The organism is Acinetobacter sp. ABJ_C4_1 (assembly GCF_044538495.1).
GTDB classification, from domain to species: Bacteria; Pseudomonadota; Gammaproteobacteria; order Pseudomonadales; family Moraxellaceae; genus Acinetobacter; species Acinetobacter nosocomialis_A.
Window position 1 is genome coordinate 1 of the sequence record NZ_JBIUCQ010000010.1, and the last position, 57671, is coordinate 57671.

48 protein-coding genes and 3 pseudogenes (1 of these 51 running past the window's edge) are annotated in these 57671 nt (G+C 39.9%); 22 read left to right on the forward strand and 29 right to left on the reverse strand.

The window, feature by feature from the left end; translation table 11 throughout:
* The 4 genes from ACIF8R_RS12555 to ACIF8R_RS12570 form a co-directional block, all read right to left on the reverse strand.
* Positions 1 to 4190 (reverse strand): Ig-like domain-containing protein (locus ACIF8R_RS12555; protein WP_396481097.1); only part of this gene is annotated, 4190 nt, incomplete at its 3' end.
* 455 nt (positions 4191 to 4645) lie between these two features.
* Entirely contained in the window at positions 4646 to 6148 is a 1503-nt protein-coding gene (locus ACIF8R_RS12560) for a sodium:proton antiporter (RefSeq protein WP_002051161.1), read from the reverse strand.
* Between the two features lie 234 nt (positions 6149 to 6382).
* Positions 6383 to 7282 carry a neutral zinc metallopeptidase gene (locus tag ACIF8R_RS12565; protein ID WP_396481099.1) on the reverse strand — a complete coding sequence of 300 codons (900 nt, stop codon included), beginning with the start codon at positions 7280 to 7282 and terminating at the stop codon, positions 6383 to 6385.
* Between the two features lie 29 nt (positions 7283 to 7311).
* Positions 7312 to 8235 (reverse strand): DUF808 domain-containing protein, encoded by a 924-nt coding sequence (locus tag ACIF8R_RS12570; RefSeq protein ID WP_396481101.1) that lies wholly within the window; start codon positions 8233 to 8235, stop codon positions 7312 to 7314.
* A gap of 206 nt (positions 8236 to 8441) precedes the next feature.
* Between ACIF8R_RS12570 and trpS the strand changes: the two genes are divergently transcribed.
* A complete protein-coding gene (gene trpS, locus ACIF8R_RS12575) occupies positions 8442 to 9455 on the forward strand; it encodes a tryptophan--tRNA ligase (protein ID WP_348888307.1) in 1014 nt (337 codons plus the stop codon).
* Positions 9456 to 9866: 411 nt separating this feature from the next.
* On the opposite strand, the gene sucD is transcribed toward trpS, so the two are convergent.
* The 10 genes and pseudogenes from sucD to sdhC form a co-directional block, all read right to left on the reverse strand.
* Positions 9867 to 10757, reverse strand: a complete 891-nt coding sequence (gene sucD, locus ACIF8R_RS12580) for a succinate--CoA ligase subunit alpha (protein WP_002051332.1) — start codon at positions 10755 to 10757, stop codon at positions 9867 to 9869.
* A 14-nt stretch (positions 10758 to 10771) separates the two neighbouring features.
* Positions 10772 to 11938, reverse strand: a complete 1167-nt coding sequence (gene sucC / locus ACIF8R_RS12585; RefSeq protein WP_001048573.1) for an ADP-forming succinate--CoA ligase subunit beta — start codon at positions 11936 to 11938, stop codon at positions 10772 to 10774.
* A 148-nt stretch (positions 11939 to 12086) separates the two neighbouring features.
* The gene (gene lpdA, locus ACIF8R_RS12590) at positions 12087 to 13520 is read right to left on the reverse strand and encodes a dihydrolipoyl dehydrogenase (protein WP_002051272.1); all 1434 of its coding nucleotides are present in this window, start codon (positions 13518 to 13520) and stop codon (positions 12087 to 12089) included.
* Positions 13521 to 13582: 62 nt separating this feature from the next.
* On the reverse strand, positions 13583 to 14776 hold the full coding sequence (gene odhB / locus ACIF8R_RS12595; RefSeq protein ID WP_200027436.1) for a 2-oxoglutarate dehydrogenase complex dihydrolipoyllysine-residue succinyltransferase: 1194 nt from the start codon (positions 14774 to 14776) through the stop codon (positions 13583 to 13585).
* Positions 14776 to 17616 carry a 2-oxoglutarate dehydrogenase E1 component gene (locus tag ACIF8R_RS12600; protein ID WP_263614459.1) on the reverse strand — a complete coding sequence of 947 codons (2841 nt, stop codon included), beginning with the start codon at positions 17614 to 17616 and terminating at the stop codon, positions 14776 to 14778. The genes odhB and ACIF8R_RS12600 overlap by 1 nt, the downstream gene beginning before the upstream one ends.
* A 157-nt stretch (positions 17617 to 17773) precedes the next feature.
* Positions 17774 to 17902, reverse strand: a pseudogene (locus ACIF8R_RS12605) (hypothetical protein).
* Between the two features lie 283 nt (positions 17903 to 18185).
* Entirely contained in the window at positions 18186 to 18896 is a 711-nt protein-coding gene (locus ACIF8R_RS12610) for a succinate dehydrogenase iron-sulfur subunit (RefSeq protein WP_004705893.1), read from the reverse strand.
* 14 nt (positions 18897 to 18910) lie between these two features.
* Entirely contained in the window at positions 18911 to 20746 is a 1836-nt protein-coding gene (gene sdhA / locus ACIF8R_RS12615; protein WP_227062829.1) for a succinate dehydrogenase flavoprotein subunit, read from the reverse strand.
* Between the two features lie 12 nt (positions 20747 to 20758).
* Entirely contained in the window at positions 20759 to 21124 is a 366-nt protein-coding gene (gene sdhD, locus ACIF8R_RS12620) for a succinate dehydrogenase, hydrophobic membrane anchor protein (RefSeq protein ID WP_000833672.1), read from the reverse strand.
* Complete coding sequence (gene sdhC, locus ACIF8R_RS12625; RefSeq protein WP_001984863.1) at positions 21124 to 21525, reverse strand: succinate dehydrogenase, cytochrome b556 subunit; 402 nt, start codon at positions 21523 to 21525, stop codon at positions 21124 to 21126. The genes sdhD and sdhC overlap by 1 nt, the downstream gene beginning before the upstream one ends.
* Positions 21526 to 22478: 953 nt before the next feature.
* Here sdhC and gltA point away from each other — a divergent pair.
* Complete coding sequence (gltA, locus tag ACIF8R_RS12630; protein WP_001287579.1) at positions 22479 to 23753, forward strand: citrate synthase; 1275 nt, start codon at positions 22479 to 22481, stop codon at positions 23751 to 23753.
* A gap of 70 nt (positions 23754 to 23823) precedes the next feature.
* On the opposite strand, the gene ACIF8R_RS12635 is transcribed toward gltA, so the two are convergent.
* A complete protein-coding gene (locus ACIF8R_RS12635) occupies positions 23824 to 24309 on the reverse strand; it encodes a DUF1289 domain-containing protein (protein ID WP_396481104.1) in 486 nt (161 codons plus the stop codon).
* A 111-nt stretch (positions 24310 to 24420) separates the two neighbouring features.
* Between ACIF8R_RS12635 and ACIF8R_RS12640 the strand changes: the two genes are divergently transcribed.
* Positions 24421 to 25353 (forward strand): rhodanese-related sulfurtransferase, encoded by a 933-nt coding sequence (locus tag ACIF8R_RS12640; RefSeq protein ID WP_311070066.1) that lies wholly within the window; start codon positions 24421 to 24423, stop codon positions 25351 to 25353.
* A gap of 121 nt (positions 25354 to 25474) precedes the next feature.
* On the opposite strand, the gene ACIF8R_RS12645 is transcribed toward ACIF8R_RS12640, so the two are convergent.
* Both ACIF8R_RS12645 and ACIF8R_RS12650 read right to left on the reverse strand, forming a co-directional pair.
* On the reverse strand, positions 25475 to 25999 hold the full coding sequence (locus ACIF8R_RS12645) for a YecA family protein (protein WP_001274941.1): 525 nt from the start codon (positions 25997 to 25999) through the stop codon (positions 25475 to 25477).
* 73 nt (positions 26000 to 26072) lie between these two features.
* A complete protein-coding gene (locus tag ACIF8R_RS12650; RefSeq protein ID WP_000099358.1) occupies positions 26073 to 26279 on the reverse strand; it encodes a PA3496 family putative envelope integrity protein in 207 nt (68 codons plus the stop codon).
* 358 nt (positions 26280 to 26637) lie between these two features.
* On the opposite strand from ACIF8R_RS12650, the gene rpoD reads away from it, so the two are divergent.
* The 6 genes from rpoD (at position 26638) to ACIF8R_RS12680 (ending at position 33197) form a co-directional block, all read left to right on the forward strand.
* On the forward strand, positions 26638 to 28524 hold the full coding sequence (gene rpoD / locus ACIF8R_RS12655; protein WP_396463537.1) for an RNA polymerase sigma factor RpoD: 1887 nt from the start codon (positions 26638 to 26640) through the stop codon (positions 28522 to 28524).
* Positions 28525 to 28621: 97 nt separating this feature from the next.
* On the forward strand, positions 28622 to 28909 hold the full coding sequence (locus ACIF8R_RS12660) for a YbeD family protein (RefSeq protein WP_002051390.1): 288 nt from the start codon (positions 28622 to 28624) through the stop codon (positions 28907 to 28909).
* A gap of 184 nt (positions 28910 to 29093) precedes the next feature.
* Positions 29094 to 29747, forward strand: a complete 654-nt coding sequence (lipB, locus tag ACIF8R_RS12665; protein WP_107972837.1) for a lipoyl(octanoyl) transferase LipB — start codon at positions 29094 to 29096, stop codon at positions 29745 to 29747.
* Positions 29748 to 29827: 80 nt separating this feature from the next.
* Positions 29828 to 30361, forward strand: a complete 534-nt coding sequence (locus ACIF8R_RS12670; RefSeq protein WP_002051257.1) for a hypothetical protein — start codon at positions 29828 to 29830, stop codon at positions 30359 to 30361.
* Position 30362: 1 nt separating this feature from the next.
* Positions 30363 to 31547: an iron-containing alcohol dehydrogenase gene (locus tag ACIF8R_RS12675; protein ID WP_311070064.1), complete on the forward strand. Its 1185-nt coding sequence runs from the start codon at positions 30363 to 30365 to the stop codon at positions 31545 to 31547.
* Between the two features lie 264 nt (positions 31548 to 31811).
* The gene (locus ACIF8R_RS12680) at positions 31812 to 33197 is read left to right on the forward strand and encodes an APC family permease (RefSeq protein WP_080961315.1); all 1386 of its coding nucleotides are present in this window, start codon (positions 31812 to 31814) and stop codon (positions 33195 to 33197) included.
* A 37-nt stretch (positions 33198 to 33234) separates the two neighbouring features.
* Here ACIF8R_RS12680 and ACIF8R_RS12685 read toward each other — a convergent pair whose 3' ends face one another.
* Complete coding sequence (locus ACIF8R_RS12685; protein ID WP_002051305.1) at positions 33235 to 33795, reverse strand: flavodoxin family protein; 561 nt, start codon at positions 33793 to 33795, stop codon at positions 33235 to 33237.
* 114 nt (positions 33796 to 33909) lie between these two features.
* Between ACIF8R_RS12685 and ACIF8R_RS12690 the strand changes: the two genes are divergently transcribed.
* Positions 33910 to 34290, forward strand: coding sequence for a helix-turn-helix domain-containing protein (locus ACIF8R_RS12690; protein WP_032010152.1), 381 nt, complete (start codon positions 33910 to 33912; stop codon positions 34288 to 34290).
* A gap of 58 nt (positions 34291 to 34348) precedes the next feature.
* Here ACIF8R_RS12690 and ACIF8R_RS12695 read toward each other — a convergent pair whose 3' ends face one another.
* The 7 genes from ACIF8R_RS12695 to rplU form a co-directional block, all read right to left on the reverse strand.
* Positions 34349 to 34822 carry a tRNA (cytidine(34)-2'-O)-methyltransferase gene (locus tag ACIF8R_RS12695; protein WP_209045926.1) on the reverse strand — a complete coding sequence of 158 codons (474 nt, stop codon included), beginning with the start codon at positions 34820 to 34822 and terminating at the stop codon, positions 34349 to 34351.
* 73 nt (positions 34823 to 34895) lie between these two features.
* The gene (gene cysG / locus ACIF8R_RS12700; protein WP_263614463.1) at positions 34896 to 36269 is read right to left on the reverse strand and encodes a siroheme synthase CysG; all 1374 of its coding nucleotides are present in this window, start codon (positions 36267 to 36269) and stop codon (positions 34896 to 34898) included.
* Positions 36270 to 36336: 67 nt separating this feature from the next.
* Complete coding sequence (gene serS, locus ACIF8R_RS12705) at positions 36337 to 37608, reverse strand: serine--tRNA ligase (protein ID WP_396481108.1); 1272 nt, start codon at positions 37606 to 37608, stop codon at positions 36337 to 36339.
* Between the two features lie 118 nt (positions 37609 to 37726).
* Positions 37727 to 38515: an RsiV family protein gene (locus ACIF8R_RS12710; protein ID WP_263614464.1), complete on the reverse strand. Its 789-nt coding sequence runs from the start codon at positions 38513 to 38515 to the stop codon at positions 37727 to 37729.
* A 133-nt stretch (positions 38516 to 38648) separates the two neighbouring features.
* Complete coding sequence (gene lolA, locus ACIF8R_RS12715) at positions 38649 to 39344, reverse strand: outer membrane lipoprotein chaperone LolA (protein WP_002051355.1); 696 nt, start codon at positions 39342 to 39344, stop codon at positions 38649 to 38651.
* Positions 39345 to 39584: 240 nt separating this feature from the next.
* Positions 39585 to 39842, reverse strand: a complete 258-nt coding sequence (gene rpmA, locus ACIF8R_RS12720; RefSeq protein ID WP_000201632.1) for a 50S ribosomal protein L27 — start codon at positions 39840 to 39842, stop codon at positions 39585 to 39587.
* A gap of 18 nt (positions 39843 to 39860) precedes the next feature.
* Positions 39861 to 40172, reverse strand: coding sequence for a 50S ribosomal protein L21 (rplU, locus tag ACIF8R_RS12725; RefSeq protein ID WP_000271409.1), 312 nt, complete (start codon positions 40170 to 40172; stop codon positions 39861 to 39863).
* A 96-nt stretch (positions 40173 to 40268) separates the two neighbouring features.
* Here rplU and ACIF8R_RS12730 point away from each other — a divergent pair.
* From ACIF8R_RS12730 to ACIF8R_RS12770, 9 genes and pseudogenes are all read left to right on the forward strand, one after another.
* Positions 40269 to 40568, forward strand: a pseudogene (locus ACIF8R_RS12730) (hypothetical protein).
* Between the two features lie 46 nt (positions 40569 to 40614).
* A complete protein-coding gene (sdsA, locus tag ACIF8R_RS12735; RefSeq protein ID WP_396481111.1) occupies positions 40615 to 41592 on the forward strand; it encodes an All-trans-nonaprenyl-diphosphate synthase in 978 nt (325 codons plus the stop codon).
* A 14-nt stretch (positions 41593 to 41606) separates the two neighbouring features.
* Positions 41607 to 43667, forward strand: a complete 2061-nt coding sequence (locus ACIF8R_RS12740; RefSeq protein ID WP_396481113.1) for a site-specific recombinase — start codon at positions 41607 to 41609, stop codon at positions 43665 to 43667.
* Between the two features lie 183 nt (positions 43668 to 43850).
* Positions 43851 to 44477, forward strand: coding sequence for a phosphatase PAP2 family protein (locus ACIF8R_RS12745; protein ID WP_240287939.1), 627 nt, complete (start codon positions 43851 to 43853; stop codon positions 44475 to 44477).
* A gap of 24 nt (positions 44478 to 44501) precedes the next feature.
* Positions 44502 to 45752, forward strand: a complete 1251-nt coding sequence (adeI, locus tag ACIF8R_RS12750) for a multidrug efflux RND transporter periplasmic adaptor subunit AdeI (RefSeq protein WP_263614465.1) — start codon at positions 44502 to 44504, stop codon at positions 45750 to 45752.
* Positions 45753 to 45764: 12 nt separating this feature from the next.
* Positions 45765 to 48941, forward strand: a complete 3177-nt coding sequence (adeJ, locus tag ACIF8R_RS12755; RefSeq protein ID WP_263614466.1) for a multidrug efflux RND transporter permease subunit AdeJ — start codon at positions 45765 to 45767, stop codon at positions 48939 to 48941.
* Positions 48941 to 50395, forward strand: coding sequence for a multidrug efflux RND transporter outer membrane channel subunit AdeK (gene adeK, locus ACIF8R_RS12760; protein ID WP_263614919.1), 1455 nt, complete (start codon positions 48941 to 48943; stop codon positions 50393 to 50395). The genes adeJ and adeK overlap by 1 nt, the downstream gene beginning before the upstream one ends.
* 109 nt (positions 50396 to 50504) lie before the next feature.
* A complete protein-coding gene (locus tag ACIF8R_RS12765; protein ID WP_396481115.1) occupies positions 50505 to 50855 on the forward strand; it encodes a YbjQ family protein in 351 nt (116 codons plus the stop codon).
* Positions 50856 to 50862: 7 nt separating this feature from the next.
* Positions 50863 to 51297: a YbjQ family protein gene (locus ACIF8R_RS12770; RefSeq protein WP_068936337.1), complete on the forward strand. Its 435-nt coding sequence runs from the start codon at positions 50863 to 50865 to the stop codon at positions 51295 to 51297.
* Here ACIF8R_RS12770 and ACIF8R_RS12775 read toward each other — a convergent pair.
* The 3 genes from ACIF8R_RS12775 to ACIF8R_RS12785 are packed head-to-tail and all read right to left on the reverse strand — an operon-like array spanning position 51287 to position 53291.
* Entirely contained in the window at positions 51287 to 51727 is a 441-nt protein-coding gene (locus ACIF8R_RS12775) for a nuclear transport factor 2 family protein (RefSeq protein ID WP_396481118.1), read from the reverse strand. The two genes, ACIF8R_RS12770 and ACIF8R_RS12775, sit on opposite strands and share 11 nt — an antisense overlap.
* 54 nt (positions 51728 to 51781) lie before the next feature.
* Positions 51782 to 52588, reverse strand: coding sequence for an SDR family NAD(P)-dependent oxidoreductase (locus ACIF8R_RS12780; protein ID WP_016803828.1), 807 nt, complete (start codon positions 52586 to 52588; stop codon positions 51782 to 51784).
* Between the two features lie 25 nt (positions 52589 to 52613).
* Positions 52614 to 53291, reverse strand: a complete 678-nt coding sequence (locus tag ACIF8R_RS12785; RefSeq protein WP_396481120.1) for a hypothetical protein — start codon at positions 53289 to 53291, stop codon at positions 52614 to 52616.
* 196 nt (positions 53292 to 53487) lie between these two features.
* Here ACIF8R_RS12785 and ACIF8R_RS12790 point away from each other — a divergent pair, with 196 nt between their 5' ends.
* Positions 53488 to 56385: a valine--tRNA ligase gene (locus ACIF8R_RS12790; protein ID WP_284118929.1), complete on the forward strand. Its 2898-nt coding sequence runs from the start codon at positions 53488 to 53490 to the stop codon at positions 56383 to 56385.
* 64 nt (positions 56386 to 56449) lie between these two features.
* On the opposite strand, the gene ACIF8R_RS12795 is transcribed toward ACIF8R_RS12790, so the two are convergent.
* The gene (locus ACIF8R_RS12795; protein WP_396481123.1) at positions 56450 to 57028 is read right to left on the reverse strand and encodes a methyltransferase domain-containing protein; all 579 of its coding nucleotides are present in this window, start codon (positions 57026 to 57028) and stop codon (positions 56450 to 56452) included.
* A gap of 79 nt (positions 57029 to 57107) precedes the next feature.
* Between ACIF8R_RS12795 and ACIF8R_RS12800 the strand changes: the two are divergent.
* Positions 57108 to 57259 (forward strand): annotated as a pseudogene (locus ACIF8R_RS12800) (hypothetical protein); the annotation flags it as partial.
* 75 nt (positions 57260 to 57334) lie between these two features.
* Positions 57335 to 57671 carry the start of a hypothetical protein gene (locus ACIF8R_RS12805; RefSeq protein WP_396481125.1) on the forward strand. 776 nt of this gene lie beyond the right edge of the window, so 337 of the gene's 1113 nt are visible here — the first part of the coding sequence; the start codon lies at positions 57335 to 57337; its stop codon lies beyond the right edge, outside the window.

Below are 57671 nucleotides of genomic sequence, written 5' to 3' on the forward strand. Positions count from 1 at the left end.
ACATTACCTGCAGGGTCGGTTGCTGTCACAGTCACCGTATGTGGACCATCTGCCAACACTGGAAGTGTATTGTCTGCAAGTGTCCAGGTACCGTTGCCATTATTGACCGCTGGATAGTCCACACCATTTACACTCACCACCACAGTCGCTGTTGGATCGTTCACTGTACCGGTTAATGCAGGTGTACTGTCATTGGTGGTTACATCACTTAAAGTAACTGTCGGTGCTGTCGTATCGATAGTCACCACTGCACCTGTTGTACCCACATTACCTGCTGGGTCAGTTGCTGTCACAGTCACGGTGTGCGGTCCATCTGTCAACACTGGAAGCGTATTGTCTGCAAGTGTCCAGGTACCGTTGCCATTATTGACCGCTGGATAGTCCACACCATCTACAGTCACGACAACAGTTGCAGCTGGATCATTCACTGTACCAGTTAATGCAGGTGTACTGTCATTGGTTAACACGTCACTCAAGGCAACAGTCGGTGCCAATGCATCTACAATGCCTGTACCTGGTAATGATGGGTTACCTGCAGGGTCAGTTGCTGTCGCAGTCACTATTTGACCATCAAGCAAGTCACCTGGGTTTGGCGCTGTCCATTTACCATCTGGGCCTGCAACGACAGTTGCTGTTGTGCCATCAGGGAAGCTTACAGTGACTGTTGAACCTGGTTCTGCTGTACCTGTGACTGGATTAGTCGCATTGATCGGATCAAGTACCGGCGCACTTGGTGCTGTGGTATCGATAGTTACGACTGCACTGCCCGTACCCACATTACCTGCAGGATCAGTTGCTGTCACAGTTACCGTATGTGGTCCATCGGTCAACGCTGGAAGGGTATTGTCTGCAAGTGTCCATGTACCATCACCATTATTGGTTGCCGGATAGTTCACGCCATCTACAGTCACAACCACTTTCGCAGTTGGATCATTCACTGTACCGGTTAACGCAGGTGTACTGTCATTGGTTAATGTCGTGGTGACAGTCACAGATGGTGCAACTGCATCTACAATGCCTGTACCTGGCGCTGATGGGTTACCCGCTGGATCAGTCGCTGTCGCAGTTACTGTTTGTCTATCAGTCAAGTCACCTGGGTTTGGCACTGTCCACTTACCATCTGGGCCTGCAACGACAGTTGCTGTTGTGCCATCAGGGAAGCTCACAGTGACTGTTGAACCTGGTTCTGCTGTACCTGTGATTGGATTGGTTGCATTGATCGGATCAATTACCGGTGCACTTGGCGCTGTGGTATCGATAGTTACGACTGCACTGCCCGTACCCACATTACCTGCAGGATCAGTTGCTGTCACAGTTACCGTATGTGGTCCATCGGTCAACGCTGGAAGGGTATTGTCTGCAAGTGTCCATGTACCATCACCATTATTGCTTGCCGGATAGTTCACGCCATCTACAGTCACAACCACTTTCGCAGTTGGATCGTTCACTGTACCAGTTAACGCAGGTGTACTGTCGTTGGTTAATGTCGTCGTTACCGCAACTGTTGGTGCAACTGCATCTACAATGCCTGTACCTGGCGCTGATGGGTTACCTGCAGAGTCAGTTGCTGTCGCAGTTACTGTTTGACCATCAGTCAAGTCACCTGGGTTCGGCACAGTCCATTTACCATCAGGCCCTGCAACGACAGTTGCTGTTGTGCCATCAGGGAAGCTCACAGTGACTGTTGAACCTGGTTCTGCTGTACCTGTGACTGGATTGGTTGCATTGATCGGATCAATTACCGGTGCACTTGGTGCTGTGGTATCGATAGTTACGACTGCACTGCCCGTACCCACATTACCTGCAGGGTCGGTTGCTGTCACAGTTACTGTATGTGGACCATCAGTCAACACTGGAAGTGTGTTGTCTGCAAGTGTCCATGTACCATCACCATTATTGGTTGCCGGATAGTTCACGCCATCTACAGTCACAACTACTTTTGCAGTTGGATCATTCACTGTACCGGTTAACGCAGGTGTGCTGTCATTGGTTAATGCTGTCGTTACTGCAACTGTTGGTGCAACTGCATCTACAATGCCTGTACCTGGCGCTGATGGGTTACCTGCTGGATCAGTCGCTGTCGCAGTTACTGTTTGACCATCAGTCAAGTCACCTGGGTTTGGCACTGTCCATTTACCATCAGGGCCCGCAACTACAGTTGCTGTTGTGCCATCAGGGAAGCTCACAGTGACTGTTGAACCTGGTTCTGCTGTACCTGTTACTGGGTTAGTCGCATTGATCGGATCAATTACTGGTGCACTTGGCGCTGTGGTATCGATAGTTACGACTGCACTGCCCGTACCCACATTACCTGCAGGATCAGTTGCTGTCACAGTTACCGTATGTGGTCCATCGGTCAACGCTGGAAGGGTATTGTCTGCAAGTGTCCATGTACCATCACCATTATTGCTTGCCGGATAGTTCACACCATCTACAGTCACAACCACTTTCGCAGTTGGATCATTCACCGTACCAGTTAACGCAGGTGTACTGTCGTTGGTTAATGTCGTGGTGATAGCAACTGTTGGTGCAACTGCATCTACTGTACCAGTTGAAGGAGTTGATGGGTTACCTGCAGGGTCGGTTGCAACAGCTGTAACTTTATCACCATCTTTAAGATCACCTGGGTTCGGCACAGTCCATTTACCATCAGGGCCCGCAACTACAGTTGCTGTCGTACCATCCGGGAAAGTCACTTTAACAGTTGAACCTGGTTCTGCTGTACCTGTGACTGGATTGGTCGCATTGATCGGATCAATTACTGGTGCAGTTGGTGCTGTCGTATCTACAGTTACAACTGCATTTGTTGTACCTACATTACCTGCAGGATCAGTTGCAGTCACAGTGACCGTATGTGGCCCATCGGTCAATGCTGGAAGCGTATTGTCTGCAAGTGTCCAGGTACCATTGCCATTATTGGTTGCCGGATAGTTCACGCCATCTACAGTCACAACCACTTTCGCAGTTGGATCATTCACTGTACCGCTTAATGCAGGTGTACTGTCATTGGTTAATGTCGTGGTGACAGTCACAGATGGTGCAACTGTATCTACTGTACCAGTTGAAGGAGTTGATGGATTACCCGCAGGGTCGGTTGCAATAGCTGTAACTTTATCACCATCTTTAAGATCACCTGGGTTCGGCACAGTCCATTTACCATCAGGGCCCGCAACTACAGTTGCTGTCGTACCATCTGGGAAAGTCACTTTAACAGTTGAACCTGGTTCTGCTGTACCTGTGACTGGATTGGTCGCATTGATCGGATCAATTACTGGTGCAGTTGGTGCTGTCGTATCTACTGTATAAGATTTTGACTCATTAATATTGCTGCTGTTACCTGCTGCATCAGTAAAAGTAACTTTTGCATCAATGGTTTTATCGCTATCTGCAATTAATCCACTGCCTGGTACAACTACACTCCACGTACCTGCTGCTTTGTCTACATTTGCAGTGTAAGTTACACCATTAACAACCACTGTAACGACAGTATTTGCAGCATCTGTCGGAATATTTTTTAAACTACCCGTAACAGTAACATTACCCGCAGCTTCCGTTGAATTAATAACATTATCTGAAGTTATAGGATCAACAGAGAAAGTAACGCCATTTGTATTTGGCGGCGTGGTATCTGCAGGAGAAGAGTCATTACTGCTACCACTATTTGATGCAGCAGCAATGATACCACCTGCAACTAGAGGTACTGCTGCCCACAACCATGGGTTCACACCTGCATCGTGATAAAGTAATGGCTGAATTGAAGAAATAGGTTGATAAATAACATCAGACACTAATGCCTGTGGTGCTTCTGCTGGTAGAGCTGCTGGTAAGTCTTCACCCAAAAGTGCTTGTGGCTCTACATCACTGTCGGCATCCGCATCTGCATCGCTGTCGGCATCTGCATCATTTTCGGCATCCTTAAATTTTGCCCAAATGAGTTGACCATTTTGGTCTTGAAAAACAAGACTGTTGTCAGATGGCTCAGCAGTACCACTAAAGAAACCTTCAATAACAATAGTTTCACCATTTTTCAGGCGAATTACTGCATTGGTACCCTCCCTATTTACTACCAATACATCACTGGCAGCCACTTTTACCAACACAACTGATGCTTCTGAAAGTTTTGCAGAAGTTCCCTCTGTTGTTACCAAGGTTTTGTGACTTTCCTTGGCAATAATTTGTATTTCAGGCATATCTATATTCCTTTTATATTATTGATTTAAATGATTTTTTGTATAATTCTTTTTACTTAATGTTTTCGAGTTTTTGACCTACAACTTAAAAACATTAAGTAATGTGATCATTTTTACATTAACCACTTTAAAATAAAAAAAATAAATACTAAAGTCCTTATAGAAAAAAAATTAATTAATACAAATTTTATATAAATAAAATTTTCATTGTTATTCTTATAATTTAAGAAAAATAAGCAGTAACTGTTTTATATATAAAACAAATTTAATTTTTATTATTGGAAATTTATTGAAAACTATTTTAATTTAAAGTTTTATATAACAAGTTTTAATATCTCAATAAAATAAAATATATTATTAATGATATATATAGAAAAAAAATGGCTCTAGGTAATATTTTACTATTACACTAAAGCCTTATTTTTTAATTTAATTAAAAATACTTTTAAGTTTATTTAAAAATTATCTGGACTCTCAAAACGTTTTACTTCTTGTAACTTATTTGGATCATGCATAGTTGCAATACCATCTTCTGTTTTTTGGTCAACAATTACATCGGGATTAAAGATAGTAATTGTTTCTCTTCCTAATGCATCTTCCCCTACAATATATTGAAAGCCACGGCGATTCATTTTATGGCATAGCTTCTGGTAAAAACCTTTAAGGCCTTCCGTTTCTTCATTAGGGTTGTAATAAAATGCATTCATTACCGCTGGTAAGCCAAGACCACACACCACACCAGATAACAATACGCTAATAAAAGTATATCCAATCAGAATACTACTATAAGGGCTAAGTGCTGGAATATTGGCGACTGCCAAAATTAAAGCAAGTGAAATCCCTCCTCGTACCCCACCCCAAGACAAAATGGTTAAACTACCATTGTAGCTTTTGGTCTTACGCATTGTTGGGAAGAAAGCAAAAGACATAAAATTTGCTGCAAAACGAGAAATATGCAAAATAAAGAAAGCGACTATTCCACCTAAAATCAGGCTAAAATTTAAATCAAGAATAAATAACTCAAGACCAATTAAAGTAAATAAGAATGAATTAATAATTCCTTCTACAGTATGCCAAAAATGGTTAACTTCCCTAATTTCTCGCTCTTCACGGATTTCTTTCCACTTATTACCAACGATTAAACCGCCAATCACACAAGCAATCGGTGCAGATGCATGAGCAAATAAAGCAACCAAATATGCTCCGCTAGCAAGTAAGGCGGTTGTTAAGATCAGAGATTCCATTTCGTGTTTACCACGTAATAGGCGTAATGTTCCTATACCAAATGCCCATCCAATACCGACAGCAACCACAATTTCATAAAGCAAAGCTTCTAATGTCGCAACTAATGAAAAATGTTCACCTTGTAAAACATTCAACAACGTCATAAATAATGCAATACACATCGCGTCATTAAATAAAGACTCACCTTCTAATTTGACAATAAGATGATGGGGTGCACGAATTGAACTTAAAACACCTTTAATACCAATTGGATCTGTTGCACCCAATGCCGCGCCTAATAACAGAAGAACTAAAATTGGCACATGATGACCAACCAGCAATTGGAAACCGTAAAGTAAGCCACCAAACAATACCGCACAGATAACTAGCGCAATAGTCGCTAGAATACTAATTTGTCTCCAATAACTTCTTAAGTCTGAAATTTTAAATTTCAGTGCAGAAGATGTCAGAATAAAACAGATGACACCATTAATTAAAAAGTCATAAAAATCGATATGACGTACTGCTTCTTCAATATTATGAATATTAATAGTAATAAACTGATTACCATTTAAGAGACTGGCTCCCCATTGCAAAATGAAGACAAAAATTGCAGAAACAAGAGGCACGCCAATCGCTTGAGGGAAGCCTAAAATACGCTTATTGAATATAGTGGTTGCAATTGATAAGGCAAATACAACCGTAAGTGCTTGTAATAAGAAAAAATTACCCATGAACACCCTTCTTCTGGGTCAATGACCAAATAAGAAAACCTAGACAGCTGAACTGAACAGAATGACAAAATAGGCACTTATATGTGCCCAAACAGTTAAAAATTGAAATATAAGTTTAACGAATTACTTTAATCATTCTATCGATCAGTTAAATTTCTTAACATTAATTATGAATCAGAGGGGTATTAAAAAGATGAGTCTATTAAAAATGCTTTAATAAACTCATCTTTCGCATTAGATAGAATTATTAAAAGTATCACATTGATTGATATCACCAGACTTTAAGCCCACTTGAAACCAATGCATCCGCTGCTCACTCGTACCATGGGTAAAACTATCAGGAACAACTTGGCCAGTTGCACGTTTTTGCAAATAGTCATCACCAATTTTTTGAGCTGCATCCATTGCTTCTTCAACATCGCCAGACTCTAAAAACTGAGTACGCTGTTGATTATGATTTGCCCATATACCTGCTAAACAGTCAGCTTGTAACTCTTGACGAACAGATAGCTGGTTGCCCTCTCTTTGACTAACTTGCGAACGCGCTTGTTGCACTTGAGAAGAAATACCAAGCAAGGTTTGAACATGATGCCCCACTTCATGAGCAACAACATAGGCTTGGGCAAAATCCCCTGCCTCATCTTGGCGAGTAAGCTCTGATTTATTTTGTTCACCTGAGATACCCATTTGCTCACGCATATCTTTAAAGAATTCGGTATCAATATAAACTTTCTGGTCAGCTGGACAATAAAAAGGTCCCATAGCAGATTGAGCGGTACCACAACCTGAGCGAGTCACTCCACTAAATAAAACCAACGTTGGCGGTGTATAAGTTTTACCTAACTGCTTAAATATAGGTGTCCACGTATCTTCTGTATCAGCTAATACAGTTCCAACAAAATCTGACGCTTCTTTTTGCTCAGGTGTTAAACTTTCTGGTGAAGTTGCATTTGATTGTTGTGAAGCAGTAACCTGCTGCGTTGCCTGATAAGCCATTTGTGGATCAACGCCAAAAAATTTCCATGCGACAAATGCTACAACCAAACCAATAATACTAATACCACCTGCTTTAACGCCGCCCCCACCTCGACGGTCCTCAACATTGGTACTGACTCTACGATCTCTCCAACGCATAACTTCCCTCTTCTTTTTAAATGGCCTGATTAGTCAGAAGCTTTTGGCCACATTTTCTGTATTAAACTCACCACAAGCAACACAACTGCACCAGCAATCATACCAATCGCAAAGTTCATTAATGTCGGTGTTAAAGCACCAATAATATTTCCTACTGCCGGTATAGTTTCTACCTGATCAACCGTATCTTCAGTAACATGGTGAAGTAAAGGAATCGTATGGTTAATAATCCCTCCACCTACTAAAAACATTGCAATAGTTCCAACAATAGAAAGTAGCTTCATTAAAAGAGGAGCAAAAGCAAGTAAACCACGTCCTAGAGTTTGTTTGAAAGAAGCAGCTTGTTTTGTTAAATATAATCCTAAATCATCAATCTTAACAATCATGCCAACCAAGCCATAAACGCCAAGCGTCATCACAACTGCAATAATGCTAAGAACACTAACTTTAGTTAATAACGTAGCAGTCGCCACCGTACCTAACGAGATTACGACAATTTCAGCTGATAAAATAAAATCTGTACGAATAGCCCCTTTTACTTTCTCTTTCTCAAAAGTAGCCATATCTAGCTCTTCATTGTTGAATTCTTTTTCTGCTTCCTCAGAGGTCGAAGCTTTTTTATGCGTAATTGTATGAAGAACTTTTTCAACGCCTTCATAACATAAAAATAAGCCCCCTAGCATCAAGAGCGGATTAATTAGCCAAGGTGCAATAACACTAATTAATAACGCTAAAGGTACTAAAATAAGCTTATTAACTAAAGAACCTTTCGCAACCTTCCACACAATAGGCAATTCACGATCTGCTCGCACACCTGTTACCTGTTGTGCATTTAAAGCCAAATCGTCACCTAAAACACCAGCAGTTTTCTTTGCTGCCATTTTGCTCATTAAAGCGACATCATCTAAAATTGTTGCAATATCATCTAGTAATAAAAGTAAGCCACTTGCCATTTCTTATCCAGGTTTGTATTTATCTGACTATTGTAAGATGAAATATTCCAATTTCTGTAATTTTACTGAATAAATTCACAATATTATTTTAAGAAAGTTTAACCAATCGCTGACGAAAAAATTTTATTTCCCGTACAATAATGCCAATCTTTTATATTACAGGGCTTACTATCCCTGATTAAGCCAATACGATAGTGGAATAAATAATGAGTAATGTTGATCAGCGTCCAATTATTTTGACAGGCGACCGCCCTACCGGACAACTTCACCTTGGGCATTTTGTCGGTTCTTTGCGTTCACGTGTAGGTTTACAGGATAGCCATCATCAACATCTCTTATTAGCAGATGCTCAAGCATTAACAGACAATGCAGATAATCCAGATAAAGTACGCCGTAACATCTTAGAAGTTGCTCTAGATTATTTAGCAGTTGGTATTGACCCAGCTAAGACAACCATTTGCGTACAGTCATGTTTACCAGCACTGAATGAGCTTACAATGTTATATCTTAACTTTGTAACTGTGGCTCGTTTAGAACGTAATCCGACCATCAAATCTGAAATTCAAATGCGTGGTTTTGAACGTGACATTCCTGCTGGTTTCCTTTGCTACCCTGTTGCACAGGCAGCTGATATCACGGCTTTTAAAGCAACTGTAGTACCAGTGGGTGAAGATCAGATTCCAATGATTGAACAAACGAATGAAATTGTACGTCGTGTGAATCGCCAAATTGGTCAAGACCTTTTACCTGAATGCAAAGCATTGCTTTCTAATATGGCTCGTTTACCAGGTTTTGATGGTAAAGCAAAAATGTCTAAGTCATTAGGCAATACCATTGTTTTAAATGCTTCTGACAAAGACATTAAGAAAGCGGTAAATGCAATGTACACAGACCCAAATCATCTTCGTATCGAAGATCCAGGTCAGGTTGAAGGCAATATTGTATTTACTTATTTAGATGCATTTGATCCAAATAAAGAAGAAGTTGAAGAATTAAAAGCTCACTACCGCCGCGGTGGTCTTGGTGATGGTACTGTTAAAAAACGTCTCGAAGGTGTGTTAAAAGAATTGATTACACCTATTCGCGAACGTCGTGAAGAACTCGCTAAAGATCCTGATTACATTATGGATGTTTTACGTCAAGGCACTGATAAATGTCGAATCATTACTCAGCAAACTTTAGATGAAGTTAAAGATGGCTTAGGCTTATTTAAATTCTAATTTTTATACCAAGAATATAATTCAAAAAAGCCCTACGGGGCTTTTTTTATTATTACATTTAACTTCAATAATTTAATTTATTAGAATTTCTATATATTTATTATGATTCACACGCTCTTACCCTTTTAACGTGAAGTAACACTAATTAACGTGAACCTTAATGAACAACTATGAGCATATCACTAATATAGCTCAAGTAGGTTGATATGAACCTCACGACATTTCTCCTTAAGCCGAAACTGTTTTTAACAGATTCGTTGTTCTACGCAATGATCACCCCAATCATTGCGTATTTTTTTGTCTTTTTTTAGCCTTATTATTTCTGTTTTCATTTTATGCTACTTTTCAATAATGCAAAAAAATACCGCATCATTTTCAGATGCGGTATTTTTTAAAGATTTAAGGCAGCTATTAAACTAAACCTTTCTCTTTTAATACTTGCAACATAGTTGAACCAAGCTCAGCTGGGCTACGAGTGTAAGCCATGCCTGCTTTTTCAAATGCAGCAAATTTCTCTTCAGCAGTACCTTGACCACCAGAAATGATCGCACCAGCGTGACCCATACGCTTACCTTTAGGAGCAGTTACACCAGCAATGTAACCTACTACAGGCTTAGTCACGTTAGATTTGATGAATTCAGCAGCTTCTTCTTCCGCTGTACCACCGATCTCACCGATCATGATGATTGCATCAGTATCTGGATCGTCTTGGAACAATTGAAGAGCTTCAATTTGGTTCATACCTGGGATTGGGTCACCACCAATACCGATACAAGTAGACTGACCTAAACCAAGCTTAGTTGTTTGAGCAACAGCTTCATAAGTCAATGTACCTGAACGCGAGATGATACCAATACGACCTGGTTGGTGGATGTGACCAGGCATAATACCGATCTTACATTCACCCGGAGTGATCACGCCTGGGCAGTTAGGACCAACTAAACGAGTACCGTTACCGTTAGTTTCTAAATAACGTTTTGCTTTAAGCATGTCGATTGTTGGAACACCTTCAGTGATCACAACGATTAGACCAACACCTGAATCAACCGCTTCAACGATTGAGTCTAAAACGAATGGAGCTGGTACATAGATTACAGATGCATCTGCATTTGTTTCACGTACAGCTTCTTTCATTGTGTTGAATACTGGTAAGTCAAGGTGAGTTGTACCACCTTTACCTGGAGTAACACCACCAACAACTTTTGTACCGTAGTCTAAAGCTTGTGCAGAGTGGAAAGTACCGTTTTTACCAGTAAAACCTTGTACCAATACTTTAGTGTCTTTATTAATTAATACGCTCATGATTGATACTCCCCTTACGCTTTAACTGCAGCTACAACTTTTTCTGCGGCATCAGACAAACCGTTCGCAGAAATTAATTTCAAACCAGATTCATCAAGTAATTTAGCACCTAATTCAGCGTTGTTACCTTCTAAACGAACAACAACTGGAACAGTTACGTTTACTTCTTGAACCGCTGCAATAATTGCTTCAGCAATCATGTCACAACGTACGATACCACCGAAGATGTTAATTAAAACACCTTGTACAGAAGTATCAGCAAGGATGATTTTGAACGCTTCGATTACGCGCTCTTTAGTTGCACCGCCACCAACGTCAAGGAAGTTTGCAGGCTGACCACCATAAAGTTTAATGATGTCCATAGTTGCCATTGCTAGACCAGCACCGTTAACCATACAACCGATGTTACCTTCTAAAGCAACATAGTTAAGATCAAATTCAGATGCTTTTAATTCACGCTCATTCTCTTGAGATTTGTCACGTAAAGCAGCAACTTTAGGTAAACGGTAAAGCGCGTTAGAGTCGATACCTACTTTCGCGTCTACACATAAAATTTCGCCATTTTCACGAACTGAAAGTGGGTTAATTTCAAATAAAGCAAAATCGTTTTCAACAAATGCTTGGTAAGCAGCTGTCATGATTTTTACGAATTGACCGATTTGTTTGTCTTTCAAACCTAAAGCAAACGCAACTTCACGTGCTTGGAATGGTTGTAAGCCAACTAATGGATCAACTTCAACTTTGATAATTTTTTCTGGAGTTTCTTCAGCAACTTTCTCGATTTCTACACCACCTTCTGTAGAAGCCATGAAAGTAATACGACGGCTAGAACGGTCTACAACCGCACCCAAGTAAAGCTCACGCTCAACTGGATATACGTCTTCAGCAACAATGATGCTGTTTACTGGTTGACCATTTGCATCAGTTTGATATGTTACAAGACGAGTACCAATGATATTGTTTGCAAATTCGATAACATCTTCTTTAGATTTTGCAACTTTAACGCCACCAGCCTTACCACGACCACCAGCATGAACTTGCGCCTTCATTACAGCGAATTTACCACCAAGCTGTTCAAATGCAGCAACTGCTTCGTCTGCATTGGTTGCCAAGATACCTTCTTGTACCGGCATACCATATTCTTTCAATAACGCTTTAGCTTGATACTCATGTAAGTTCATTTAGTTACCTACTTAACTTTGTTTGTTGTCTTCAATTTGCGCAACATTCTCATGTTGTATATGCAAATTGCTGTCTACGTCTATCAACTTGATGATTTTTTAATCACACCATCGAATGTGAAAAAGAGCGGAGAACCGCTCTTTAATTTTATTTACGCTTACGTTGAATCGCGTGAATTGCACGACCATCTACAGCAAGTGCAGCTTCATGAACAACTTCAGAGAATGTTGGGTGACCAAAAGTCATCAACTGAAGATCTTCAACAGAAGATACAAATTCAAGAGCGATCATACCTTGGTGAACGATATCAGATGCAGCAGGTCCAATGACATGCATACCTAATAAACGGTCAGTTTTTGCATCAGCAACGAACTTAACAAAACCTGCGCCTTCACCAGCAGCTAAAGCACGACCATTTACAGCAAAACCGAATTGACCAGTTTTTACTTCATGACCTTTTTCTTTAGCTTGCTCTTCAGTTAAACCTACCCACGCCGCTTCAGGGTGTGTATAGATAACAGAAATGATTGTGTCATAGTTCACTTGAGCTGCGTGACCGTGAATACGCTCAACAGCCATTACACCTTCTTCCATTGCTTTATGAGCAAGCATTGGACCGCGAACCAAGTCACCAATCGCGTATACACCTTCTACAGAAGTTGCACAGTGATCATTTACTTCAACTAAACCACGTTCAGTTAATTTAATGCCTGAATCTTCAGCCAATAAACCTTCTGCATATGCTTTACGGCCAACACAAACGATTAATTTGTCAAAAGTTTGAGTTTTTTCTTCGCCACCTTGAGTGTATTTAACAGTCACTTCACGACCATTAACTTCAGTGCCAGAAACTTTAGCACCAACGCGAATATCAAGACCTTGCTTAGTTAAAAGCTTTTGGTATTCTTTTGCCAAAGCTTTATCAGCCATTGGCAAGAATGCATCCATTGCTTCAAATACAACAACTTCAGCACCAAGACGACGCCATACTGAACCAAGTTCTAAACCGATTACACCAGCACCAATCACGCCTAAACGCTTAGGTACTTCTGGGAAGTTTAATGCGCCAGTTGAATCAACAATAATATCTTGATCTACAGGAGCTACAGGAATATTTACAGGCACAGAACCAGACGCAAGAATCACGTATTTAGGTTCTAAAACTTGAGTTTCACCTTCATGAGAAACGAACTCAACTTTTTTACCAGCAAGTAATTTACCTGTACCTTTTAACCACTCAATACCGTTGCCTTTAAGCAATTGATCGATACCGCCAGTTAATTGGTCAACAATTTTGTCTTTACGAGCAAGAAGTTTTGCAAGATCGAAATTCACTTCACCAGTTGTAATACCGTGATCAGCTAAGTGATGCACTGTATCTTCATAACGATGAGAAGAATCAAGCAAAGCTTTAGAAGGGATACAACCTACGTTTAAGCAAGTACCACCTAAAGAAGGCTTACCATTGTGAATACGTTTTTCAATACAAGCGACTTTGAAGCCTAGTTGAGCAGCGCGAATCGCAGCTTCATAACCACCAGGACCACCGCCGATGACAACAAGATCAAATTGTTGAGACATTTTTATCTCCATAAACCAGGATAGAGGATCGCTCTACCCTGGTAGGTATTTATTCGAAGAAATTAAAGATCAAGGATGAGTTTAGCTGGCTCTTCTAACAATTCTTTGATTGCTACTAAGAAACCTACAGCTTCTTTACCATCGATCATACGGTGGTCATAAGAAAGCGCTAAGTACATCATCGGCAAGATTTCAACTTGACCATTTACCGCCATAGGGCGCTCTTGGATTTTGTGCATACCCAAGATACCAGTTTGCGGTTGGTTCAAAATAGGAGTTGAAAGCAATGAACCGAAAGTACCACCGTTAGTAATTGTGAAAGTACCACCAGTCATTTCTTCGATAGATAATTTACCGTCACGTGCTTTACCAGCATAAGCAGCAATACCTGCTTCAACTTCTGCATAGCTCATACGGTCAGTATCACGTAATACTGGTACAACAAGACCACGATCAGAAGATACTGCAACGCCGATGTCATAGTAACCGTGATAAACGATATCGTCGCCATCAATTGAAGCGTTTACAGCTGGGTAGCGTTTAAGCGCTTCAGTTGCTGCTTTAACGAAGAATGACATGAAGCCTAAACGAGCGCCATGACGTTTTTCGAAAGCATCTTTATATTGCTTACGCAATTCCATGATTGGCTTCATGTTAACTTCGTTAAATGTAGTTAACATTGCAGTTTCTTGAGTTGCAGCAAGAAGACGCTCAGCAACACGCTTACGTAAACGAGTCATTGGAACACGTTTTTCGATACGCTCGCCAACAGCAACACTTAACGGAGTAACGTTAGCAGCTGGTTTAGCTTGATGGTTTGCAACATCTTCTTTAGTGATACGACCACCACGGCCAGTACCTTGTACATCAGCAGCAGCAATACCAGATTCAGTTAACGCTTTACGAACCGCAGGAGCTTGATCAGATACAGTTTCTGTACGTTCAACAACAGGAGCTGCACCAGCTTGAGTTTGAGCAACTGCTTGTTCTACTGCTGCAGGAGCAGCAGCTGCGCCAGCACCAGCTTCGAATTGAGCAATAACTTCGTCAGAAAGAACTGTATCGCCTTCACCTTTAATGATTGCAACCAAGCTACCATCTGCAGGAGCAACAACTTCTAAAACAACTTTGTCGGTTTCAATATCACAGATTACTTCATCACGTGATACAGGTTCACCCACCTTTTTATGCCAAGTTGCGATGGTGCCATCTGCAACAGACTCTGGGAATACCGGTGCTTTAATTTCGGTTGCCATTATTGAGAATCTCCTGATTGTTCAGCTTCGATTGCCAATGCATCATTAATTAGCTGAGCTTGTTGTTTTGCATGCAAGTACGGTGAGCCACAAGCTGGTGCAGCAGAAGCTTCACGACCTGCAAAACTGATACGGATTTGTTTGCCAGATTTTAAGATATCGTCATATAAACGCGGTGCGATAAACAACCAAGCGCCTTGGTTCTTCGGCTCTTCTTGCGCCCAAACGAGTTCTTTCACATTTGGATAAGCAGCCAAGATTTCCGCAAGACGTTGCTCTGGGTATGGATACAACTGTTCAATACGTACGATTGCAACATTAGTTAAGTTTTGTTCACGACGTTTTTCGAGTAAGTCGTAATAAACTTTACCGCCACAAAGTACAAGACGAGTTACATCTGACTTGTTAATTTGATCGATTTCGTCAATTACAGTTTGGAATGAACCATGTGCTAGCTCTTCTAAAGTAGAAGTCGCAAGTTTATGACGAAGTAAAGATTTCGGTGACATTACGATTAATGGCTTACGAATTGGGCGTACAGCCTGACGACGTAATGCATGGAAAATCTGTGCAGGTGTCGTTGGAGTGATCACTTGCATGTTGTCTTCAGCACATAACTGTAAGAAACGTTCTAAACGAGCTGAAGAGTGCTCTGGACCTTGACCTTCGAAACCGTGTGGTAACAACATTGTTAAACCACAAACACGCTCCCACTTAGTCTCACCAGAAGCAATAAACTGGTCAATCACAACTTGAGCACAGTTTACGAAGTCACCAAATTGTGCTTCCCAAATAATCAAGCTCTTAGGAATTGTAGTTGCGTAACCATATTCGAACGCAAGAACTGCTTCTTCAGATAAAAGAGAGTCGTAAATCGCAAAACGTGGTTGGTTCTCTTTAACATGACAAAGAGGAATGTAAGTTGAACCATCAACTTGGTTATGCAATTTCGCATGACGGTGTGAGAAGGTACCACGACCTACGTCTTCACCAGTAATACGAACTAGATAGTCTTCATCTAATAAAGTTGCATAAGCTAAAGTTTCTGCTGCACCCCAGTTTAAAGGAGTTTCACCAGTTTGCATTTTTACGCGATCTTCAATTACTTTTTGAACCTGACGCTGCATTACAAACCCTTCAGGAAGTTTGCTCATGCCCTCGCCTAATTCTTTTAAGCGATTTAAGTCAAATGAAGTATCCCAATCGTCTGTGTAGTCGTGGCCCAAATATGGAGTCCAATCAACAAACATTTTGGTATTTGGTTCAAGAATCAATGCATTTGCTACATGATTACCCGCTTCTAAATCAGAACGGTAATCTTCAACCATTTGATCAGCTTCAGCACGATCAAGTACTTTCTCTTGTACAAGTTGATCAGCATAAAGTGTACGAGTAGTTGCTTTCTTCGCAATTACTTGATACATCAATGGTTGTGTACCAGATGGCTCATCTGCTTCGTTATGGCCGCGACGACGATAACAGAACAAATCGATAACCACATCTTTACGGAATTCGTGACGGAAATCATGTGCTAATTGAGTAGCAAAGATAACTGCTTCAGGATCATCACCATTTACATGGAAAATTGGCGCCTGAATCATTTTAGCAACGTCAGTACAGTACTCTGTAGAACGCGCATCACGTGGATCAGAAGTTGTGAAACCAACTTGGTTGTTCACAATAATATGAACTGTACCACCAACCGTATAGCCACGAGTTTGTGACATTTGGAAGGTTTCCATGTTCACGCCCTGACCTGCAAATGCAGCATCACCATGAACAATAACTGGCAATACGTCATCACCGCCGATGTCTCTACGACGTACTTGACGTGCGCGTACAGAACCTTCAACTACAGGACCAACAATTTCCAAGTGAGATGGGTTAAATGCCAATGCCAAGTGAACTTCGCCACCTGGAGTCATTACATTACTTGAGAAACCTTGGTGGTATTTAACGTCACCTGAACCTTTCTTATGAATTGATTTACCTTCGAACTCACCAAATAAGTCCGCAGGGTTTTTACCCATAATGTTAACAAGAAGGTTCAAACGGCCACGGTGTGGCATACCGATAACAACTTCTTTACAGCCTACAGCACCAGCACGCTGGATAATCTCGTTTACCATAGGAATAAAAGATTCGCCGCCTTCAACACCAAAGCGTTTAGCACCGACGTATTTATTACCAAGATATTTTTCTAGCCCCTCAGCAGCGGTTAAACGCTCTAAGAAGCCTTTCTTTTGATCATTTGAGTAATTGAATTTACCACGGGCACTTTCAAGACGTTGTTGAATCCAACGCTTTTCTTTTGTGTCCACGATATGCATGTATTCAACACCGATTGAACCACAATAGATTGCTTCCATTGCTTCAATCATTTCAGCAAGAGTTGCTTCACTCTTACCAATCTCAAGATTGCCTGTGTTGAATACTGTGTCTAAATCTGATTTGGTTAAACCGTGTGCTGAAAGATCTAAATCAGGAATATCTTCACGCTTAGCAAGACCTAATGGATCTAATTTAGCTTTTTGATGTCCGCGATTGCGATAAGCAGCAATAAGTTGTAAAACGCCAATTTGACGACGCTCATGCTCAGTACTTACAGTACTTTGTACAACAGGTTGAACACGATTAGCATTACGTCCTAGTAATAGGAATTGCTCACGCACAGCGCTGTGTGGTTGGTCACCCTTTGGATATTTATCGAAATATTGGCGCCAGTCCTCAGCGACGGAGGTTGGGGAAGTCAGGTACTGCTCGTAAAGTTCTTCAATATACGCTGCACTATCAGCGGAAAGTTCAGTGTCAAGACGCAATGCGTCAGCAACTTCTTGCATTTGTGGACCCATTTCCTATTGCAAAAAATATTACAGGCTGCCTTTTAAGCACACCCATGATGCATAATGTCAAATTGGTAAAAATGACACTACTTACCCAACAGGTCTTCAAGACCATGGGGCGTCATACTACCTAGAGAGAAAACTCCATAGGTAATTAATGAATCACAACGCCCTCAATGGCATCATCACTCACCTTATACTCGATTAAAACCGAGCAATTTTTTGCAAATCTTTTTAGAAAAATTAACTACACAATTAACTTTTCTAAAATGACTTTGACCATAAAAATTAAGCACTGATCTAAGATCGTGCCACTTAATTTAATTTCACTAGTATACGCTTTTTTCACCTACAACTTTGTGGCAAATCGTATCATGTTCTTAACGAACGATTGATTTTTTTGACACATACCATCTATAAATTGGCGAAATACATATCCAATTTTATCTATTAATATATGGTGCTTGATATAAAAACCCCTCTTTTAGCGACTAAAGTATAAGACGCCTATTATAAAGTTAAAAAAAAACGCACATCAAGGATGTGCGTTCTCTATTTGTGCAGAATTAACCCGCTTGATCTAACAACATGTTACGGATGTGACCGATAGCTTTTGTTGGATTCAAACCTTTAGGACATACTGACACACAGTTCATGATACCTTTACAACGGAACAAACTGAATGGATCGTCAAGACGAGCCAAACGATCTGCAGTCGCAGTATCACGAGAATCGATAATAAAACGGTATGCATTCAACAATGCTGAAGGACCCAAGAACTTATCAGGGTTCCACCAGAATGATGGGCATGAAGTTGAACAACATGCACAAAGAATACATTCATACAAACCATTCAAGTGTTCACGTTCTTCAGGAGACTGTAAACGCTCTTTAGGTGGAGCTGGTTGGTTATTGATCAAGAATGGCTGAATTTTGTCATATTGATCATAGAATTGGTTCATATCAACAACCAAATCTTTAATAACCGGCAAACCTGGCAATGGACGAATTACAATTTTCTCAGGTAGGTCGTTTAAATTCCATAAACAAGCCAAACCATTTTTACCATTGATGTTCACACCATCCGAACCACAAATACCTTCACGGCATGAACGGCGGAATGTTAACGTTTCATCTTGAACTTTCAAAGCAAGCAATGCATCAAGCAACATACGGTGCTTATCAGTCAATTCAAGTTTGAAAGTTTGCATGTACGGCGCTTTATCCTTATCAGGATCATAGCGGTAGATTTCGAATGTACGAGTACCTCTACTCATCTTTATACTCCCGATTAGAATGTACGTGGTGCTGGTGGAATTGGATCAACAGTTAACGGTTTGAAGCGCACTGGCTTATATTCCAAACGGTTATCCGATGAATACCATAAAGTATGTTTCATCCACTCATCATCACGACGACCGTATGAATAAGTTGGGTGATCAGCTGGTAATTCATAGTCAACTACCGTATGCGCACCACGACATTCTTTACGCGCAGCAGCTGAAATTAATGTAGCTTTTGCAACTTCATATAAGTTTTCAACTTCAAGCGCTTCAACACGTGCAGTGTTAAATACTTTAGATTTATCTTTCAAGTGAATGTTGCGCACACGTGGTTCAAGAGCAAGAATCTCTTTAACACCTTTATCAAGCAAAGCTTGAGTACGGAATACACCAGCGTGATCTTGAACGATATCACGAATTGCGTCAGCAACTTCTTGTGCATTTTCGCCAGAAGTTGATTCATCTAACTTACGTACGCGATCTAAAGTTTGCTCTAATACGTTTGTTGGAAGTGGCGCATACTCATCACCATGATGCTTAGTTACGTAGTCGATAATGTGCTCACCAGCAGCTTTACCAAACACAACCAAGTCAAGAAGTGAGTTAGTACCTAAACGGTTTGCACCATGTACTGATACGCAAGAACATTCACCAATTGCATAGAAACCTTTTACAGGTTTAGTGTAGTTGTCTGTACCAGGTTCTGGTAAGCACACTTGACCATGCATATTCGTAGGAATACCACCCATTTGATAATGGATTGTTGGTACTACTGGAATTGGTTCTTTAGTAATGTCTACGTTTGCGAATTTTTTACCGATCTCAAATACAGATGGTAAACGCTTCATGATTGTGTCAGCACCCAAGTGAGTCATATCAAGTAAGATATAATCACCTTTTGGACCACAACCACGACCTTCTTTAATTTCTTGGTCCATAGAACGTGATACGAAGTCACGTGGAGCCAAGTCTTTTAAAGTCGGTGCATAACGTTCCATGAAAGGTTCGCCGTCTTTGTTACGAAGGATCGCACCTTCACCACGACAACCTTCAGTTAACAATACGCCTGCGCCCGCAACACCCGTAGGGTGGAATTGCCAAAATTCCATATCTTGTAATGGAATACCAGCACGAGCAGCCATACCAAGACCGTCACCAGTGTTGATATAAGCATTTGTTGATGCACGGTAAACACGACCAGCACCACCGGTCGCAAACAATGTTGCTTTTGCTTGGAATACTGCGATGTTACCAGTTTCTTGGTCAATTGCAGTTACACCAAGTACATCACCTGCTTCGTTACGGATCAAATCAAGAGCGATCCATTCAACGAAGAATTGAGTACCCATTTTCACGTTGCTTTGATAAAGCGTGTGCAATAATGCGTGACCAGTACGGTCAGCAGCAGCACAAGCACGTGGAACTGGTTTATCACCATAGTTAGCAGAGTGACCACCGAACGGACGTTGGTAAATTGTACCATCAGCGTTACGGTCAAACGGCATACCCATGTGTTCAAGTTCATATACAACTTTTGGTGCTTCACGACACATAAATTCGATTGCGTCTTGGTCACCTAACCAGTCAGAACCTTTTACTGTATCGTAAAAGTGGAAATGCCAGTTATCTTCTTGCATGTTACCTAACGACGCACCGATACCACCTTGAGCAGCAACTGTATGTGAACGTGTTGGGAAAACTTTAGTAAGTACTGCAACTTTCAAACCTGCTTGAGCAAGTTGGTAAGATGCACGCATACCAGAACCACCACCACCAACGATAACTGCATCGAAAGTGAGGTTTTGAATATTTGAATAATCTTCTTTAGGGGTTATCGCGCCCATGATATCTTCCTATCAATTCGCCCAGAAAATCTGGATACCCCAGATTGCGTACACAAACACTGCAATAATGACAGCCGTCGTCAGTACAAGGCGTAAACCTTTCGCTGAAGGACCCATTTGACGAGTAGTGACATAGTCAGTGAAAACTTGCCACATACCAATCCATGCGTGTGCGATAAGCGATAAAATTGCCAATAAAGAAAAAATCTTCATTGGTAATGTCATCATGAAACCAGCCCATTGTTGATAGTCAAATCCGCCTTTGCAGAGAATCCAACCAAAAAGAACAACAGTATAAGCTGCCAATACCACAGCACTTACACGCTGGATAAACCAATCACGAGAACCTGAACCTGTTAAACCTGTAGCACTTTTCATTAGAACATAATCCATACAAAGGCTGCGATAATGGCTACCACAGATAAGATCAATGAAATTGTCGCTGCAATACGACCGCTTTGCAGTTCTTCGGCAAAACCTAGATCTGCAAGCAAATGCTTAACCCCAGCAATAAAGTGGAAAATTAAGCCGGCTACAAATACCCACACGACAAAACGTACAAGGATATTTCCAAAAACGACATTTTTAACGTAGTCAAATCCTTCTGGTGAAGATAATGATTTATCTAGAATCCATAAGAGAACTGGTACTAATAAGAAAACGATGACACCTGATAAACGGTGTAAAATTGATGCAATAGCCACGGGTGAGCGTAAATTTACCGCTAACACCTGACCCATGGACAAATTGACAGGTCTGTTGCTTTTCACAGCGGGCATCCTGTAGGTAGAAACTCCGACCGGAGTTTGTTGAATTAATTCCAAGGAAAGCTGGCATTGTTAGGCAAGCACAGCTCATGCCTAACCTATAAACGACACTGAATTATAAAACGCGAAATATCAAAATACAAACAATCCACTTTGCCTTTTCCGCAAAAACTCATCAAATAAGAATCATTCACATAGCCAAACAGCAGTCTTCCCTATCCAAAACTTAAGATAAAACAAAACATGTGCTTGTTTAACCTCATATTTTATAAAAAATATCTTTTCTACTGCTTTATTTAAAATAAGTGAGTTTTAGACTAAAGATAAAGTTAATAAATCATCAAGTCTAATCGAAAGCATAAACTAAAATTATTCTTACTTACTAATTTTGATCATTTTTATTTTTAAAATGGTAACTCTCTATACTTATCTTAAAAACAATAAAGAGCTACTTGACTCTTAACAGTGAGCAGTATTTTTACAAAAAATTCGTTTTAATTTTTCAAGCATGATCAACAAGCTATTTTTTAGACAATTAAACTCAAAAAAAGTACAACTTTTGGAATTATCAAATGGTGATAATGAAGCAATTTTTGAATCGCAATTTAAAATTACAGACTGAGTTTTATGATTTTTTTAAGCCGATTGGCATTTTATGACCACTACGAATTCTTAATTTTTATTTAAAAATTTGCTTACAATTGTACTCACGCTTCATTTTTTTTCTGCACGTTCTTCTTGAATTGACTTATGATACCATCCCGATGCAGTGATTTTACTGACTTTTTTGCTCGGGTCTTGATGACTAACTCTCTGTGGGAACGTCATTTTTTATCCATAAGTATAATTGACAAAATTTCAGTACTCACTAATCTTATAGCAAATTTTGACACCGTCTGATTCGCACATGAGAAAATTAGGATTTCGAGTCAGATAATCATTCACCAGGACAGGAGATCTATTGAATGTCTGAAGCAACTGGCAAAAAAGCCGTATTACATCTTGATGGCAAAGAAATTGAATTACCAATTTACAGTGGCACATTAGGTCCCGATGTAATCGACGTTAAAGATGTATTGGCCTCAGGTCACTTTACTTTTGATCCTGGTTTTATGGCGACAGCTTCATGCGAGTCTAAAATCACATTTATTGATGGTGACAAAGGTATTTTATTACACCGCGGTTACCCGATTGACCAGTTAGCGACTCAAGCAGACTACCTTGAAACTTGTTATTTATTATTAAATGGCGAGTTACCAACTGCTGAACAAAAAGTTGAGTTCGATGCGAAAGTTCGTGCTCACACTATGGTTCACGATCAAGTTAGCCGTTTCTTCAATGGTTTCCGTCGTGATGCTCACCCTATGGCAATCATGGTTGGTGTAGTTGGCGCATTATCTGCGTTCTATCACAACAACCTTGACATTGAAGACATCAACCATCGCGAAATTACTGCGATTCGTTTGATTGCTAAAATTCCAACGCTTGCTGCTTGGAGCTACAAATACACTGTAGGTCAGCCATTCATCTATCCACGTAATGACTTAAATTACGCGGAAAACTTCTTACACATGATGTTTGCGACTCCTGCAGATCGTGACTACAAAGTAAACCCTGTTCTTGCTCGTGCAATGGATCGTATCTTTACGCTTCACGCTGACCACGAACAAAACGCGTCTACTTCTACAGTTCGTCTTGCTGGTTCTACTGGTGCGAATCCATATGCATGTATCTCTGCTGGTATCTCTGCACTTTGGGGACCTGCACACGGCGGCGCGAATGAAGCAGTTCTTAAAATGCTTGATGAAATCGGTAGCGTTGAAAATGTTGCTGAGTTCATGGAAAAAGTTAAACGCAAAGAAGTTAAGCTTATGGGCTTCGGTCACCGCGTTTACAAAAACTTCGACCCACGCGCTAAAGTTATGAAACAAACTTGTGACGAAGTTCTTGAAGCTTTAGGTATCAATGATCCTCAATTAGCGCTTGCTATGGAACTTGAACGTATTGCGTTGAACGACCCGTACTTTGTTGAACGTAAACTTTACCCTAACGTAGACTTCTACTCTGGTATCATCCTTAAAGCGATTGGTATTCCAACAGAAATGTTTACTGTAATCTTCGCTCTTGCACGTACAGTTGGCTGGATCAGCCACTGGTTAGAAATGCACAGCGGTCCTTACAAAATTGGTCGTCCACGTCAACTTTACACTGGTGAAGTTCAACGTGACATCAAGCGTTAATATTCGAACGAACATTAATGTAAAAAAGCTGCCTTATGGCAGCTTTTTTTATAAATAAGTTTTTTAAAAGTTACTCTTCTTCAAACATATTTAACAAGTGATGACTAATACCATCCGCTCTTAACCAAGCCAACTCATAACTTGCTTTAGCTAGAGCCAAGACACGTCTTTCAAATTCAGTCCATATCTCTTTAACTTGTGCTTCTGAAATCCCTAAACCACTTTCAGATGCAAGATGTTTATTTTTTTCACATATTTTTAAGGCATGGTAAAGTTTACGGCCTTTACTCGCCCCTTCCATTAAACGAACACGCTTGCTTAATATAAATCCTTCCACATGCTGGACATTCGCCTGTGGCAACATAGGTACCAAAATCTGGTCTAATTGATCATCTAAGCGCTTCCAGACAGCTAAACGCTGCTCTACTGTATAAGTATTCCATTGAATCACTTCATGGTTAAAACGGCGACAACCACGACATACCTGATCACCAAAAACTGTTGAACAACGCCCTGCACATGGGGTGAGAGAGAGCGTTCGATGATCATTACTCAAAACAGACTCCTTAAATAAACCATATACTTTTTATGGTTTTCTCGCTTATTACAAATTTTCGCGCTAAAATACGCGCCTTAAATTTCTATCTTAATACATTTGGAGTTTTCCATGAACGCTACTGTAGAACAGCTTGCACCTGTAGAACAGCAAGCGACCGCGGGTTGGGTTGTTGCAGCACTATATCAATTTAAAGAAGTTCAAGATCCTGCTGATCTTCAACAACGTCTTTTAGACTTAGTGAAAACAATTAACCTTTGCGGAACTCTGATTGTAGCAGGTGAAGGAATTAATGGTACCGTTGCTGGCGACCGTGAGGCAATTGATAAAATTCATCAATTTTTGTTAAACGAAGGTTTTAACGCTATGGAATATAAAGAGTCCCATAGCTCTGACAAGCCTTTCCGTAAAATGAAAATTAAGCTTAAAAAAGAAATTGTAACTTTAGGCGTAGAAGTAAAACCTCGTGATTTAGTAGGCCACTATCTTGACCCTAAAGAATGGAATGAGCTTCTTGCACGTGATGATGTAATCCTAATCGACACGCGTAACGACTATGAATATAAAGCTGGTACTTTCAAAGGCGCGATCGACCCTAAAACAGAAACATTCCGCGAGTTTCCTGAGTACGTTAAAAAAGAGTTAGAACAGCATAAAGACAAGAAAATCGCGATGTTCTGTACAGGCGGTATTCGCTGTGAAAAATCGACTTCTTTACTTCTTCAGGAAGGCTTTCAAGAGGTTTACCATCTCAAAGGTGGTATTCTTAAATACTTAGAAGAAACTCCAGCAGATGAAAGTCTTTGGGAAGGCGAATGTTTCGTATTTGATGGACGTACTGCTGTAACTCATGGTGTCGAAGAAGGTGCAAACATTAAATGTCATGCTTGTGGCTGGCCTTTAACTCCAGAAGAGTCTGCTCTACCAAGCTATGAACATGGTGTTTCTTGTGTATATTGCATCGATAAAACGACTGAGAAACAAAAAGCTGGTTTCCGTATGCGCCAATCACAAATTGCTGCAGCTAAGCGTAAACGCCTATAAAACTGAAAAGTATTTTCAAAAGGCATTTAGTTTTCTAAATGCCTTTTTTATTTCTTCTAAATAAACACTGACAATAAAAAACGCCCTAGAAAGGACGTTATTTATTATTTCTTCTAATAAATTAATTTGGAGTATGGTACATCAAATATAATTCATTCAAATTATCTGGAATTTCTTCTGCCAGTTCATCCATTAACTGTCCATTGCGACGGAAAGATTCCATCTGTGGATCTTCTTCATCAATTCCGCTAAAAACCATGATCGGTAAAGTTAAATCAACCAATTGTTCTTCATACTCAGGAGCAAACCACGCCTCTTCGTTTAAGAACATTGCATCAACAAACCCTACACTCCAATCGCCTAGGCTTGATTCAACGTCAGCTTCTTCAACTTCAAATGGAAATTCAATCCCATTTTCATTTGCTAAATCTTGACGAATCGACTCTAGCCAAACCTTGATTTGCTGAATAATTTCTGCCGGAACCTTTTTCTGGTTACCTTCGAACAATTCATCTAACCAGCGGTCAAACTGAGGGCCTACTGCAATTGCACACAAAAAACCATGAGTTGCAGCAAAGTCTAGACCATACTCATTGTGGTCTCCATCTAGATATTCACTTAACTGGTCTAAATCTAATGCACTCATTGTGTTACCTGACTTTAAAAAGAAATTGACGATAGCATAGCACTTAAGCCGACGATGCCCTATTTAGTTTTGATCAGTCTTCATCATCAAGATCATCGTCGTCTAAATCATAATCGAAATCTTTCAACTCACGCTCTAAACGGCGCTGTGCCAATAGATCATCAATTAATCTACGTTTTTCCAACGATTCTTTTGCACTGATTTTGCCTGATGACTCATCAAAACCGACATCATCATCATCGCCGTAGTTATCATCTAGTTCAAAATCTGTAGAAGACACTAAAACTACCTCATAATGAAAAAATGTGAATGGGTCTAGCCGCTATTTATCTGTCTTACTTTTCCTTGTCAAGTTTTATTTATATTTTTTTCATTTAATTGCCTATTTGTACTTTTTTTCGCCCAAAAAATTGTGTATTTATAAAACAGCACAGTCTTTTGATAATCGAAGATTTCTACAAATTTTTCTATGATTTAAACTTGAAAAAAATGATTTTAGCCCAATATTCAAAAAATAGTCGTGAATTCAAAGATATTTTTTATTTAACGGTCACCGATCAAAGCCGAAACATTTCAAGCAAATTGTGCTATCATGCACGGTTTTTCACTGCCACAGATTCAACAAAGAGTAAGCAAAGATGAGCGATATGCATTCCCCTACTTCTCAAGTAGCGGCTCTGATTAGCCGAGGCAAAGAACAAGGTTACTTAACTTACGCTGAGGTTAACGATCATCTGCCGGACTCGATTACTGAAAGCGAACAGATTGAAGACATCATTCAGATGCTTCAAGACGTTGGTATTCCTGTACACGAGCGTGCACCTGAATCTGACGATACCATGTTCGGCGAATCAGCTGATGCAACTGACGAAGTTGCTGAAGAAGAAGCTGCTGCCGTACTTGCATCTGTTGAAAATGAGCCTGGACGTACGACAGACCCTGTACGTATGTACATGCGTGAAATGGGTACAGTAGAACTATTAACCCGTGAAGGTGAAATCAGCATTGCCAAACGTATTGAAGAAGGGATTCGTGATGTCCTGAACTCAATCGCTTACTGGCCAAATGCTGTTGAAGTTGTATTAAAAGAATATAATGATTTTTTAACTGGCGAACGCCGTCTTGCCGATATTTTATCTGGCTACCTCGACCCTGAAACGGATGAAGATATTCCTGAAGTTTTAGAAGAAGTTGAAGAGATTGAGGAAGAAGACGAATCATCTACAAAGTCAACGAAAGAAGTTAAGCTTGATGATGACGATGAAGAAGAAGAGTCTGAAGGTGATGATGACTCTGAAGGCGATTCAGGTCCAGACCCTGAAGTTGCAAAAGTTCGTTTTGCTGAATTAGAAGCTGCATGGGCTCAAACTAAGTCCGTGATTGAAAAACATGGTCGTAATAGCCGTGAAGCAAATGAAGCACTTGAGTCATTAGCAACTGTATTCATGATGTTTAAATTTACTCCACGTTTATTTGACATCATTTCAGAAATGATTCGCGGAACTCACGAGCAAATTCGTGCCAATGAACGTGAAATTATGCGTTATGCGGTACGTCGTGGCCGTATGGACCGTACTCAATTCCGTACATCTTTCCCTAAACAAGAATCTAATCCAGCTTGGTTAGATGAACAAATTGCTAAAGCTCCTGCAGAAATCAAAGGACATTTAGAGAAAGTTCGTCCAGATGTTTTAGCATTCCAGCAAAAGATTGCAGATATTGAGAAAGAACTTAATTTAAGCGTTGCTGAAATTAAAGATATTTCTAAACGTATGGCAATTGGTGAAGCCAAAGCTCGTCGTGCGAAAAAAGAAATGGTAGAAGCCAACCTTCGTTTGGTAATTTCTATTGCGAAGAAATACACCAACCGTGGTTTACAGTTCCTTGACTTGATTCAAGAAGGGAACATTGGTTTGATGAAAGCTGTAGACAAGTTTGAATACCGTCGTGGTTATAAATTCTCGACTTATGCAACTTGGTGGATTCGTCAGGCAATTACTCGTTCTATTGCGGACCAAGCACGTACAATTCGTATTCCTGTACATATGATTGAAACGATTAACAAGATTAACCGTGTCTCTCGTCAGTTATTACAGGAAATGGGCCGTGAACCTACTCCAGAAGAGTTGGGCGAACGTTTAGAAATGGACGAAGTCAAAGTTCGTAAGGTTCTTAAAATTGCTAAAGAACCAATTTCAATGGAAACTCCAATCGGTGATGATGAAGATTCGCATCTTGGGGACTTTATTGAAGACCAGAACATCACTTCTCCAATTGATGCTGCGACTTCAGAAGGCTTAAAAGAAGCAACTCGTGAAGTTCTAGAAAACTTAACTGAACGTGAAGCTAAAGTATTGAAAATGCGTTTTGGTATCGATATGCCAACAGATCATACTTTAGAAGAAGTTGGTAAACAGTTTGATGTAACACGTGAACGTATTCGTCAAATCGAGGCGAAAGCATTACGTAAATTACGTCACCCTTCTCGTTCTGAACACTTGCGTTCTTTCTTAGAGAATGACTAAGTTTTGAAATCTTGAAATTTCGACACTAGTCCCCATTTAATAGAAAGAGCTACAAACGCCTGCGATGATGCAGGCGTTTCACATGATGAGGTTACTTATGTTAGACCGCACTCCATCTCGCGAACTCCGTGAAGACCTTTGGGTATTTCCAATGGACTATCCAATTAAACTCATTGGCGATGCGGGTGAAGAATTACGTATAGCTGTAGTTGATATTCTAGTAAAACATTTTCCTGACTTTGACCAATCAACGTTAAAAGTACAAGAATCTCGTACAGGCAAATACCATTCATTAACCGCACAATTACGCTTTGATGAATTGGAACAAGTTCATGCTTTGTATGCAGACTTAGCTGCTTGTCCGCAAATAAGAACTGCTCTTTAATTTTAAGATGCCATGACAACTTTAATGTCATGGCATTTTTATTTATACCAATCTTTATCGAAATAATTACAAATATTTAGAACCGCTTAGGCAAAATACTTTAAACTCATCAAAAGCATACTCTCATAATTTAAAAGTTGAGAGACTTCCCTTCTGTTAAGTACCATACACAGGAAAATGTTTAATGAGCCTTGATAAACCCACTTTGATTATTCGTCAGTGGAACGATTTACAAGATTATCAAAGCAAATTCGAATTGATGAAGAACTTGACCAATCAACGTGATGAAAACACAGCAGATGAGCTGTGGTTACTCCAACATCACGAAGTATTAACTCAAGGTCAAGCTGGAAAACCAGAGCATATTCTAATTCCATCTAATATTCCTGTAGTTCAAACTGATCGTGGTGGGCAAGTGACATGGCATGGCCCTGGTCAATTGGTCGCGTACTTTATGTTTGATCTTAATCGGCTAAAGTGGAATGTGCGCACATTGGTTAGTTTTGCTGAACAATTTATGATTGATGTTTTAAAGAAATATAATATTGAAGCATATGCAAAACCTGATGCTCCAGGCGTATATGTAAATGATAGAAAGATTGGTTCCTTAGGTTTCAAAATTCGTCGTGGACGTAGTTATCACGGTTTAGCCCTAAACTTGGACTGTGCATTAACAGGTTTTCAAACCATTAATCCATGTGGATATGCAGGTTTAGAAATGGTTCGCATACAAGATTTGGTGACTCCATATCCATCATTTGAACAACTTTGTCAGGACTTTATTGAGTATATTAAGGCCTCGGGGTACTTTAATGACCCCGAAGTCAAAATTGAATAAATGATTTTGAGATGGAATAAAAATAGATTAGAGTAATTACTCTAAATTTGCTTTTGCATAATTTTAAGAAGGGATAGCAAGTGATTTCGACAAAAGCTGTAAAGCCCACTCTGCAACTTGCCTACGTTAAGCTCATGATGGATGTTGTTGGTCGTGGCTTAGTCATGGCGAGTCAGGTAGATAGTGAAATACAAGAGGAAGTATCCAAATTTCCTGTTCACTTTGTACTTTCAATGAATGTCTTCCCAAATGGACCAGCATTTTTTGCCCGAGTGACAGAGAACAAACAATTAGAACTGCTGAAAAGAGCGGAAAAAAAGCCTGATTTAACCATTACATTTAAGCATGTAACCCATGCATTTTTGGTTTTCTCATTTCAGGAAAGCACTGCTCAAGCATTTGCAAATGATCGAATGATTGCCGATGGTGATGTATCCGCAGCAATTCGTTTAGTACGCTGCCTAAACAAAATGGAATCTCTCATTTTACCGAAATTGGTAGCTTCACTCGCAGTTAAAGAATACCCAACCGAACTCACCCTAAAAGAAAAATTCAACGAAGCTGCAAATATTTATTTAAAAGTAGCTAAGTCTTACTTCAAGCGGAGCGCATAACATGGCTAAACCATATTACGAATTCTTTTGTCCTGTAAAAGTCATTGCCGGTAATGCTGCTTTAGAACATATTCCGTTTGAACTTGCGACTTTAGGTGCAAAGCGTCCGCTTATCATTACCGATAAAGGCGTTCGCGCAAATGGCTTACTCAACCCTATTGAAGCTGCATTTAGCACGACTGATGCTGTGATTGGTCATGTTTTTGATGATGTTCCACCAGACTCAAGTCTTGAAGTAGTTCGTCTTGCAGCAGAAGCTTATCGTACAAATAAGTGTGACGCGATTATTGCTGTTGGCGGTGGCTCTGTTATTGATACTTCTAAAGCAACCAATATTTTAGTCTCTGAAGGTGGAAATGATCTTCTTCAATATTCTGGTGCACATAACTTACCAAAACCATTAAAGCCATTTTTTGTGATTCCAACCACTTCAGGTACAGGTTCAGAAGTGACTATGGTTGCTGTGGTTTCTGACACACAAAAGAATGTGAAATTGGCATTTGCTTCATATTATTTAATGCCACATGCTGCAATCTTAGATCCACGCATGACATTGACTTTGCCACCTCACTTGACTGCAATGACTGGTATGGATGCGTTAACACACTGTGTGGAAGCATACACCTGCATGGCTGCTAATCCACTCAGCGACGCTTATGCAAGTGCTGGTATCAAAAAGATTAGTGAAAATTTATTTAATGTTTTAGAAAATCCAAATGACTCGCAAGGCCGTTTAGAACTCGCACAAGCTTCTACAATGGCAGGTATCGCATTTTCTAACTCGATGGTAGGCCTTGTACACTCATTAGGGCATGCATTAGGTGCAGTTGCCCACCTGCCCCACGGTTTATGTATGAACCTATTCTTACCCTATGTGCTTGAATACAACAAGCAAGTAAATGGTCAGAAAATTGGTGAGTTACTATTACCTCTAGCTGGTGCAGATATCTATGCGCAAACTCCAGCAACCCAACGTGCAGATAGAGCAATTACAACTATTTTAGCAATGCGTGATCGCTTATTTAGCTTAACCAAGTTACCACGTACCTTGCGCGAAACTGGTAAGGTTACTGAAGCACACCTTGATGAAGTTGCAGAAAAAGCACTAAATGATGGCTCTATTATTTACAACCCTAAAGAAGCAAGCTTAAAAGATATACGCGAGATCTTACAAAAAGCTTGGTAATTTAAGTTTTAACTACCTAAAGAAAAAACTAAAGGTCTGATTTTTATGACAAATCAGACCTTTTTTATATCTATGAATTTTTATTCATCATTTTCTTTGGAAATATGGCAAAAAATTTGCTAAAAAATCCACGAAAGTACTGACAATTTGCATCAATTTAGGATAGATTGGCGCACTTTATCTTTTATGTAGGGGGGATCGTTCGTCTCAAACGATCCTTAACACCAAGCTGATCCTTGATCAACGATTATGAGGATAACGCCGTTGACAAACTTATCTGGGACTAAACCAACAGCTAAACTTCAAAAGAATCTTGTGCTATGGCACATCATTATTATTGGTTTAGCTTATATTCAGCCATTAACTTTATTTGATACTTTTGGTTTAGTATCAGAACGAAGTGGTGGTCATGTACCTACTTCTTATATTTTTGCGTTAGTTGCAATTTTATTAACGTCGATCAGTTATGGACACATGATCAAACGCTATCCTTCTTCAGGGTCAGCATACACCTATGCCCAAAAGTCAATTCACCCTAATGTTGGTTTTATGGTGGGTTGGTCATCTTGGCTAGACTATTTACTTTCACCACTCGTCAATATCATTTTGGCCGATATTTATTTAAGAGCATTATTTCCAGAAGTAAATAATTGGTTATGGGTAATTGGCCTAACTGCATTAATGACTGTTATTAACTTATTCGGCGCACGTTTCGTTGCTCGTTTTAACAGTACAATTGTAGTTATTCAACTTGGTGTTATCTTTTACTTTGTTTATCAAGTGTATACCTTGCTTACCCAAGGTGTATATGCCGATGGTACGTTAAATCCGGATAAAGCTGAATTATGGTCACTCACTCCTTTTTGGAATGATATGACTTCTATTAGTGCTTTGATTGGTGGTGCAACGGTACTTTGTTTCTCTTTTACAGGTTTTGATGCTTTATCTTCACTTGCCGAAGAAACAAAAGATGCTGAAAGAACACTTCCAAAAGCGATTTTTTCAACAGCATTGCTTGCTGGTGTCATTTTCATCATAAGTACTTACTTTATCCAGTTGTATTTCCCAAGCAACCCAACGACTTACTTTAAACCGTTAGATGAATCACAACCTGTGATGGTTGCAGCAATTGGTAGCATTGCCTTTAAAACATTAGTTTTATACTTTGCTGTGGTTGCAGTAATGGCATCTGGTATTTCGGCACACGCTGGCGTATCTCGCTTAATGTATGTTATGGGACGTGATGGCGTTATCAATAAAAAGTTGTTTGGTCATATCAGTCCAAGACTACATACCCCAACTTACAACATTCTTATTGTTGGTGTAGTTGCGTTGTCTGCTGGCTTTTTAGATCTTGAACATATTGTTAACTTAATTAGTTTCGGGGCCTTAACTGCTTTTAGTTTTGTGAACTTCTCTGTAATTTCGCGTTATGCGCTTAGAGATGGTAAAAACAAATCTATTAAAGATATTATTAATTACATTATTGTACCGACGCTTGGCTTTGCCAGTGTGTTCCTAATGTGGTTGGAAATTGACAAGCTTGCTTTACAAATTGGCTTGGCTTGGGCAGTAGTTGGTGTAGGTTATCTTGCTTACAAGACCAAAGGCTTTAAATACAATGCTCCTCAACACAACGAGCATGAATAATAAAAAAGGCGCTTAAAGCGCCTTTTTTATGGAATTATTATCCAAATATTTTATTTACAATACCTTGTACGCGTTTAGCATAAAGTTTTGCTGTTTCCAAGTCCCCTGTTGGAATCTCATCTACACTTGCGTCTGATGGCGACTGAACAAGTAGACCTACTGAACCACCCAAGTTATTTACATCTTCACGTTTTGCATTTTTAGTATTTGCTGGTAATAGACCCAAGCTCACCCAAATACCGCCGTGTTGTGATGCTAAAGTTTGTAATTGAATAAGCGTAACTTGCTTATCGCCATTTAGACTTGCACTGTTGGTAAAGCCTGCAAATACTTTATCTTCCCAACCACGTGTAAACCAAACTTTTGAAGTTGCATCAGCAAATTTTTTAAACTGCCATGGTGCTGTACCCATATAAGTTGGAGCACCGAAAACAATACCTTTTGCATTGTTTAATGTTTCCCAATCTTGCTCAGTAATATTACCTTCCTGATCAATCTGGATAAGTTGAGCATTAATTTCATTAGCAAAAGTTTCAGCAACTACTTTCGTGTGGCCATAACCAGAGAAATATACAACCGCAATATTAGAATTAGACATGGAAGAACCTGTGTTTTATTAAATTCCATTTTATGATATATTTTAGAAACTAGGTGTCAATTAGTTACCATTTGGTAACTAGTATATTTTTTTTAAAATAAGTAGGTAAATGGTATGAATGAATGTCTAAAATATAATATTTTTCAACAACATTGCCCTGCTCGTTTATTTTTTGAAAAAATTGCAGATAAGTGGGTTTTACTCATCTTAAATATTCTTGAAGAAGAAACGCAGCACTTCAACTTGCTCAAAAAGAATATTCAAGGTATTTCCCCTAAGGTCTTGTCACAAAAGTTAAAAATGCTAGAAAGAGATGGCTTTATCGAACGCAAAATTCAAGACACTTCACCTATTCGTGTTGACTATTCACTTACACCATTAGGCCAAAATGTCGCTTCAATGGCCTTCCAATTAAAAGAATGGGCTGAAACAAACATTGAGCAGGTTTTAGCAGCACAAATCATCTATGATGAAAAAGTACTAGAACAAGCTTAAATTAAAATTAGATCAAAAAATAAGGCCACCAAGGGCCTTATTTTTTGTATTTATAAAACTAACCTAAATTTCTAAAGCCTTGCTGACGCCATGCTTCATAAACAATCACTGCAGTCGCATTAGATAAATTTAGACTTCTAGAGTTTTCAGCCATTGGTAAGCGGATCCACTGCTCTTGAGGGAACATCAAGCGAACATGCTCAGGCAAGCCACGTGTTTCTGGCCCCATCAGTAAAGCCACAGGTCGATTCAAATCAACTGTATGCGGAGTTGCAGAACCCTTCGTCGTTAGAGGAAAGACATGCTCAACACCTTTTGACTTTAAGTCTGCAAGGCATGCTTCAATATTGTCCCAAATCTGCATTCTTGCCCATTCATGATAATCAAGCCCTGCACGTTTAAGCTTTTTATCATCAAGCTCAAAACCTAAAGGCTTAACCAAATGCAATTGAGCCCCCGTATTCGCGCATAGTCGAATAATATTCCCTGTGTTTGCAGGGATTTCAGGCTCGTATAGAACAACATGAATCACTTAATTACTCACTTAAATTACTTGTTGGTTAACTCAGGCAATCATTAAATCTATCAAAGAAATTATTAGCCCATTAGTTCCACTGTAACTGTTCACGCAGACGTACGACCTCACCAATAATAGTAAGAGTCGGCGCATGAATTTGATGTTCTGTCACTTTAGATGCGATATCAGCAAGTGACCCCACCACAACCTTTTGTTCAGGGGTTGTACCCTTTGAAATTAATGCAACTGGCATATCTGGACGCTGTCCGTGAGCGATTAATTGCTCACAAATACGTTCCAAGCCGACTAAGCCCATATAAAGAACTAAAGTCTGGTTCTCATATACCAGCTCATTCCAAGGAAGCTCAGGAGAGCCTTCTTTTAAATGGCCAGTTAGAAAACGTACACTCTGAGCATAATCACGATGAGTGAGCGGAATACCCGCATAAGCTGAACAGCCTGACGCTGCCGTAATCCCCGGAACCACCTGAAATGGCACACCAGCTTGGAATAATTCTTGGATCTCTTCACCACCACGCCCGAAAATAAACGGATCACCACCTTTTAAACGACAAACACGCTTTCCTTGTTGAGCATATTCAACGAGTAAAGCATTGATCCCATCTTGGGGAACCGAGTGATTTGAGCGAGCTTTACCGACATATATTTTTGTAGCGTCTCGACGGCATAACTCTAAAATGGGTTGGGATACCAAACGATCATAAATGACCACATCAGCTTGCTGCATTAAACGTAAAGCTTTTAAGGTAAGCAGTTCAGGATCACCAGGACCTGCGCCCACTAAATAAACTTCACCTTTAGGTGCTTTCCATTCCTGCAATGCTTGTTCAAGCATGCTATCTGCAACATCTAGGTTGTCGTTAAAAACCTGCTCTTTTAAGGGACTTGCATACAAGTTTTCCCAAAAAATACGGCGTTCATCGGGATTAGAAATTTTTTCTTTAACCTGATTTCGCCATTTTCCTGAAAACTCAGCCAATTTCCCCATTCCATGTGGAATGGATGTCTCTAACTGTGTACGGATTTGTCGAGATAAAACAGGAGATGTCCCATTTGAAGCAACCGAAATCACTAAAGGTGAACGGTCAATAATCGCAGGAACCATAAAGCGGCAATGTGGAATATCATCAACACTATTTACAAGTAAATGACGTACTTCACATTGCTCGAAGACTGTTTTATTGACTTGCGGATCATTGGTCGCGGCAATGACGAGTCGATATGGTGTACTTAAAAACTTCTCAGAGAAAATTTCAACAAAATGCTGACCATTTGTTGTTGTAACTAATTGCAGAAGCTGTTCTTCAATTTCAGGAGCAACAATATCAATTATTGCCCCCGCCTTAGCTAATAAGGTTGCCTTGCGTAAAGCAATATGCCCTCCGCCCACAATCAGACAACGTTGCTGCTGCAACTTCAAAGAGATTGGAAAAATATCCACCTTAAACCTCTACATCAATCATCTGATTATGTTTAAGCAAAAAACGTGCACAATTTAGATGCAAAGCTTAGTCAATAAACGTTGCACCACCCATATATGGGCGTAATACTTCTGGAATCTCGATTGAGCCGTCTTCACGTTGGTAATTTTCCATTACTGCAAGCAAAGTACGTCCTACTGCAAGACCTGAACCATTTAGCGTATGCACTAATTCAGTCTTCTTCTGGTCCATACGGAAGCGTGCTTTCATACGACGCGCTTGGAAATCACCCATATTAGAGCAGCTTGAAATCTCACGATATGTATTTTGGCTTGGAACCCATACTTCTAGATCGTAAGTTTTCATCGCACCAAAGCCCATATCACCACCACAGAGCAAAATTTTGCGGTATGGCAAACCAAGTGCCTGCAAAATGCCCTCGGCATGTGCAGTGAGTTCTTCAAGTGCCTGCATAGATGTTTCAGGTTTAACGATTTGCACCATTTCAACTTTATCAAATTGGTGCTGACGGATTAAACCGCGCGTATCACGACCATAAGAACCAGCTTCACTACGGAAACATGGTGTATGCGCTGCATATTTTAGTGGTAAACGATCTGCGTCAATGATTTCATCACGAACAAAGTTAGTGACCGGAACTTCAGCTGTAGGAATAAGGTAGTATTCTTTTTCGCCTTGAAGTTTAAATAAATCTTCTTCAAATTTTGGTAATTGTCCTGTCCCACGAAGTGAGTCAGCATTAACCAAATAAGGCACGTAAGCTTCAGTATAGCCATTCTTTAAAGTATGGGTATCAAGCATGAACTGAGTTAAAGCACGTTGTAGACGCGCTAAAGGCCCCTTCAACACGCTGAAACGTGAACCGGTAAGTTTGGTCGCAGTTTCAAACTCTAAGCCGCCCATCCACTCGCCTAAATCAGTATGATCTTTGATTTCAAAATCGAACTGACGAGGTGTACCCCATTTTGAGATTTCAACGTTATCAGTTTCATCTTTACCAACTGGAACAGACTCATCTGGTAAGTTAGGGATGCTTAGTGCTTTTTGCTCAATCTCGTTTTGTAGTTCTGATAAAGCAACTTCAGCTGCTTTAATTTCATCACCAATCGCCTGCATGCGTGCCATGATTTCAGAAGCATCGCCACCGGATTTTTTAATCTGACCCACTTGTTTAGCACCGGCATTTCGCTCTGCCTGTAACTTTTCAGTTTTTGATTGCAAGTCTTTACGGCGAGTTTCTAAAGATGCCCATTCTTGGACATCTAGCTGAACACCACGTTTTGCCAAAGCTGCATTAACGACTTCAATATTATTTCTGAGTAACTTAGGGTCGATCATAATTAATCATAATATGGGTAAAAAACTGGCTATAGTGTAAGCCCTTAGCACTAAAAAATATAGTGATCATCTTCATATCGAATAGCTTTCACACAATTCTAAGAAGAGACCAGATATTTTACATGTTGTAGCTCGGCACACTTGGTAAGTACTCAGGTTTAATGAACTTAGCTGCCTCAAAATACGGCAGTGTTAATTCAGTCATCCCTTCTGCATAAGAAGCTAGCTCATAAACGGGATAAACAAAAACAATCCCATTGGCGCCGTAGTAGTAATTATCACTTAACTGCAGTTTTTCACGGCTAATATTGTGTTCTTGAAGCCAGTTGGTATTCGCATCAAAAAGTGCATCAACAAGTTGTTTTTCAACATCTGGCTTAATAAGTTCAGCAACAGTAATGTGCTTTTTATTTAATAAATCAAAATTTACGAATTCTTGATGTGACATGCCATGTGCTGCACCTGCAGAGTATGAGTATGTCTGTAAGGCAAAGGTTGCTAGATTATAATTTTGTCCCAAATAACGGACATAAATTGCACTTTGACTTGAACGAGGCTCTCCCTCTGGTACCTCGACAGGTTTATCAGCCAAGTTTGCAAAAGCATTCGGGTCTGCTTTTTTTATACGGTTCGTAAAATAATCATTAATCCATTTTTGATTAGTTTGTACTGTCTGAAAGTCATATTCAGTACAACCATCTTCAAGACAAACTTTAGACTTTGGTAATTTTACTGGAATCACTTTTGCCTGAATAACAGGAACTTCTGCTTGTTTTTGCTCTTTTACTGAAGCACTAGATGCGGGTTGCTCATCTTTAGCTGCAGATTTTGGCTGACAGCCACTTACTGCCACCATGGCAGCTACCATAGGAAGAATGAAAATAATTTTCTTATCGTAAAGTCGCATGTTAATCCCCGTGTATTCTCTTTTATCACTATACAAAGCGTAAGAATAAGACGGGGTTAAAAAATGTATCTGTGATTGATATATAAAAAGAAAGCCACGCTTTTCAGGTGGCTTTCTTAAAGAGGCTCAATAATTATTGGTCAATAATATCTGTGCCTTTAGGTGGCGTAAAATTAAAAGTTGAAGCTGGAATCGAAGCATTCACTTTTACATTATTAAATTTCACGTAAGTGGTTTGCCCTAAAGAATCTTGTAACACCATTAATGTCGGTGCTTTGTTAGCACCAAAACTAATCGTTAAGCTTTGGAAAGCGCCATCTTCTTTTTTCGGGAACAACGTGAAATATAATTTAGATTTATCTGGCTGGGTCACGCGGTAAGACTTCATGATTTGACTAGTATTACCAGAGAGCAATAAAGCAGGAGTATCTGCTACTTGCGAATCTAAGCTTTGACGGACAGCTTGTTGTAAATCAGGGTCATAAATCCAGACCGTTTTACCACTTGTCACAATAGTTTGTTTAGACGGGCTCACAGTTTCCCAATAAAATTTCCCCGGACGTTCAACTTTCATTGAACCTTTAAATGTCTGGTTCATATGCTGAGCGCCTAAGCCTTTTTTCTGTGCTACAGCTTTTGTATTTGCTTTCGTTGTTTGTTCAAAATCGGCAGTTAAACGCTGTAATCCTGATAACTGATTTACCAGGTTCCCAATCGCCTGTTGCTCCGGTGCTGCTACTGGTGCAGCAAACGCTGTAGTACTCATTACAGGAGCAAGCACTGACGCGCTGAGTGTAATAGCACACATGGTTTTACGAAGCATATTCATGTCATCACCTTTTTAGTTGCTGTAAGATAACTTGTTCACTTTTAATTTCACCAAGCCGAACAAGCTCTTCATTCAAGACTCATATTAACCGACAAACTCTGTGCTAATCATTGAGAAAATAAGATATTTTGTTATGTTATTCATATTGTTTGTAGAATTTCATTCATCATGATGAAGATGAAATTAATGAAATTCCATAAAAAAAGCCCACAAAATGTGGGCTTTTTCTTAAGCTAAAACTTAAACAGTTTCAACTTTTACGTAGCGACGGCCAAATTGACCTTTCACTTCGAATTTTACTACGCCGTCAGCAGTAGCAAATAAAGTATGGTCACGGCCCATACCAACATTTGCACCAGCGTGGAATTCAGTACCACGTTGACGAACGATGATGTTACCAGCAGTTACAGTTTGACCACCGTAAACTTTAACACCTAACATTTTTGGGTTTGAATCACGACCGTTCTTCGTCGATCCACCGGCTTTTTTAGTTGCCATGTCTCTTACTCCTCGTGATTAGCCTGAAATACCAGTAATTTTCAACTCAGTGAACCATTGACGGTGACCTTGTTGCTTACGGTAGTGTTTACGACGACGCATTTTGATAATGCGGATTTTGTCGTGACGACCATGACCAATCACTTCTGCAGTTACTTTAGCGCCAGCTACAACTGGAGCACCGATTTGAATGTTGTCACCGTTTACAACCATTAATACATCATCAAATGTAATAGTTGCGCCAGATTCAGCCTTCAATAATTCAACTTTAAGGGTTTCACCCTCAACTACACGGTGCTGTTTACCACCGCTTTGGATTACTGCGTACATAATGTACTCCAATCAGCCCGTGTCGTCGTGTCGATAAAGGGATATATCGATCTTAAAACGAACGCCACTGGGGTTATACAAGGCGACAGATTTTAAGTGAAATTTGATCAAACGACAAGTGCTTTATCTTTATCTAAGCAATAGAGACCGTTATTCTTACATAATAAAAACAGCTTCAATTCGAATTTAGTACTTTTCATTGATTCTGAATGGAATTTAAAATACAGTTCCAAACACAACTTGCAACAAGAACAAGCTGTATTCATGTTGACGTTATTAAAATTTATTGTTTTGTCGGAAACACATCGTTTTGCCGAAATAAAGAACAAAGAACTCTTCATGAACCTACAAATGATTAATATCAATTGCTTGTTTCCCTGTTTAATGCACTTTTAATTGATACACTAACGCCACTTATCACCAATACGGGGTTTTTCTTCATATGGTCATCGATTTTAAGCAAGACATTCTCGCTCCTGTTGCTACAGACTTTGCTGCGATGGATCACTTGATTAATGAAGGAATTAGCTCAAAAGTCGGCTTGGTCATGTCGGTCAGTAAACATGTTGTTGAAGCTGGCGGCAAACGTATGCGCCCGATCATGTGTTTACTTGCAGCACGAGCTTGTGGCCTAGACAACATGCAAAATGCACAGCGTCTGGCTGCCATTATTGAAATGCTTCATACCGCAACTTTAGTGCATGATGATGTGGTCGATGAATCTGGGCTTCGCCGTGGCCGCCCTACTGCCAACGCAACTTGGAACAACCAAACTGCTGTGTTAGTAGGTGACTTCCTTATTGCTCGCGCTTTTGATCTATTGGTTGATTTAAACAACATGACCTTATTAAAAGATTTCTCAACAGGTACATGTGAAATCGCTGAAGGTGAAGTACTACAACTTCAATCTCAGCATCAACCGGATACAACCGAAGAAACATATTTAAAAATTATTCACGGGAAAACTTCTCGTTTATTTGAACTTGCAACTGAAGGTGCTGCCATTTTGGCTGGGCAAGAAGCCTACCGTGAACCTTTAAGATTATTTGCAGGTCATTTTGGAAATGCATTCCAAATTATTGACGATATTTTAGACTACACTTCAGATGCTGAAACATTAGGTAAAAATATTGGTGATGATTTGATGGAAGGTAAACCGACTTTACCGTTAATTTCAGCATTAGCACATTCAACTGGTGAAGAGCACGCCATTATTCGTCGTAGTATTGCGACTGGTGGGGTTGACCAATTATCCAAAGTTATTGAAATTGTACAAAAGTCTGGTGCTTTAGATTATTGCCAGCGCCGTGCCCAAGAAGAAACAGAAGCAGCACTGCAAGCCTTAACAATCTTGCCTGATACACCTTATCGTCAGGCGTTGATTAACCTTACTCAGCTTGCATTACATCGAATACAGTAGATATTATTTTGCCTATGCATATAAATTTTTCAGATCATTTTTTAGAAATCCAGAAACAGCTTGAAAATCCTCAAGCTGTTATCGACGAAAATATTCTCATTGACCTAGTCAATGCTTTACGGCCATCCGATCCTCACGATACGGATGAAATAGAGCAAAAAATACAAGCATTTATTGATAGCTTATTACTTACTCCTACCGCTCCTGCCCTTTTACAAACCTTTTTATTAAGTTTAATTAATCAATATAAGCAAGTGAGCTTATATGCCGATAGCGGCATTTTGTCTTTAGATGGTTTCTGGAACCAACTTGGACAAAGACTCGGCGGCCATTTTCTGCCACTCATTGAAGATGCAAGCCAGCTCAAAATTTTGATTGGAAAAATTTTCTATTTAGAAAGTGATTCAGTCTGGTTAAACAATGTTGATGACAAAGATTGGGCAACCTTATTCGGGCTTATTGGGCAAAGTAACAGTAATGTCGATGAAAAACATGCCATTCAACGAGAAATGATTAAGGCGATTACTGTCTTATCTTATCGTATTAGTGGTATTGGGCTTTATCCTGAATTTATTAATGCTCAGCCTGAGTTAACTGAATATGAATCACCGTTTTTAGTACAAAACCGTGAAATTATTGAGTTTATTGAAAAGTATAAAAAACAAGATATTTCTAGCAATGACATTGCAGTTGTTCCCCCGCCAGATGCATCTCAAGCATTTGTAATGTTGGAACAATGCCGTGACGTCGTTTTAAAAATACGTCGTGCCACCAAAAGAATCGGTGTTAGTTTAAGTTTGACTTATTTACTGTCTTTGCTTGAGCAATGTTTAGATCGAATTGAATTATTACTCTACTTGGTCGTAGACGACAGTGAAGGCCGCTATATTTCTTTAGGGAATTTAATTTCGGACTTAACTAAAGCACATTACAGCGAAAAAAGTGTTCGCTCTTTACTAAGTACCACTAGTGAACTCATCGCCTTTCAAGTTACAGAAAATGCAAGCCGTACTGGTGAGCACTATGTGAGTACAGACACTAAAGGCTTTTGGGGTATGTATAAAGCCGCTGCTGGTGCAGGTGTGATTATTGCCTGTATGGCATCATTAAAAATTCTTGCTGCACGTATGACGATGGCCCCGCTTATGCAAGCCTTTACGTTCAGTATGAACTATTCACTCGGCTTTATTCTGATTCATGTATTGCACTTTACTGTTGCGACAAAACAGCCAGCAATGACAGCGGCTGCCCTCGCAGCCACTGTTCAGCAGCGTAAAGGCTCTAAAACTGCACAAATTGCAGAGTTAGCCGCACTTATTATCAATATTATTCGAACTCAGTTTATTGCTATTTTGGGTAATATCTCGATTGCAATCCCTACTGCCGCACTCATTACTTTTGCTTGGCAGTTTTATCTAGATGAACCTTTATTAACCCATACCAAAGCCACTTCTCTTTTACACAGTTTAAATCCATTTACGTCCTTAGCCGTTCCACATGCAGCAATCGCAGGCGTGTGTTTGTTCTTGTCGGGTCTTATTGCAGGCTACTTCGACAATATGGCTGTTTATAGAAAAGTAGGACCTCGTTTAAAAGCACACCGACGTTTAAGGAACTTATTTGGGCAAGATCGCCTAAACCGTTTTGCTGAATACATAGAACGTAACTTAGGTGCGCTTGCTGGTAACTTCCTTTTCGGTGTCATGCTAGGAAGTATGGGAACTATCGGCTTTATTCTAGGTTTACCTTTAGATATTCGTCATATTGCCTTTGCATCAGCGAACTTTATTCAAGGTTTAATGACTATTAATGGTAGCCCCGATATTGGCTTGATTATAGTTTCGTTTTTAGGTGTGCTTTGTATTGGTCTCACTAACTTATTTGTGAGTTTCACGCTCACTATTATTGTGGCATTACGTGCACGTCGAGTTCGCTTTGAACAATGGAAGCCATTAGCTAAACTGGTCATGACCCATTTTCTTACCCGACCAAGTGACTTCTTCTGGCCACCGAAACAGCCTTTAGAATTAGAAGAAAATACCCAAACAAGTGGCGGAAAAAAAGCAGAACACTAGCGTTTTGCTTTGTACACAAATTGTGAATTCCGTCAATTTTGTTGTGATTGTTTTTCCAAATGTTAAAAAAATTTCAAAATGAATTTACGATGATCTATCAGGCTTGAAAAAAAGTGTACTGGCAAGTACACTTTCAACGGCATTCAGTAGTAAAAAACTACATGAATAAGCAAAGGTGTGTATATGCCCTATCTATTGCTTTGTATTGGTTGCGTTTTTTTAGGATTAGGTGTTCTTGGTCTGGTTGTACCAAGTCTTCAATCTTTGGACTTGCTCACCGTTCAAACATTGAGTCACCATCGTTTAGATTATCTTAATACTATAACTGCCTTTCTTGCACGCGTAGGCGGCATGCCTTTTGTATGTTTTTTATCCTTTCTAGTATGTGTATATTTAGCATGGTATAAAAAATATATTACTGTTATTTTCATTAGCTTGGGAGTTATTGGCAGTATCACCATTGGTTGGCTGCTCAAGTGGTGTGTTAACCGGCCTAGACCTCCTGAGGCATATCATATCGTTGAAAGTTACGGTGCATCGTTCCCAAGTGCACATAGTGTTTATGCATCAACACTGGCTTGTCTGGCAATGATTATGTTATGCCGTAAGCACAACATTAACTCTCCTTATATTGTTTTGATCTCCTGTCTTTGGTTTGTGTGTATGGGGCTTTCAAGAATATATGCAGGAGTTCATTTCCCAACAGACGTACTCGCTGGTTGGGGTATTGGTTTTATTTGGATTGCACTGCTTTGGCTCTGGTTATTACAAACACAAAGTAGGTTAAGTAGAAAACAAATATATTTTTAGATTTTATCTAAACGAGGTGGAACAATGATGTCGGCTAAGCTTTGGGCACCAGCCCTTACTGCTTGCGCATTAGCAACAAGTATCGCGCTTGTTGGTTGTAGCAAAGGCTCCGATGAGAAACAGCAAGCTGCTGCTGCTCAGAAAATGCCGCCTGCAGAAGTAGGTGTTATTGTTGCTCAACCACAAAGTGTTGAACAAAGCGTTGAGCTTTCAGGCCGTACTTCAGCATATCAAATTTCTGAAGTTCGTCCTCAAACAAGTGGCGTGATTTTAAAACGTTTATTTGCTGAAGGAAGCTATGTTCGTGAAGGTCAAGCGCTCTATGAGCTCGACTCTAGAACGAACCGCGCAACGTTAGAAAATGCAAAAGCATCACTCCTACAACAACAGGCAAATCTAGCTTCACTACGTACCAAGTTAAATCGTTATAAACAACTTGTTTCTAGTAATGCTGTGTCTAAACAGGAATATGATGACTTACTTGGTCAAGTCAATGTCTCAGAAGCACAAGTTGCTGCAGCTAAGGCTCAAGTAACAAATGCGAATGTAGATCTTGGTTATTCTACAATTCGCTCTCCTATTTCTGGACAATCTGGGCGTTCTTCAGTAACGGCTGGTGCTTTAGTTACTGCAAACCAGACTGACCCGTTAGTAACGATTCAGCAGTTAGATCCAATCTATGTTGATATTAATCAGTCTAGCGCCGAGTTGTTACGTTTACGTCAGCAATTAAGTAAAGGCAGTTTAAACAACAGTAACAACACGAAAGTAAAATTAAAGCTTGAAGATGGTTCTACCTATCCAATCGAAGGGCAACTTGCTTTCTCTGACGCTTCTGTAAACCAAGATACAGGAACAATTACGTTACGTGCTGTATTCTCTAACCCGAATCATTTATTGCTTCCGGGTATGTATACCACTGCACAAATTGTTCAGGGTGTTGTTCCAAATGCTTATCTGATTCCACAAGCTGCCGTTACACGTTTACCTACAGGTCAAGCTGTAGCAATGCTTGTTAATGCCAAAGGGGCTGTTGAGAGTCGTCCAATTGAAACCTCAGGGGTTCAAGGACAAAACTGGATTGTGACTAACGGCTTAAAAGCTGGCGATAAAGTCATTGTTGATGGCGTTGCCAAAGTTAAAGAAGGGCAACAAGTAACAGCAAAACCTTATCAAGCTCAACCAGCAAATCCTCAAGGTGCAGCGCCAAATGCTGCGAAACCGGCTCAATCAGGTAAACCTCAAGCAGAACAGAAAGCAGCTTCAAATGCATAAGGGGTAGATTGAATGGCACAATTTTTTATTCATCGCCCCATATTTGCGTGGGTGATTGCATTAGTCATTATGTTGGCGGGTATTCTCACGCTAACAAAAATGCCTATTGCACAGTATCCAACGATTGCACCACCGACAGTCACAATTGCTGCGACTTATCCTGGTGCGTCGGCTGAAACAGTTGAAAACACCGTAACCCAGATCATTGAACAACAAATGAATGGTCTCGATGGTTTACGTTATATTTCTTCTAACAGTGCAGGTAACGGTCAAGCATCTATTCAATTAAACTTTGAACAAGGTGTTGACCCTGATATTGCACAGGTTCAAGTTCAAAACAAATTGCAATCTGCAACTGCACTTTTACCTGAAGATGTACAACGTCAAGGTGTGACAGTAACTAAATCTGGTGCGAGCTTCTTGCAAGTTATTGCATTCTATTCACCAGATAACAACCTTTCAGACTCAGACATTAAAGACTATGTAAACTCATCAATTAAAGAACCGCTTAGCCGTGTTGCTGGTGTTGGTGAAGTAACAGTCTTTGGTGGTTCATACGCGATGCGTATTTGGCTCGATCCAGCTAAATTAACAAGTTACCAACTCACTCCTAGTGATATTGCAACTGCTTTACAAGCGCAGAACTCGCAAGTTGCTGTAGGTCAGTTAGGTGGTGCACCTGCTGTACAAGGTCAAGTGCTTAACGCAACTGTAAATGCGCAAAGCTTATTACAGACACCTGAACAGTTTAAAAATATCTTCTTAAAGAACACAGCATCAGGTGCTGAGGTTCGTTTAAAAGATGTTGCTCGTGTAGAGTTAGGTTCTGATAACTATCAGTTCGATTCGAAGTTTAATGGCAAACCAGCGGCTGGTCTTGCAATTAAAATTGCAACTGGTGCGAACGCACTTGATACAGCAGCAGCTGTTGAACAACGTTTGTCTGAATTACGTAAGAACTATCCAGCAGGTTTACAAGATAAACTCGCTTATGACACGACTCCATTTATCCGTCTTTCAATTGAAAGTGTTGTACATACGCTAATTGAAGCCGTGATTTTGGTATTCATTGTTATGTTCCTATTTTTACAAAACTGGCGCGCAACGATTATTCCAACGCTTGCAGTTCCAGTAGTTGTATTAGGTACATTTGCAGTTATTAATATCTTTGGTTTCTCAATTAACACCTTAACCATGTTCGCTATGGTATTGGCAATCGGTCTTTTGGTCGATGACGCCATTGTTGTAGTCGAAAACGTTGAACGTGTAATGAGTGAAGACCATACCGATCCGGTTACAGCAACTTCTCGTTCAATGCAGCAGATTTCTGGTGCCTTAGTGGGTATTACCAGCGTATTGACTGCGGTATTCGTACCAATGGCATTCTTTGGTGGTACAACAGGTGTAATTTACCGTCAGTTCTCGATTACCCTTGTAACAGCAATGGTTCTGTCGTTAATTGTAGCGTTAACCTTCACCCCTGCTCTTTGTGCAACAATCTTAAAACAGCATGATCCAAATAAAGAACCTAGCAATAATATCTTTGCGCGTTTCTTTAGAAGCTTTAACAACGGTTTTGACCGCATGTCGCATAGCTACCAAAATGGTGTTAGCCGCATGCTTAAAGGCAAAATCTTCTCTGGCGTGCTTTATGCTGTAGTAGTTGCCCTTTTAGTATTCTTGTTCCAAAAACTCCCATCTTCATTCTTACCAGAAGAAGATCAGGGTGTGGTAATGACACTTGTTCAATTACCGCCAAATGCAACACTTGACCGTACAGGTAAAGTGATTGACACCATGACCAACTTCTTCATGAATGAAAAAGACACAGTGGAATCTATTTTCACCGTATCTGGCTTCTCATTCACGGGTGTGGGTCAAAATGCTGGTATTGGCTTCGTTAAGTTGAAAGACTGGAGTAAACGTACAACACCAGAAACTCAAATCGGCGCATTAATTAAGCGTGGTATGGCATTAAATATGATCATTAAAGATGCATCATACGTTATGCCATTACAGCTTCCTGCAATGCCTGAATTGGGTGTAACTGCCGGATTTAACTTGCAGCTTAAAGATTCAAGTGGTCAAGGCCATGAGAAACTGATTGCAGCTCGTAACACCATTCTAGGCTTAGCATCACAAGATAAACGCCTGATGGGTGTACGTCCAAATGGTCAGGAAGATACACCTCAGTATCAAATTAATGTAGATCAAGCCCAAGCTGGTGCGATGGGTGTGAGCATTGCTGACATCAACAATACAATGCGTATTGCATGGGGTGGTTCATACATTAACGATTTCGTTGACCGTGGTCGTGTGAAAAAAGTTTATGTTCAAGGTGATGCGGATACCCGTATGATGCCGGAAGACTTAAATAAGTGGTATGTACGTAATAACAAAGGTGTGATGGTTCCATTCTCTGCATTTGCTACAGGTAAATGGACTTATGGTTCTCCACGTCTTGAACGTTATAACGGCGTATCATCGGTTAACATTCAAGGTACTCCTGCACCTGGCGTGAGCTCTGGTGACTCGATGAAAGCAATGGAAGAAATTATCGGTAAGTTACCATCTATGGGCTTACAAGGTTTCGACTATGAATGGACAGGTTTATCACTTGAAGAACGTGAGTCTGGTGCTCAAGCTCCATTCTTATACGCACTTTCATTGTTAATCGTATTCCTTTGCTTAGCTGCATTATATGAAAGCTGGTCTATTCCGTTCTCGGTTTTACTTGTGGTACCACTTGGTGTCATTGGTGCGCTTGTATTGACCTACTTGGGTATGATTATTAAAGGAGATCCAAATCTCTCAAATAACATTTACTTCCAGGTGGCGATTATTGCGGTGATCGGTCTTTCTGCAAAAAATGCGATCTTGATTGTTGAGTTCGCAAAAGAATTGCAGGAAAAAGGTGAAGATCTACTGGATGCAACCTTACATGCTGCAAAAATGCGTTTACGTCCAATTATCATGACGACCCTTGCCTTCGGTTTTGGTGTACTTCCACTTGCTCTTTCAACAGGTGCTGGCGCAGGAAGTCAACACTCAGTAGGCTTCGGTGTACTTGGTGGCGTACTCAGCGCGACATTCTTAGGTATCTTCTTTATCCCTGTATTCTATGTGTGGATTCGTAGTATCTTTAAGTACAAACCAAAAACCATAAACACTCAGGAGCATAAATCGTGATGCAAAAAGTATGGTCTATTTCAGGTCGTAGCATTGCGGTATCTGCACTTGCGCTTGCTTTGGCAGCTTGTCAAAGCATGCGCGGCCCAGAACCAGTCGTGAAAACCGATATTCCACAGAGCTATGCATATAACAGCGCTTCTGGTACATCTATTGCTGAACAGGGCTACAAACAGTTCTTTGCTGACCCGCGTTTGCTGGAAGTAATCGACTTGGCTCTTGCGAATAACCGTGATTTACGTAAAGCAACGCTCAATATTGAACGTGCTCAAGAGCAATATCAGATTACAAAGAACAACCAGCTTCCAACAATTGGAGCAAGTGGTAGTGCAATTCGTCAAGTTACGCCAAGTCGTGACCCGAATAACCCCTACTCTACTTACCAAGTAGGTTTGGGTGTAACTGCTTATGAGCTTGATTTCTGGGGCCGTGTTCGTAGTCTAAAAGACGCTGCTTTAGATAATTACCTCTCAACACAAAGTGCGCGTGATTCGACTCAGATCAGCTTGATCAGCCAAGTTGCTCAGGCATGGTTGAATTATTCGTTTGCAACAGCAAATTTAAGACTTGCAGAGCAAACACTTAAAGCACAGCAAGATTCTTACAATCTCAACAAAAAACGTTTTGATGTAGGTATCGACAGTGAAGTTCCGTTGCGTCAGGCACAGATTTCTGTAGAAACTGCGCGTAATGATGTAGCGAACTACAAGACTCAAATTGCTCAAGCACAAAACTTGTTGAACTTACTTGTAGGTCAACCCGTTGCACAAAACTTATTGCCAACACAACCTGTGAAACGTATTGCTCAGCAAAATGTATTCACTGCTGGTTTACCAAGTGACTTGCTAAACAACCGTCCAGATGTAAAAGCGGCTGAATATAACTTAAGCGCTGCGGGGGCGAATATTGGTGCTGCAAAAGCACGTTTATTCCCAACTATTAGCTTAACGGGTTCAGCAGGTTATGCATCAACTGACTTAAGTGATCTATTTAAGTCTGGTGGTTTTGCATGGTCAATTGGTCCAAGCTTAGATTTACCAATCTTTGACTGGGGTACTCGTCGTGCCAATGTGAAAATTTCTGAAACTGATCAGAAAATTGCATTGTCTGACTATGAAAAATCAGTTCAGTCTGCGTTCCGTGAAGTGAATGATGCACTTGCAACTCGTGCCAACATTGGTGACCGTTTAACAGCGCAACAACGTCTGGTAGAAGCAACTAACCGCAACTACACACTTTCAAATGCTCGCTTCCGTGCTGGTATTGATAGTTACTTGACGGTTCTTGATGCACAGCGTTCATCTTATTCAGCTGAACAAGGTTTGTTATTGCTTCAACAAGCAAACTTAAACAACCAAATCGAGTTATATAAAACTCTAGGTGGTGGTTTAAAAGCAAATACTTCAGATACAGTGGCACACCAACCATCAAGTGCTGAACTTAAAAAGCAATAAGCTTTAAATCATGTTCTTATAAAAGCTCACTTCGGTGGGCTTTTTTATTGCAACTGATGTGAATATTTTTTATCTTGAAACCTTAAGAAATTTAGATTGATAAAAAACAATGTTATTAAGTAATTTAGAAAGCGTTCCGGGCCATCAAATTTTAAAGCAACTCGATGTTGTTTATGGAAGCACTGTTCGTAGCAAACATGTGGGCCGTGACCTCATGGCAAGTTTAAAAAATATTGTGGGTGGTGAACTGACGGGTTATACCGAATTATTAGAAGAATCCCGTCAAGAAGCCATGGATCGTATGATTGCCAAAGCCCAACAGCTTGGTGCAAATGCAATTGTCAGTATTCGTTTCTCAACTTCAAATATTGCCCAAGGTGCTTCAGAGCTATTTGTATATGGCACGGCAGTCGTGGTACAACCGCAAGCTCCACATCTACCAGACCCATTTAATGCATAGGTAGAAAATGGACAATCTTATTTTTCAGCTTGTTGTTTTTCTCATTCTTTTCAGTATCGGTTGGGCTTTTGGTCGCCATATTGAGCGAAAGCATTTGAATGAACTTCTAGAAAAAGAGCAACAATTTGCACATATCAGAATTGATACCAATCGTTTTGCAACAAGTGATCAGTTGGGCCACTTTATTAGCAGTAATGTGGTCATTTCACATGACTATTTTAAATATGTACTGGCTTCTATAAAAAATGTTTTAGGTGGTCGTCTTAGCAGTTATGAAAGTATTGTTGAACGTGCTCGCCGTGAAGCGATTATTCGTTTAAAACAACAAGCACATAGTGTGGGTGCTAACCATATTATGGGAGTTCGGCTGAGTACAACCGAACTCGGTATGCAAGGCGGAATGGTTGAGGTTTTTGCTTATGGTACAGCAGTCAAAGACTAGCACTCCCCATAGCAGAAAAATGTATACGCGGATTGCCAATATTTTTAGTTAAGTGTTGGCAAATTCCGGTAATTTTCCATATGCCCTGTTGTTTTGCCAAAGTAAAATAATAGCGACCAAAAGAATGAAAATAATCATTTTCCGAAAAACGATAAATTTGATAATTACATTCTAACCATGCTTGATCTTGTTCAATCCGAATAAGAGGATTGCTTAAATTGTGCTGTAGCCGCAAATGTGACAAAGCTTGTTGCCGTGAACCTTTATATTCATGACAAGACACCACACATAAAGGCTCCCCTCTAAACTGCAAATAGTCCACCTCAAGTTGATCGGCCAACAACTCATCAAACGCATCCCAATTTTTCTGGTCAAAAACCAATTGAAAACGCGTAATGACCTCTAAAATACGATGGTAGTCTTGATCCATGGTGAACCTTCTATGCGGGTTTTTCCATCAATTTAGCACGGCGAAATCTTTTTTTTATTTCACTTTTGTTTTTCGTATCATTTTATAGAGTAATTTCGGGGACATACGGGAAACCATTACACCTAATTTTTCTTTCGTTCCGCCCACTACTATATACTCTTGCCCTTGCATTAATGCCTTAACTGACTGTTCTGCAAAAACATCTGCTTCTAATCCATTTTCAATTGCTTCGTCTTGATGGCCTTGAGGCTGCCCTGCACCATTTAACGCATTAAATGAAACATTAGTTTTTACAAAGCCCGGGAAAATCACAGAAACTTCAACGCCCTGATCTGAAACTTCAGCACGTAAACTGTTGGCCCACATGTGAATTGCAGCTTTAGCAGCCGAATAACTTGCACGATACTGCGTACCTAATAGCCCTGCTACACTAGAGACAAATACAACTCGGCCAGACTTTTGTTTGAGCATCGTCGGCAGCACAGTTTTGGTTAATGCCACTTGCGAGAAATAATCGACTTCCATAATGGCTCTTTCAGTCTCCATCGTGGTGTCCTGAATCAAAGCACGTTGACTTAAACCCGCATTATTAATAAGCCAGTCGATTCGACCTTTGGCTTTTAAAATCTGCTCATACGCTTCTTGAACTTGCTGTTGGTTGGTAATGTCTGCAACTACCGACAAATGCTGGTCTGGATGGAGTAAACCAACGCGAACTTCTTCTAACTCTTCAAAGCGACGCGAAGTTAAAATCACTTGAGCACCTTGCAAAGCAAACTCACCAGCTAAAGCTTTACCTAAACCGGAAGAGGCTCCCGTAATCCACACCACTTTATTTTGCAAAGTATCAAGTTTGGCCATTTTAACTTCCTATTATCTTTTTAAATTATGCTGCTTGATGCATGAAGGCCAAAAAGTGGTTGATATAGTGAGTTGCTGTGGTCTGATCAACCTGCGTCCCCAATTTTTCCAAACGTTTATAGCCCAAATGCGTTGTCATATTAATGACCCCATTTAGGGTTTTATCGACAACTAAATTAAATTTTAAACGTTTTTTAGGTTCACGTACTAGGCTTGTTACGCCTAAATCCACAATTTGAATCAAGGTTTGAAAAGCTTCTTCTACGCTTTGCATATTGCCCGCGCGTATTTGCTCGGTCAGTGTTTGGGCTTGTTGCACAAGCTGAGGTGTGATCGGGTACGTAATATAAACATCTTGCTCACGTTCTTTCATGAGTGACGTCATATAATCAACCAAAGGTAAAAGTCGTTCATTACCAAAAAAAGAAACTGACCAAGGCATATACTTTCGGAAAGTATCTAAAATTTGTTGAAGAACTTTCTCAGACTCTTGGCGCTGCTTTTCAGTCATAGTCGAGTTGCCTTGCTCTCCTTGTAACAATACGGAGAACACTTGCTCAATAATTTCACAAGATAAATCGGAAAGAACATTACCCAATACTTTGGATTGGCTTTCTTTTACCCCTGCATGCAATTTCTCTCGAATCGCAGCAAATTGCGTATAGGTCGAGTCGGAAATTTTTAAAAAAACTTTGTAGCTCATGAGTCTCATCCCTTATCAATTCTTTTGTAATTTTTGTGCCGTGCCGCTACACGATTAAATTGTGATCCATGCTTCATAAATCTACCGTTTTTTGAAAAAAATACAAAACCGTTTATCTGTTTTCAGCACATTAATTTCGAGGCATTTTTTTGCTACAATAGATGCAATTTTTTATGCATATTCGATCTAAGCTACTATGACTGACGCTCAAACCGCTCAAAATATTGCAACCACATACGATCCAACCGAGATCGAAAAGAAGTGGTACAAAACGTGGGAAGAACAAGGTTACTTCAAACCTTCTGGTCACGGTGAATCATTCTGTATCATGATTCCACCACCAAACGTCACTGGTAGTTTGCACATGGGCCATGGTTTTAACAATGCCATTATGGATGCCCTCACCCGTTATAACCGCATGATGGGTAAAAACACGTTGTGGCAACCGGGTACTGACCATGCTGGTATTGCAACTCAAATGGTTGTTGAGCGTCAACTTGGCTTACAAGGTGTAACTCGTCACGACTTAGGCCGTGAAAAGTTCATCGAAAAAGTTTGGGAATGGAAAGAACAATCTGGCGGCACAATTACCAAACAAATTCGTCGCTTAGGTTCGTCGGTAGACTGGTCACGTGAACGTTTCACAATGGACGAAGGTTTATCAAACGCAGTTAAAGAAGTGTTCGTTCGTTTGCACGAAGATGGTTTAATTTACCGCGGTAAGCGCCTTGTAAACTGGGACCCTAAACTTCAAACTGCTCTTTCTGACCTTGAAGTAGAAAGCAAAGAAGAAAAAGGCTCGCTTTGGCACTTTAAATATTTCTTTGAAGACAAATCAGTTAAAACTCAAGATGGCAAAGACTATTTAGTCGTTGCAACAACTCGTCCTGAAACTTTACTTGGTGATACTGCGGTTGCCGTTCATCCTGAAGATGAGCGTTATGCACATCTTGTTGGTAAAAATATTGTATTGCCAATTACTGGTCGTTTAATTCCGATTGTTGCCGACGACTACGTTGAAAAAGACTTCGGTACTGGCTGTGTAAAAATTACCCCTGCTCATGACTTCAATGACTATGACCTAGGTAAACGCAATAGCTTACCAATCATTAATATCTTCAACAAAAACGCCGAAGTTTTAGGTGAGTTTGAATATATTGCAAAAGCTGGCGAACAAATTTCTAAAACCATTACTGCACCTGCGGAATATGCTGGTTTAGAGCGTTTTGAAGCACGTAAAAAATTAGTTGCTCAAGCTGAAGCTGAAGGCTGGTTAGATCAAATCCAACCGTATGACTTAAAAGCGCCACGCGGTGACCGTTCAGGCGTGATCATTGAGCCATTATTGACTGACCAATGGTACGTAAAAATTGCTCCGCTTGCTGAACCTGCAATTGAAGCAGTTCAAGATGGCCGTATTAAGTTTGTTCCAGAGCAGTACAGCAACATGTACATGGCGTGGATGCGTGACATTCAAGACTGGTGTATTTCACGTCAGCTTTGGTGGGGTCACCGTATTCCAGCTTGGTACGATGCGAATGGCAACATCTATGTAGGTCGTAATGAAGAAGAAGTGCGCGCGAAAAACAACATCGCGGCTGACGTTGAACTTAAACAAGACGAAGACGTTCTTGATACATGGTTCTCATCTGCACTTTGGACATTCTCAACTTTAGGTTGGACTGGCGACGCACAAAAAGATGCAGCAAATGATTTCTTAAAAACCTTCCACCCAACAGATGTGTTGGTCACTGGTTTTGACATCATTTTCTTCTGGGTTGCCCGCATGATCATGATGACCTTGCACTTCATGAAAAATGAAGATGGTTCATCTCAAGTTCCATTTAAGACTGTTTACGTTCACGGCTTGGTACGTGATGGTGAAGGTCAAAAAATGTCGAAGTCTAAAGGTAACGTACTTGACCCATTAGACTTGATTGACGGTATTGATTTAGAAAGCTTAGTTGCGAAACGTACAACTGGCCTAATGAACCCGAAAGATGCTGCGAAGATTGAAAAATCAACACGCAAAGAGTTCCCAGAAGGCATCAATGCTTATGGTACTGACGCAGTTCGCTTTACGTTCTGTGCGCTTGCAAACACTGGTCGTGACATTAAGTTCGACTTAAAGCGTGTTGAAGGCTACCGTAACTTCTGTAACAAAATCTGGAACGCAACTCGTTTCGTTCTCATGAATGTTGAAGGTCAAACTGTTGGTCAAGAAGCGCGTCCTGATCTATGGGAACTTCCAGAACAATGGATTATGAGCCGTCTGCAAAAAGCTGAAGCTGCTGTACATCAAGCGTTTGCAACGTATCGTTTAGACCTTGCTGCTCAAGCGATTTATGACTTTATCTGGAATGAATACTGTGACTGGTACGTTGAGTTAACTAAACCAGTTCTGAACGATGCAGAAGTTTCAGAAGAGCGTAAAGCTGAAGTACGCCGTGTATTGCTTGCAGTGATGGAAGCTTCTTTACGTTTGGCTCATCCGTTAATGCCATATTTGACAGAAGAAATCTGGCAGACTCTTGCACCAATGCTTGGTCAAGGCGGCCCAACGATTATGACTGCTCAATACCCTATTCCTGAGCAAGCAAAAATCAACGAACAAGCAGAAGCAGACATGCAATGGCTTCAAGGTTTGATTGGTGCAGTACGTAACATTCGCGGTGAGTTGGGCTTAGGTAATGCGCGCTTATTGCCTGTATTACTTCAAAATACGTCTGACGCTGAACGCGAACAAATCATTCGTATTGAAGCATTGTTCAAAGCATTGGCTAAAGTTGAAAGCATTGAGTTCTTGAATAAAGACCAAGAACCGCCTCTGTCTTGCTCTAGCGTTGTTAGCCATGCATCGGTATTTGTACCAATGAAAGGTTTAATTGACCCTAAAGCTGAGCTTGCTCGTTTGCAAAAAGACTTGGATAAAATCCAAAAGCAACACGACCAAATCGCGGGCAAACTTGCAAATGAAGGCTTTGTTTCTAAAGCACCAGCAGCGGTTGTTGAAGGTGAAAAAGCGAAGCTTGCTGAGTTTGCTGCTCAGTTAGAGAAAGTTAAAGCGAATATGGAGCAAATTGCTGCGCTTTAAGCTTTTTAGTTAAATGAACCCAGAATCTGTGCAAGCAGGTTCTGGGTTTTTCTATATTTAGAAATTACTTTTTCTGTAGAATCACCATATGAAGATGCCATGATTTTATAAAACCATTCAACAAAGGTAGATTTTCATTCATTTCTTTATGAAACAATAAATTAAAATCATATAAGAATAGATCAACTATATCTTGATAAGTAAATCCTATAAATTTTGCAGGTTCTCTAGCAACCCATTCATCTTGAGTCCCCAATAAATCAGCTACCAGAATTCCGCCTTCAGGAAGCGCATTTATAATTCGTTTAATTACACTATAAAAATAGCTTGGATCGCAAAAGAATAGACTTGATGAAGCAATAATTAAGCTTGCAGACGGGAAATTAAAGTCTTCAAAAGATTCATGATAGAAAATAAATTTAGAGTCATCTTTGAATCGCTCAGTACAGACTTTTTGTGCATCAATTGAAATATCAAAAGCGTGAACATTAAATCCCTTTGAGAGTAGATAAGCAGATTCATTGCCAGCGCCACAACCGCAATCGATAGCAACTAAAGGTAAATTAGGAAAATGTCCTAAAGCCTTTTCTAAAATAGGTCTATGTTTAAGTTCTCTTGATAATTGAATAAATTTTTCATTCATAAAACCGATCTTTTAATTTTTATAATTTTCACACTATATTTTATAAAAACTCCAATCTCAACGATTTCTTATTTCAGAAGCTACCGACCAAATCGCGGGCAAACTTGTAAACGAAGGCTTTGTGTCTAAAGCCCTATCAGGAGTTATTAAGGATGAAAAAGCAAAGCTTGCTGAGCTTATTGCTCAGTTAAGAAAGATAAAGCAAATACAGAACAGATTGTTGCACTTTAATCTTTATAGCATCCAATTTAATCTGTAATATAAAAGGCTGATTTATCAAAACTTTATATTCATAGATAAAAAATAATGAATACAACCAATCATCAACCCCAGCTCAAAATAGTCAATTCTGAAAAACAATTGACGAAATATTTACCTCTAAGCCTGTCACCACAATGGCTACAAAACTTGCTTAAAGCTATTCTTATTCTTTTTTTAGTTTTAGCAGTCTGGAAAAAAATTGATAATCAAATATTTATTATTATTCTTTATACTTTGTGTGCTATTGGGCTATTATCTTCTACTCTATTTCTTTATTTTGATTATCAAAAACAAAAAAAGTTACGCCAAGAAGCCCAAATTAAAAAATATCTTTTAACATATGGTGTTATCAAAAAAATCCAACATTGGAATAAGAAAAAGT

Bases quoted from the DNA above. Each gene is read 5' to 3' on its own strand.
- ACIF8R_RS12560 (WP_002051161.1), bottom strand. From the start codon at position 6,148: ATGGGTAATTTTTTCTTATTACAAGCACTTACGGTTGTATTTGCCTTA.
- ACIF8R_RS12565 (WP_396481099.1), bottom strand. From the start codon at position 7,282: ATGCGTTGGAGAGATCGTAGAGTCAGTACCAATGTTGAGGACCGTCGA.
- ACIF8R_RS12570 (WP_396481101.1), bottom strand. From the start codon at position 8,235: ATGGCAAGTGGCTTACTTTTATTACTAGATGATATTGCAACAATTTTA.
- trpS (WP_348888307.1), top strand. From the start codon at position 8,442: ATGAGTAATGTTGATCAGCGTCCAATTATTTTGACAGGCGACCGCCCT.
- sucD (WP_002051332.1), bottom strand. From the start codon at position 10,757: ATGAGCGTATTAATTAATAAAGACACTAAAGTATTGGTACAAGGTTTT.
- sucC (WP_001048573.1), bottom strand. From the start codon at position 11,938: ATGAACTTACATGAGTATCAAGCTAAAGCGTTATTGAAAGAATATGGT.
- lpdA (WP_002051272.1), bottom strand. From the start codon at position 13,520: ATGTCTCAACAATTTGATCTTGTTGTCATCGGCGGTGGTCCTGGTGGT.
- odhB (WP_200027436.1), bottom strand. From the start codon at position 14,776: ATGGCAACCGAAATTAAAGCACCGGTATTCCCAGAGTCTGTTGCAGAT.
- ACIF8R_RS12600 (WP_263614459.1), bottom strand. From the start codon at position 17,616: ATGCAAGAAGTTGCTGACGCATTGCGTCTTGACACTGAACTTTCCGCT.
- ACIF8R_RS12610 (WP_004705893.1), bottom strand. From the start codon at position 18,896: ATGAGTAGAGGTACTCGTACATTCGAAATCTACCGCTATGATCCTGAT.
- sdhA (WP_227062829.1), bottom strand. From the start codon at position 20,746: ATGGGCGCGATAACCCCTAAAGAAGATTATTCAAATATTCAAAACCTC.
- sdhD (WP_000833672.1), bottom strand. From the start codon at position 21,124: ATGAAAAGTGCTACAGGTTTAACAGGTTCAGGTTCTCGTGATTGGTTT.
- sdhC (WP_001984863.1), bottom strand. From the start codon at position 21,525: ATGCCCGCTGTGAAAAGCAACAGACCTGTCAATTTGTCCATGGGTCAG.
- gltA (WP_001287579.1), top strand. From the start codon at position 22,479: ATGTCTGAAGCAACTGGCAAAAAAGCCGTATTACATCTTGATGGCAAA.
- ACIF8R_RS12640 (WP_311070066.1), top strand. From the start codon at position 24,421: ATGAACGCTACTGTAGAACAGCTTGCACCTGTAGAACAGCAAGCGACC.
- ACIF8R_RS12645 (WP_001274941.1), bottom strand. From the start codon at position 25,999: ATGAGTGCATTAGATTTAGACCAGTTAAGTGAATATCTAGATGGAGAC.
- rpoD (WP_396463537.1), top strand. From the start codon at position 26,638: ATGAGCGATATGCATTCCCCTACTTCTCAAGTAGCGGCTCTGATTAGC.
- ACIF8R_RS12660 (WP_002051390.1), top strand. From the start codon at position 28,622: ATGTTAGACCGCACTCCATCTCGCGAACTCCGTGAAGACCTTTGGGTA.
- lipB (WP_107972837.1), top strand. From the start codon at position 29,094: ATGAGCCTTGATAAACCCACTTTGATTATTCGTCAGTGGAACGATTTA.
- ACIF8R_RS12675 (WP_311070064.1), top strand. From the start codon at position 30,363: ATGGCTAAACCATATTACGAATTCTTTTGTCCTGTAAAAGTCATTGCC.
- ACIF8R_RS12685 (WP_002051305.1), bottom strand. From the start codon at position 33,795: ATGTCTAATTCTAATATTGCGGTTGTATATTTCTCTGGTTATGGCCAC.
- ACIF8R_RS12690 (WP_032010152.1), top strand. From the start codon at position 33,910: ATGAATGAATGTCTAAAATATAATATTTTTCAACAACATTGCCCTGCT.
- serS (WP_396481108.1), bottom strand. From the start codon at position 37,608: ATGATCGACCCTAAGTTACTCAGAAATAATATTGAAGTCGTTAATGCA.
- ACIF8R_RS12710 (WP_263614464.1), bottom strand. From the start codon at position 38,515: ATGCGACTTTACGATAAGAAAATTATTTTCATTCTTCCTATGGTAGCT.
- lolA (WP_002051355.1), bottom strand. From the start codon at position 39,344: ATGAATATGCTTCGTAAAACCATGTGTGCTATTACACTCAGCGCGTCA.
- rpmA (WP_000201632.1), bottom strand. From the start codon at position 39,842: ATGGCAACTAAAAAAGCCGGTGGATCGACGAAGAACGGTCGTGATTCA.
- rplU (WP_000271409.1), bottom strand. From the start codon at position 40,172: ATGTACGCAGTAATCCAAAGCGGTGGTAAACAGCACCGTGTAGTTGAG.
- sdsA (WP_396481111.1), top strand. From the start codon at position 40,615: ATGGTCATCGATTTTAAGCAAGACATTCTCGCTCCTGTTGCTACAGAC.
- ACIF8R_RS12740 (WP_396481113.1), top strand. From the start codon at position 41,607: ATGCATATAAATTTTTCAGATCATTTTTTAGAAATCCAGAAACAGCTT.
- ACIF8R_RS12745 (WP_240287939.1), top strand. From the start codon at position 43,851: ATGCCCTATCTATTGCTTTGTATTGGTTGCGTTTTTTTAGGATTAGGT.
- adeI (WP_263614465.1), top strand. From the start codon at position 44,502: ATGATGTCGGCTAAGCTTTGGGCACCAGCCCTTACTGCTTGCGCATTA.
- adeJ (WP_263614466.1), top strand. From the start codon at position 45,765: ATGGCACAATTTTTTATTCATCGCCCCATATTTGCGTGGGTGATTGCA.
- adeK (WP_263614919.1), top strand. From the start codon at position 48,941: ATGCAAAAAGTATGGTCTATTTCAGGTCGTAGCATTGCGGTATCTGCA.
- ACIF8R_RS12765 (WP_396481115.1), top strand. From the start codon at position 50,505: ATGTTATTAAGTAATTTAGAAAGCGTTCCGGGCCATCAAATTTTAAAG.
- ACIF8R_RS12770 (WP_068936337.1), top strand. From the start codon at position 50,863: ATGGACAATCTTATTTTTCAGCTTGTTGTTTTTCTCATTCTTTTCAGT.
- ACIF8R_RS12775 (WP_396481118.1), bottom strand. From the start codon at position 51,727: ATGGATCAAGACTACCATCGTATTTTAGAGGTCATTACGCGTTTTCAA.
- ACIF8R_RS12780 (WP_016803828.1), bottom strand. From the start codon at position 52,588: ATGGCCAAACTTGATACTTTGCAAAATAAAGTGGTGTGGATTACGGGA.
- ACIF8R_RS12785 (WP_396481120.1), bottom strand. From the start codon at position 53,291: ATGAGCTACAAAGTTTTTTTAAAAATTTCCGACTCGACCTATACGCAA.
- ACIF8R_RS12790 (WP_284118929.1), top strand. From the start codon at position 53,488: ATGACTGACGCTCAAACCGCTCAAAATATTGCAACCACATACGATCCA.
- ACIF8R_RS12795 (WP_396481123.1), bottom strand. From the start codon at position 57,028: ATGAATGAAAAATTTATTCAATTATCAAGAGAACTTAAACATAGACCT.